Origin of the sequence: Alcaligenes parafaecalis (genome assembly GCF_026344135.1) — a bacterium.
Classification (GTDB): domain Bacteria; phylum Pseudomonadota; class Gammaproteobacteria; order Burkholderiales; family Burkholderiaceae_B; genus Alcaligenes; species Alcaligenes parafaecalis.
The window spans coordinates 1-57,318 of record NZ_JAPKNA010000006.1 but is presented as its reverse complement, the minus strand read 5'-3'; the positions used below and the strand labels follow the sequence as shown (position 1 = coordinate 57,318).

49 protein-coding genes (1 of these 49 only partly in view) are annotated in these 57,318 nt (G+C 56.0%); 33 read left to right on the top strand and 16 right to left on the bottom strand.

The window, feature by feature from the left end; genetic code table 11:
* The 16 genes from OSH09_RS16520 to OSH09_RS18350 form a co-directional block, all read left to right on the top strand.
* On the top strand, positions 1-793 hold the 3' portion of the coding sequence (locus OSH09_RS16520) for a porin (protein ID WP_266121594.1). It extends 335 nt beyond the left edge of the window; only the last 793 of its 1,128 coding nucleotides appear in the window; the start codon falls outside the window, past its left edge; it ends in the stop codon at positions 791-793.
* A gap of 563 nt (positions 794-1,356) precedes the next feature.
* The gene (locus tag OSH09_RS16515; RefSeq protein WP_189391140.1) at positions 1,357-1,716 is read left to right on the top strand and encodes an NADH-quinone oxidoreductase subunit A; all 360 of its coding nucleotides are present in this window, start codon (positions 1,357-1,359) and stop codon (positions 1,714-1,716) included.
* A 146-nt stretch (positions 1,717-1,862) separates the two neighbouring features.
* The gene (locus OSH09_RS16510; protein ID WP_003801059.1) at positions 1,863-2,339 is read left to right on the top strand and encodes a NuoB/complex I 20 kDa subunit family protein; all 477 of its coding nucleotides are present in this window, start codon (positions 1,863-1,865) and stop codon (positions 2,337-2,339) included.
* Between the two features lie 26 nt (positions 2,340-2,365).
* The gene (locus OSH09_RS16505) at positions 2,366-2,977 is read left to right on the top strand and encodes an NADH-quinone oxidoreductase subunit C (protein WP_207875421.1); all 612 of its coding nucleotides are present in this window, start codon (positions 2,366-2,368) and stop codon (positions 2,975-2,977) included.
* 5 nt (positions 2,978-2,982) lie between these two features.
* Positions 2,983-4,236: an NADH-quinone oxidoreductase subunit D gene (locus OSH09_RS16500; RefSeq protein WP_207875420.1), complete on the top strand. Its 1,254-nt coding sequence runs from the start codon at positions 2,983-2,985 to the stop codon at positions 4,234-4,236.
* A 29-nt stretch (positions 4,237-4,265) separates the two neighbouring features.
* Positions 4,266-4,760, top strand: coding sequence for an NADH-quinone oxidoreductase subunit NuoE (nuoE, locus tag OSH09_RS16495; protein WP_207875419.1), 495 nt, complete (start codon positions 4,266-4,268; stop codon positions 4,758-4,760).
* Positions 4,757-6,124, top strand: coding sequence for an NADH-quinone oxidoreductase subunit NuoF (gene nuoF, locus OSH09_RS16490; protein WP_207875418.1), 1,368 nt, complete (start codon positions 4,757-4,759; stop codon positions 6,122-6,124). The genes nuoE and nuoF overlap by 4 nt, the downstream gene beginning before the upstream one ends.
* Before the next feature lie 14 nt (positions 6,125-6,138).
* Positions 6,139-8,469: an NADH-quinone oxidoreductase subunit NuoG gene (gene nuoG, locus OSH09_RS16485; protein ID WP_266121593.1), complete on the top strand. Its 2,331-nt coding sequence runs from the start codon at positions 6,139-6,141 to the stop codon at positions 8,467-8,469.
* Position 8,470: 1 nt separating this feature from the next.
* Positions 8,471-9,544 (top strand): NADH-quinone oxidoreductase subunit NuoH, encoded by a 1,074-nt coding sequence (nuoH, locus tag OSH09_RS16480; protein ID WP_207875416.1) that lies wholly within the window; start codon positions 8,471-8,473, stop codon positions 9,542-9,544.
* A gap of 17 nt (positions 9,545-9,561) precedes the next feature.
* Positions 9,562-10,050, top strand: a complete 489-nt coding sequence (gene nuoI / locus OSH09_RS16475; RefSeq protein ID WP_189391133.1) for an NADH-quinone oxidoreductase subunit NuoI — start codon at positions 9,562-9,564, stop codon at positions 10,048-10,050.
* A gap of 18 nt (positions 10,051-10,068) precedes the next feature.
* Entirely contained in the window at positions 10,069-10,710 is a 642-nt protein-coding gene (locus tag OSH09_RS16470) for an NADH-quinone oxidoreductase subunit J (protein ID WP_207875415.1), read from the top strand.
* Positions 10,711-10,712: 2 nt separating this feature from the next.
* On the top strand, positions 10,713-11,021 hold the full coding sequence (gene nuoK / locus OSH09_RS16465; RefSeq protein WP_207875778.1) for an NADH-quinone oxidoreductase subunit NuoK: 309 nt from the start codon (positions 10,713-10,715) through the stop codon (positions 11,019-11,021).
* A gap of 15 nt (positions 11,022-11,036) precedes the next feature.
* Positions 11,037-13,040, top strand: coding sequence for an NADH-quinone oxidoreductase subunit L (gene nuoL / locus OSH09_RS16460; RefSeq protein WP_207875414.1), 2,004 nt, complete (start codon positions 11,037-11,039; stop codon positions 13,038-13,040).
* 12 nt (positions 13,041-13,052) lie between these two features.
* Positions 13,053-14,540, top strand: coding sequence for an NADH-quinone oxidoreductase subunit M (locus OSH09_RS16455; RefSeq protein ID WP_222666898.1), 1,488 nt, complete (start codon positions 13,053-13,055; stop codon positions 14,538-14,540).
* A gap of 11 nt (positions 14,541-14,551) precedes the next feature.
* On the top strand, positions 14,552-16,030 hold the full coding sequence (nuoN, locus tag OSH09_RS16450) for an NADH-quinone oxidoreductase subunit NuoN (protein ID WP_207875412.1): 1,479 nt from the start codon (positions 14,552-14,554) through the stop codon (positions 16,028-16,030).
* Positions 16,031-16,042: 12 nt separating this feature from the next.
* Positions 16,043-16,576, top strand: a complete 534-nt coding sequence (locus OSH09_RS18350) for a DUF2818 family protein (protein WP_207875411.1) — start codon at positions 16,043-16,045, stop codon at positions 16,574-16,576.
* Positions 16,577-16,705: 129 nt separating this feature from the next.
* Here OSH09_RS18350 and OSH09_RS16440 read toward each other — a convergent pair whose 3' ends face one another.
* Positions 16,706-17,821 (bottom strand): NAD(P)H-dependent flavin oxidoreductase, encoded by a 1,116-nt coding sequence (locus OSH09_RS16440; protein WP_207875410.1) that lies wholly within the window; start codon positions 17,819-17,821, stop codon positions 16,706-16,708.
* Between the two features lie 171 nt (positions 17,822-17,992).
* Between OSH09_RS16440 and serB the strand changes: the two genes are divergently transcribed.
* Positions 17,993-18,844: a phosphoserine phosphatase SerB gene (gene serB, locus OSH09_RS16435; protein ID WP_222666899.1), complete on the top strand. Its 852-nt coding sequence runs from the start codon at positions 17,993-17,995 to the stop codon at positions 18,842-18,844.
* 168 nt (positions 18,845-19,012) lie between these two features.
* On the opposite strand, the gene mfd is transcribed toward serB, so the two are convergent.
* Positions 19,013-22,492, bottom strand: a complete 3,480-nt coding sequence (gene mfd, locus OSH09_RS16430; protein WP_376912136.1) for a transcription-repair coupling factor — start codon at positions 22,490-22,492, stop codon at positions 19,013-19,015.
* 29 nt (positions 22,493-22,521) lie between these two features.
* On the opposite strand from mfd, the gene ispD reads away from it, so the two are divergent.
* On the top strand, positions 22,522-23,223 hold the full coding sequence (gene ispD, locus OSH09_RS16425; RefSeq protein ID WP_266121592.1) for a 2-C-methyl-D-erythritol 4-phosphate cytidylyltransferase: 702 nt from the start codon (positions 22,522-22,524) through the stop codon (positions 23,221-23,223).
* On the top strand, positions 23,220-23,705 hold the full coding sequence (ispF, locus tag OSH09_RS16420) for a 2-C-methyl-D-erythritol 2,4-cyclodiphosphate synthase (RefSeq protein WP_266121591.1): 486 nt from the start codon (positions 23,220-23,222) through the stop codon (positions 23,703-23,705). The genes ispD and ispF overlap by 4 nt, the downstream gene beginning before the upstream one ends.
* A gap of 61 nt (positions 23,706-23,766) precedes the next feature.
* On the opposite strand, the gene OSH09_RS16415 is transcribed toward ispF, so the two are convergent.
* The gene (locus tag OSH09_RS16415) at positions 23,767-25,107 is read right to left on the bottom strand and encodes an ATP-binding protein (protein WP_456151372.1); all 1,341 of its coding nucleotides are present in this window, start codon (positions 25,105-25,107) and stop codon (positions 23,767-23,769) included.
* A gap of 104 nt (positions 25,108-25,211) precedes the next feature.
* Positions 25,212-25,946, bottom strand: a complete 735-nt coding sequence (gene ompR, locus OSH09_RS16410) for an osmolarity response regulator transcription factor OmpR (RefSeq protein WP_003801024.1) — start codon at positions 25,944-25,946, stop codon at positions 25,212-25,214.
* Positions 25,947-26,225: 279 nt separating this feature from the next.
* Between ompR and tsaB the strand changes: the two genes are divergently transcribed.
* Both tsaB and OSH09_RS16400 read left to right on the top strand, forming a co-directional pair.
* Positions 26,226-27,458 (top strand): tRNA (adenosine(37)-N6)-threonylcarbamoyltransferase complex dimerization subunit type 1 TsaB, encoded by a 1,233-nt coding sequence (gene tsaB, locus OSH09_RS16405; protein ID WP_266121590.1) that lies wholly within the window; start codon positions 26,226-26,228, stop codon positions 27,456-27,458.
* On the top strand, positions 27,455-28,378 hold the full coding sequence (locus OSH09_RS16400) for a uracil-DNA glycosylase (protein WP_266121589.1): 924 nt from the start codon (positions 27,455-27,457) through the stop codon (positions 28,376-28,378). Before tsaB ends, OSH09_RS16400 begins: the two co-directional genes overlap by 4 nt.
* Before the next feature lie 90 nt (positions 28,379-28,468).
* Here OSH09_RS16400 and lplT read toward each other — a convergent pair whose 3' ends face one another.
* Positions 28,469-29,779, bottom strand: coding sequence for a lysophospholipid transporter LplT (lplT, locus tag OSH09_RS16395; RefSeq protein WP_266121588.1), 1,311 nt, complete (start codon positions 29,777-29,779; stop codon positions 28,469-28,471).
* Positions 29,780-30,279: 500 nt separating this feature from the next.
* Here lplT and smc point away from each other — a divergent pair, with 500 nt between their 5' ends.
* The 3 genes from smc to ligA are packed head-to-tail and all read left to right on the top strand — an operon-like array spanning position 30,280 to position 36,953.
* On the top strand, positions 30,280-33,804 hold the full coding sequence (smc, locus tag OSH09_RS16390) for a chromosome segregation protein SMC (protein ID WP_266121587.1): 3,525 nt from the start codon (positions 30,280-30,282) through the stop codon (positions 33,802-33,804).
* A gap of 45 nt (positions 33,805-33,849) precedes the next feature.
* Positions 33,850-34,869, top strand: coding sequence for a cell division protein ZipA C-terminal FtsZ-binding domain-containing protein (locus tag OSH09_RS16385; protein ID WP_207875401.1), 1,020 nt, complete (start codon positions 33,850-33,852; stop codon positions 34,867-34,869).
* Positions 34,866-36,953 carry an NAD-dependent DNA ligase LigA gene (gene ligA, locus OSH09_RS16380; RefSeq protein WP_266121586.1) on the top strand — a complete coding sequence of 696 codons (2,088 nt, stop codon included), beginning with the start codon at positions 34,866-34,868 and terminating at the stop codon, positions 36,951-36,953. Before OSH09_RS16385 ends, ligA begins: the two co-directional genes overlap by 4 nt.
* Before the next feature lie 179 nt (positions 36,954-37,132).
* Here the strand turns inward: ligA and OSH09_RS16375 are convergent, their stop codons facing one another.
* Genes OSH09_RS16375 through msrB form a run of 4 tightly spaced genes read right to left on the bottom strand, consistent with a single transcriptional unit; the run spans position 37,133 to position 39,147 of the window.
* Positions 37,133-37,909 (bottom strand): peptidylprolyl isomerase, encoded by a 777-nt coding sequence (locus OSH09_RS16375; RefSeq protein WP_207875399.1) that lies wholly within the window; start codon positions 37,907-37,909, stop codon positions 37,133-37,135.
* A gap of 8 nt (positions 37,910-37,917) precedes the next feature.
* Positions 37,918-38,181, bottom strand: coding sequence for a BolA family protein (locus OSH09_RS16370; protein WP_009456641.1), 264 nt, complete (start codon positions 38,179-38,181; stop codon positions 37,918-37,920).
* A 7-nt stretch (positions 38,182-38,188) separates the two neighbouring features.
* Positions 38,189-38,755, bottom strand: a complete 567-nt coding sequence (locus OSH09_RS16365) for a septation protein A (RefSeq protein ID WP_207875398.1) — start codon at positions 38,753-38,755, stop codon at positions 38,189-38,191.
* Complete coding sequence (gene msrB / locus OSH09_RS16360) at positions 38,752-39,147, bottom strand: peptide-methionine (R)-S-oxide reductase MsrB (RefSeq protein WP_207875397.1); 396 nt, start codon at positions 39,145-39,147, stop codon at positions 38,752-38,754. The genes OSH09_RS16365 and msrB overlap by 4 nt, the downstream gene beginning before the upstream one ends.
* Positions 39,148-39,476: 329 nt before the next feature.
* On the opposite strand from msrB, the gene OSH09_RS16355 reads away from it, so the two are divergent.
* From OSH09_RS16355 to OSH09_RS16340, 4 genes are all read left to right on the top strand, one after another.
* Positions 39,477-40,646: an ABC transporter substrate-binding protein gene (locus OSH09_RS16355; protein ID WP_207875396.1), complete on the top strand. Its 1,170-nt coding sequence runs from the start codon at positions 39,477-39,479 to the stop codon at positions 40,644-40,646.
* A 138-nt stretch (positions 40,647-40,784) separates the two neighbouring features.
* Positions 40,785-41,822 carry a branched-chain amino acid ABC transporter permease gene (locus OSH09_RS16350; protein ID WP_266121585.1) on the top strand — a complete coding sequence of 346 codons (1,038 nt, stop codon included), beginning with the start codon at positions 40,785-40,787 and terminating at the stop codon, positions 41,820-41,822.
* 5 nt (positions 41,823-41,827) lie between these two features.
* Positions 41,828-43,660, top strand: coding sequence for a branched-chain amino acid ABC transporter ATP-binding protein/permease (locus tag OSH09_RS16345; RefSeq protein ID WP_207875394.1), 1,833 nt, complete (start codon positions 41,828-41,830; stop codon positions 43,658-43,660).
* Positions 43,657-44,439, top strand: coding sequence for an ABC transporter ATP-binding protein (locus OSH09_RS16340; protein WP_207875393.1), 783 nt, complete (start codon positions 43,657-43,659; stop codon positions 44,437-44,439). Before OSH09_RS16345 ends, OSH09_RS16340 begins: the two co-directional genes overlap by 4 nt.
* Here OSH09_RS16340 and OSH09_RS16335 read toward each other — a convergent pair.
* From OSH09_RS16335 to fdxA, 6 genes are all read right to left on the bottom strand, one after another.
* Complete coding sequence (locus tag OSH09_RS16335) at positions 44,436-45,077, bottom strand: OmpW/AlkL family protein (RefSeq protein WP_207875392.1); 642 nt, start codon at positions 45,075-45,077, stop codon at positions 44,436-44,438. The two genes, OSH09_RS16340 and OSH09_RS16335, sit on opposite strands and share 4 nt — an antisense overlap.
* A 192-nt stretch (positions 45,078-45,269) precedes the next feature.
* Entirely contained in the window at positions 45,270-45,983 is a 714-nt protein-coding gene (locus tag OSH09_RS16330) for an ATP-binding cassette domain-containing protein (RefSeq protein WP_207875391.1), read from the bottom strand.
* Between the two features lie 245 nt (positions 45,984-46,228).
* Positions 46,229-46,867 (bottom strand): endonuclease III, encoded by a 639-nt coding sequence (gene nth, locus OSH09_RS16325; protein WP_162090618.1) that lies wholly within the window; start codon positions 46,865-46,867, stop codon positions 46,229-46,231.
* Positions 46,864-47,505, bottom strand: a complete 642-nt coding sequence (locus tag OSH09_RS16320) for an RnfABCDGE type electron transport complex subunit B (RefSeq protein ID WP_222666910.1) — start codon at positions 47,503-47,505, stop codon at positions 46,864-46,866. The genes nth and OSH09_RS16320 overlap by 4 nt, the downstream gene beginning before the upstream one ends.
* Before the next feature lie 52 nt (positions 47,506-47,557).
* Complete coding sequence (locus OSH09_RS16315; RefSeq protein ID WP_207875388.1) at positions 47,558-48,781, bottom strand: polyhydroxyalkanoate depolymerase; 1,224 nt, start codon at positions 48,779-48,781, stop codon at positions 47,558-47,560.
* Positions 48,782-48,993: 212 nt separating this feature from the next.
* Complete coding sequence (gene fdxA, locus OSH09_RS16310; RefSeq protein ID WP_153230656.1) at positions 48,994-49,317, bottom strand: ferredoxin FdxA; 324 nt, start codon at positions 49,315-49,317, stop codon at positions 48,994-48,996.
* Positions 49,318-49,557: 240 nt separating this feature from the next.
* Between fdxA and pncB the strand changes: the two genes are divergently transcribed.
* On the top strand, positions 49,558-50,733 hold the full coding sequence (gene pncB, locus OSH09_RS16305; protein ID WP_207875387.1) for a nicotinate phosphoribosyltransferase: 1,176 nt from the start codon (positions 49,558-49,560) through the stop codon (positions 50,731-50,733).
* A gap of 64 nt (positions 50,734-50,797) precedes the next feature.
* Here pncB and OSH09_RS16300 read toward each other — a convergent pair whose 3' ends face one another.
* The gene (locus OSH09_RS16300; RefSeq protein ID WP_266121584.1) at positions 50,798-51,316 is read right to left on the bottom strand and encodes a flavodoxin family protein; all 519 of its coding nucleotides are present in this window, start codon (positions 51,314-51,316) and stop codon (positions 50,798-50,800) included.
* Between the two features lie 83 nt (positions 51,317-51,399).
* On the opposite strand from OSH09_RS16300, the gene OSH09_RS16295 reads away from it, so the two are divergent.
* From OSH09_RS16295 to accD, 4 genes are all read left to right on the top strand, one after another.
* Complete coding sequence (locus tag OSH09_RS16295) at positions 51,400-53,694, top strand: RelA/SpoT family protein (protein WP_266121583.1); 2,295 nt, start codon at positions 51,400-51,402, stop codon at positions 53,692-53,694.
* 75 nt (positions 53,695-53,769) lie between these two features.
* Positions 53,770-54,969 carry a tryptophan synthase subunit beta gene (gene trpB, locus OSH09_RS16290; RefSeq protein ID WP_207875384.1) on the top strand — a complete coding sequence of 400 codons (1,200 nt, stop codon included), beginning with the start codon at positions 53,770-53,772 and terminating at the stop codon, positions 54,967-54,969.
* A gap of 16 nt (positions 54,970-54,985) precedes the next feature.
* A complete protein-coding gene (gene trpA / locus OSH09_RS16285; RefSeq protein WP_207875383.1) occupies positions 54,986-55,819 on the top strand; it encodes a tryptophan synthase subunit alpha in 834 nt (277 codons plus the stop codon).
* Positions 55,820-55,936: 117 nt separating this feature from the next.
* A complete protein-coding gene (gene accD / locus OSH09_RS16280; RefSeq protein WP_207875382.1) occupies positions 55,937-56,815 on the top strand; it encodes an acetyl-CoA carboxylase, carboxyltransferase subunit beta in 879 nt (292 codons plus the stop codon).
* The last annotated feature ends 503 nt before the right edge of the window (positions 56,816-57,318 follow it).

Here is a 57,318-nt window from a genome sequence, read left to right as displayed (position 1 = left end):
CAGCTGGGGTCAATTGGACTTCGGTCGTCAAACTAACATCGCCTCCAAGTACCTGCCAGGCGTAGCCGATCCTTTCGGCGGTGGTTTCGATCAAGCTAACATCGGTGGTGCTTTCACAGCAGCTAACACCGCTCGTTACGACAACATGATCATGTACCAAACCCCTAACTTCTCCGGCTTCCAGTTCGGCGTTGGTTACTCCTTTAACGTTGATGGCAAACAAGCCTACGACATCAAGGATGCAGACAAGACAAACATGCGCGGCGTGACCACCGGTCTGCGTTACGCTAACGGTCCTGTTGGCGTTGCTGTAACTTACGATCAGTTCAAGACTCCAGAAAGCCTGGGTGACAGCACTTCCGTCAAGTCCTGGAACATCGGTGGTAGCTACGACTTCGAAGTTGTGAAAGCTTACTTGGCTTTCGGTCAAACTCGTAACGGTCTGTTCGCTTCCCAAGACTACTCCGGTAGCACCGACATTCTGCCTAACAGCGGCAACATGATTGGTCTGGACGGTCTGAAGATCAACTCCTACCTGGTCGGTGTTTCGGCTCCTGTTGGTGCTGGCAGCCTGATGGCTTCTTGGACCATGGCTGACATGCGTGCAGTTCCAACTCTGTTGTCCGGTCTGGACGTAGAGAAGAAGAAACAGCACACATACAGCTTGGGTTACAGCCACCCACTGAGCAAGCGCACGAACGTGTACGCAATCGGTTCTTACGCCAAGAACGTGTACTTCGCTCCTGACGCTAAGTCCACTCTGTTGGGCGTCGGCCTGCGTCACCAGTTCTAATTGTGTCGCGTAGCTTGTCTACGCGTAGCGATAGGCAAGCCTTCGGGCTTGCCTGAACTGCAGATGTGTAAAAAGCCATCCTTCGGGATGGCTTTTTTTCGTGTGCTATTTTGCTTAAGGTTACTCTTGTTGGGTGTTGGGTGTTGGGTGTTGGGTGTTGGGTGTTGGGTGTTGGGTGTGCTGTGGCGGCTGCTGGGAGGCCTGTTTTTCTTGTGTGGTGCTTTTTTCCTCAGGTATTGCGTTTGGTAGGGGCTTTGATTCTTATGACCGCTTAGTCTTGTTTGTCTTGCTTACAAAATAAGTATAAAAAAACGATCTTTAGTGCTTGATAGCTGACATTCGCCTTACAAAAGCGAGTAAGATAATTAATCACTACTTCAAACCGCAACCCTTAATAAAGTAAATAATCAATAGTTGAAGGGTTTTTGGTCAGGTAGCTGACAGTTTTTGCGGCATGGGTGCAACACCCGCGCATAGATGTAATGGTTTGGGGTTATCCCCCAAAACTGTGCTCTCAAAATGCTACAATCCAAGAGTTTATTTACTGCGATTGGATGCTTTGCATGAACCTGCAAGAGTACTTTCCCGTTTTGCTATTTATCATTGTCGCCACAGGGATTGGCTTGGCACTGCTTTTAGTCGGTCGAGTGTTAGGTCCAAACCGCCCCGACCCTGAAAAGCTCTCTCCTTACGAATGCGGCTTTGAAGCATTCGGTGATTCGCGCATGAAGGTGGACATTCGTTACTACCTGATCGCGATTCTGTTCATCATGTTCGATCTGGAAATCGCTTTTCTGTTTCCCTGGGCTATGGCCAATGGGACAGTAGGCCTGGTCGGGTTCTGGACGGTCATGGCGTTCTTGGCCGTTTTGACGGTCGGTTTTATCTACGAATGGAAAAAAGGCGCTCTGGACTGGGAGTAACCCATCCATAGAGAACCCCGACACGGGTTTTCGCGTCTGCTGCTGGGCATAAGGGGCACGAGGATGCGTCTTGATGACAGCGGGTTTGGTCAGCAACAGGATAGGCCGGGGCTTCCCAGGGTCTGATCCGGCAAAAGGCAACTACTATGGCTATCGACGGCATTCTCAAAGAAGGTTTTGTGACGACCAGTGCAGACAAGTTTCTGAACTGGGCAAAAACAGGGTCCATGTGGCCCATGACATTTGGTCTGGCCTGTTGTGCAGTGGAAATGATGCACGCTGGTGCGGCTCGCTATGACCTGGACCAATTCGGCATTATTTTCCGTCCCAGCCCACGTCAATCTGATTTGATGATTGTGGCGGGCACCCTGTGCAACAAGATGGCACCCGCCTTGCGTAAGGTGTACGACCAGATGGCTGAGCCACGCTGGGTTGTATCCATGGGCTCCTGTGCCAATGGTGGCGGCTACTACCACTACTCCTACTCGGTTGTGCGCGGCTGTGACCGCATTGTGCCGGTAGACGTGTATGTGCCGGGCTGTCCTCCAACCGCTGAAGCTCTGGTTTACGGCTTGCTGCAAATGCAGAACAAGATCCGTTTGACCAATACCATCGCACGCTGAACGGTAAGAACAGGCTAAACAAGACTATGACACGGCTAGAAACTTTAAAAACCAACTTGCTCTCTATCCTTGGCGAGCAGGCTGCGTTGACGCAAGCGCGCAATGAACTCACTTTGGAAGTGCCGGTTGATGCGTGGGTCGATACCTGCACCTTGCTGCGCGACCACGCTGATCTGCGCTTCGAGACCTGTATCGACTTGTGCGGGATTGATTATTCCGCCTGGAAAGCGCCTACCTATCAGGCCGCATCCGCTCAGTTCCCTCATCGCTTTGCCGTTGTGCTGCACCTGATGTCCTTGAAGCACAACTGGCGCCTGCGTGTGCGTTGCTTTGTGCCCAACGACGATTTCCCCGCTTTGCCAACCCTGTTCGAGGTCTGGCCTTCGGTGAACTGGTTCGAGCGCGAAGCGTTTGACCTGTACGGCATTATTTTCGAGAACCACCCTGATCTGCGTCGCATCCTGACCGACTACGGTTTCATCGGTCATCCGTTCCGCAAAGACTTCCCCATCTCCGGTTACGTCGAAATGCGCTATGACACCGAGCAGAAGCGGGTCATTTACCAGCCCGTCACCATCGAGCCGCGTGAAATCACGCCACGTGTGGTGCGCGAGGACGATTACGGAATTGGGCGATAAGCATCATGGCAGAAATTCAAAACTACACCCTGAACTTTGGTCCTCAGCACCCAGCCGCACACGGTGTGTTGCGTTTGGTGCTTGAACTGGACGGCGAAGTTATTCAGCGTGCTGACCCCCATATCGGTCTGTTGCACCGCGCCACTGAAAAGCTGGCCGAGCATCGCACTTTCCTGCAAACCCTGCCTTATATGGATCGTCTGGACTATGTATCCATGATGGTCAACGAGCACGCCTACTGTATGGCTGTGGAGCGTTTGGTAGGTGTTGAGGTGCCATTACGTGGCCAGTACATCCGCGTGATGTTCGACGAGATCACCCGCATTCTGAACCACCTGATGTCGGTGGGCTCGCATGCGCTGGACGTGGGTGCCATGGCCGTGTTCCTGTACGCCTTCCGTGAACGTGAAGACCTGATGGACTGCTACGAAGCGGTCTCAGGTGCTCGTTTGCACGCGGCCTACTACCGTCCAGGTGGCGTTTACCGCGATCTGCCCGGCACCATGCCACAGTACAAGGCCAATAAATACCGCTCCGACAAAGAACTGAAAGCCATGAACGAAGCGCGTTCAGGTTCTTTGCTGGATTTCATCGAAGACTTCACCAATCGCTTCCCCGCGTGTGTGGACGAATACGAGACCTTGCTGACCGATAACCGTATCTGGAAGCAGCGTCTGGTGGGCGTGGGCGTGGTTGATCCTGATCGCGCCAAGGCGCTGGGCTTTACCGGCCCCATGCTGCGTGGTTCGGGCGTGGAGTGGGATCTGCGCAAGATGCAGCCCTACGAAGTCTATGATCGCGTCGACTTTGATATTCCTGTGGGTCGCAATGGCGACTCTTACGACCGTTACCTGGTTCGTATCGCAGAAATGCGCGAGAGCAATCGCATTATCCGTCAGTGTGTACAGTGGCTGCGCAATAATCCCGGCCCTGTCATCACGGATAACCATAAAGTGGCACCCCCATCGCGCGAACGCATGAAAACCGGGATGGAAGACTTGATCCACCATTTCAAACTGTTCTCCGAAGGGATGCACGTGCCTACTGGCGAAGTGTATGCCGGTGTAGAACATCCAAAGGGCGAGTTTGGCATTTATCTGGTATCTGACGGTGGTAACAAGCCTTACCGCATGAAGATCCGTGCTCCGGGCTTCGTCCACTTGCAGGCCCTCGATGAAATGAGCCGCGGTCACATGATTGCCGACGCGGTCACTATCATCGGCACGCAGGACATTGTGTTTGGCGAGATCGACCGTTAAGGTCGCGCCTGGAAAAACGGAACCGAATTATGTTGCTTTCCGAAAAAGCCTACCAACAGATCGATAAGGAACTGAACAAGTTCCCGGCAGACCAACGTCGCTCTGCCATCATGGCCTCGCTGGCTATCGCCCAGCAAGAAAAAGGCTGGGTATCGCCTGAAATCATTGAGGATGTTGCCCAATACATTGGCGTGGAACCCATTGCTGTGCAGGAGGTTGCGACCTTCTACAACATGTTCCATACCAAGCCTGTTGGCCGCGTCACCATTTCTGTTTGCACCAACTTGCCCTGTGCGCTGCGTGACGGCGTCAAGGCAGGCGAATACCTGAAAGAAAAGCTGGGTATCGAATACGGTGAAACCACGGCGGACGGCCAGTTCTCCCTGATCATGGGAGAGTGTATGGGTTCATGTGGTGATTCGCCCGTCATGCTGTTGAACAATCAGCACATGTGCGTGCGTATGGAAGCCGAGCGCATTGATGCCATGCTCGAAGAATTGAAGACACACGGAGAATCGGCATGATTGCACCGGACATTCTGCGTAAGTTCTCCCAGGGATTAGAGCCTAACCCTGGTGACGACCTGTCGCGCAGCATGATTTTTCATGATCGTCATATTCAGCCGCAAATTCTGGCTGGCCTGAATGGCGACAACTGGGGCCTGGAAGAGTACGTCAAGCGTGGTGGCTATGAAGCCCTGCGTAAAGTATTGACGACTGGCATGAAGCCCGAAGACGTGATTGCTGAAGTTAAAGCGTCGGCATTGCGTGGTCGTGGCGGTGCAGGTTTCCCATCGGGTCTGAAATGGAGCTTCATGCCCCGCAGCTTGCCCGGTCAAAAGTACCTGGTCTGCAACTCTGACGAGGGCGAACCCGGCACTTTTAAAGACCGCGATATTTTGCGCTTCAACCCGCATATCGTGATCGAAGGCATGGCCATTGCGGCCTACGCCATGGGCATTACCGTGGGCTACAACTACATCCACGGTGAAGTGTTCGAGATTTATCAGCGTTTTGAAGAAGCGCTGGAGCAAGCCCGTGCTGCTGGCTTCCTGGGTGACAAGATCCTGGGTTCTGACTTCGACTTCCAGTTGCACGCTTTCCACGGTTACGGCGCCTACATTTGTGGCGAAGAAACAGCCTTGCTGGAATCCCTGGAAGGCAAGAAGGGTCAGCCCCGTTTCAAACCGCCATTCCCCGCCAGCTTTGGTCTGTATGGCAAACCGACGACCATTAATAACACCGAGACTTTTGCGGCAGTTCCCTGGATTCTGCGCAACAGCGGTCAGGAATACCTGGAAGTGGGTATCCCTAATGCGGGTGGCACCAAGATCTTCTCCATTACGGGTGACGTAGAGCGTCCCGGTAACTACGAAGTGCCGCTGGGTACACCTTTTGCCACCTTGCTGGAATTGGCCGGTGGCATGCGCGACGGTCGCAAACTGAAGGCTGTGATCCCTGGCGGTTCCAGCTCGCCCGTTTTGCCCGCCGACATCATCATGGCGACCAATCTGGACTATGACTCCATCGCCAAAGCAGGTTCCATGCTGGGTTCGGGTGCCGTCATCGTGATGGACGAGACTCGCTGCATGGTGAAATCCTTGCTGCGCCTGTCATATTTTTACTATCACGAAAGCTGCGGCCAGTGCACGCCGTGCCGCGAAGGCACAGGCTGGTTGTGGCGCATGGTGCATCGTATCGAGAACGGTCAGGGTCGCGCTGAAGACCTGGACATGCTCGACGACATCGCACAGAACATCATGGGCCGTACGATTTGTGCCCTGGGTGATGCTGCTGCCATGCCGGTGCGCAGTTTCGTTAAGCATTTCCGCGACGAGTTCGCACACCACATCGAGCATAAAGGCTGTGTGGTGCCTCAATATTTGTAGGCCAGGACAACGTAATGGTAGAACTCACCATCGATGGCATTAAAGTTGACGCCCCGGAAGGCAGCATGGTCATTCAGGCTGCCCATGACGCCGGGGTCTACGTGCCGCACTTCTGTTATCACAAAAAACTGAGTATTGCCGCCAACTGCCGCATGTGTTTGGTGGACGTGGAAAAAGCACCCAAGCCTTTGCCAGCTTGTGCGACCCCCGTCACCAACGGCATGGTTGTGCGTACTCGTTCGGATAAAGCCATTGCCGCTCAAAAGAGCGTCATGGAATTTCTGCTGATCAACCACCCGCTGGATTGCCCTGTATGCGATCAGGGTGGCGAATGTCAGTTGCAGGATCTGGCCGTGGGTTACGGTGGCTCCGAGTCGCGCTACAAGGAAGAAAAGCGCGTCGTGGCTGCCAAATCCATGGGTCCGCTGATCTCGACCGAAGCCATGCAGCGTTGTATTCACTGCACCCGCTGTGTGCGTACTGGCGAAGAAATCGCCGGTGTCCAAGAGGTCGGTATGCTCAATCGCGGCGAGCACGCCGAGATCACCACCTTTGTGGGTCGTGCTGTCGAGTCCGAGCTGTCGGGCAATATGATTGACGTTTGCCCTGTGGGTGCCTTGCTCTCCAAGCCTTTCCGCTTCAATGCCCGTACCTGGGAACTGGCCCGTCGTCGCAGCGTTAGCCCGCACGACAGCGTGGGTGCCAATCTGGTGCTGCAGGCCAAGATGGACAAGGTCTTGCGCGTTGTGCCTTTCGAGAACGACGAAGTCAACGAGTGCTGGATCAGCGACCGTGATCGTTTCTCCTATGAAGGTCTGTACACCGAAGATCGTCTGACTCGCCCCATGGTGCGTGGTGATGACGGTCAGTGGCGTGAGGCTTCCTGGAACGACGCCATGCAAACCATCGTTGCCGGTATGAATGCCGTGCGCGAGAAGTTTGGTGCAGATCAACTGGGCTGTATTGGTTCGGCTACATCCACGACTGAAGAGCTGGCCTTGTTGGCTCGCTTGGGTCGCGCATTGGGTACTGAAAACGTGGACTTCCGTCTGCGCCAGACCGATGCCCGTCTGGATGGCGCCCTGGCCGGTGTGCCTTGGTTGGGTATGCCTCTGACTGCCTTGAACGAGCTGGATCGCGTTCTGGTCGTGGGCTCCTTCCTGCGTAAAGATCACCCCTTGATGGCTCAGCGTCTGCGTCAGGCTGTCAAACGTGGTGCTCAAGTTTCCTTCATTGATTCGGCTGCCGATAATCCATTGTTCAATGCGATTGCTGGCCGTATGACGGTTGCTCCTAGCCAGTTGGCCAATTCCCTGGCTCAAGTGCTGGTAGCTGTTGCCAAAGCCAAGGACGCAGCAGTTCCTGCTGGTCTGGAAGGCGTGCAAGTATCTGCTGAAGCTCAGCAGATTGCTGACAGCCTGGCCTCCGGCGAACGCGTGGCCATCTTGCTGGGCAATATGGCGGTCAACTCGGATCAGGCCAGCGTGATTGCTGCCAACGCTAATGTGATTGCACAGGCTAGCGGTGCCAAACTGGGCTTCCTGACTGCCGGTGGTAACACCGTGGGTGGTTACCTGGCGAATGCCGTTCCAGGGAAGGGCGGTTTGACTGCCGAGCAAATGCTGGCTCAAACTTTGCGTGCCTACCTGGTTCTGAACGTGGAACCTGCTCTGGACAGCGATCTGGGCGAGCGTGCAGTGGAAACACTGAAGTCCGCGACCTTCTCGGTTGCCTTGACCTCTTATCGTTCCGCTGCCGAACAGTGGGCCGATGTGATGTTGCCTGTGTCTCCCTTCACTGAAACCTCCGGCACCTTTGTGAATGCTGAAGGCCGTGTACAAAGCTTCAAGGGTGCAGCCGCTCCCGTGGGCGATACACGTCCGGCCTGGAAGGTTCTGCGTGTACTGGGCAATCTGTTCCAGTTGGATGGCTTTGACGATGAAACATCCGAATCGGTTCGTGACTCTGTCATGGCTGCCGGTGTGGAATCGCGCTTGTCCAACCAGATCAATCTGGCTGCCAGCGTCTTGCCTGAAGGCAATGGCCTGGAGCGTGTGGCAGATGTACCTATCTACCGCAGCGATGCCCTGGTCCGTCGTTCGGCTCCTTTGCAGGAAACACCTGCTTCGGCCGCTCCTACTGCTCGCATGGCCGCCGCCACGCTGACCCAACTGGGTCTGGCCGACGGCGATCTGGTGAAGGTTCGTTCCTCGCAAGGTGAAGTCAGCCTGCCAGCTCAGTTGGATGACACCGTGGCACTGAACTCGGTGCGTGTTGCCACCGCTTTTTCTGAAACTGCCGCCTTGGGTAGCGCATTCGGTCAATTGACAGTGGAGCGTGCATAACATGGATTTTCTCTCTGTCATCAATAACTACGGCACCGAGCTGCTCGGGCCTACCGCCTGGTTTGTAGTCTGGACCTTGCTCAAGGTGATCGCGATTGCGGTTCCCGTGATCTTGTGCGTGGCCTACCTGACGTACTGGGAACGGAAGATGATTGGTTTCATGCACGTCCGTTTGGGACCGACTCGCGTCGGTTACCGCGGTTTGCTGCAGCCTTTCGCTGACGTATTCAAGCTGCTGACCAAGGAACTGATTGTTCCTGCTCAGTCCAACAAGGTTCTGTATCTGCTGGCCCCTGTGGTCACCCTGATGCCTGCCTTGGCTGCCTGGGCGGTGATTCCTTTTGGCCCTGATGTGGTTCTGTCCGACATCAATGCCGGTCTGCTGTACATCCTGGCGATTACGTCTCTGGGTGTGTACGGTGTGATCGTGGCCGGTTGGGCGTCCAACTCCAAGTACGCTTTGCTGGGGGGGCTGCGTGCAGCCGCTCAGGTGCTGTCTTACGAGTTGGCCATCGGCTTTGTCCTGATTACTGTCCTGCTGGTTTCCGGCACGCTGAATCTGTCGGGCATCGTGATGGGCCAGACACAGGGCTACTTTGCAGACAAGGGCTTGAACTTCTTGTCGTGGAACTGGCTGCCACTGCTGCCACTGTTTGTGATCTACGTAATTTCCGCCGTTGCAGAAACCAACCGTCACCCCTTTGACGTGGTGGAAGGCGAATCGGAAATTGTGGCCGGTCCTATGGTGGAGTATTCCGGTACCGGTTTTGCTCTGTTCTTCTTGGGCGAATACGCCAACATGATTTTCCTGTCGGCTCTGGCGTCCATCATGTTCCTGGGTGGCTGGACTCCGATTGTCGAGTTCGCTCCCTTTACGTGGATTCCGGGGTGGCTGTGGTTGGGTCTGAAGACCTTCATCGTAGTCTCCATGTTCATCTGGTTCCGTGCGACGTTCCCACGTTACCGCTATGACCAGATCATGCGTTTGGGCTGGAAAGTATTTATCCCGCTGACCGGTGTTTGGCTGGTTATTGTGGCGATCTGGATGCAGACGCCCTGGAACATCTGGCATTAAGGCTAAGGGGCAAGATTATGGAAGCAATCAAAGATTTCTTTGGCAGCCTGATGCTGTCCGAGATGCTCAAAGGCATGCGCCTGACGGGGAAGTATTTCTTCAAGCGTAAAGTGACGCTGCGATATCCCGTTGAAACCACGCCTACCTCGCCACGTTTTCGCGGTCTGCACGCTTTGCGTCGCTACGAAAACGGCGAAGAGCGTTGCATCGCGTGCAAACTGTGCGAGGCAGTGTGTCCCGCCATGGCCATCTCGATCGAATCGGCAGAGCGCGAGGACGGCACACGCCGCACCACGCGTTATGACATCGATCTGGCCAAGTGTATTTTCTGTGGTTTCTGTGAAGAAAGCTGCCCGGTCGACTCGATCGTGGAAACGCACATTCACGAGTACCACGGCGAAAAACGCGGCGATTTGTACTACACCAAGGACATGCTGCTGGCTATTGGTGACCGCTACGAAGACGAGATCGCTCGTCGTCGTGCCGCAGATGCACCTTATCGCTAAGGCCGGAGCTCTACACTCATGTTATTTACTACTGTTCTGTTTTATGTGCTGGCGCTGGTGATGGTGGTGGCCGCGTATCGCGTGATCGCTGCCAAAAACCCGGTTACGGCCGTATTGCATTTGATTCTGGTGTTCTTCACGGCAGCCATGCTGTGGATCACGATGGGCGCAGAGTTCCTGGGCCTGTTGCTGGTGGTGGTCTACGTTGGTGCCGTGATGGTGATGTTCCTGTTCGTCATCATGATGCTGGACGTACGTCAGGAAGCCGCAGCCAAGAAGTTCAAGGCTCATGTGCCAATGGGGCTGTTGATCGGCGCCATCATGGTTCTGGAAATGGGCTTTGTGCTGACCAAGCTGTGGTTCACAACGGCACCTGCTGCCGCGGTGGCCGCGGACTACAACAACACCCGCGTGATTGGCGAGTTGATGTACTCCCAGTATGTGCTGGCTGTGTTGCTCGGTGGCATTGTGCTGCTGGTTGGCATGATCTCGGCCATTGCACTGACTCTGCGTAAACGTGAAGGTGTCAAACGCACCGTCTCCAGCGAACAAGTCAAAGTTCGCGCCAAGGATCGTCTGCGTATGGTTTCCATTCCTTCTCAAACCGAAAAGCCGTCGGTGTCCAGTTCGGCTGACGCTGTCGTGCCAGGAGACAAATGATGATGACGCTGACGCTTGCGCACTATTTGGTCCTGGGCGCTGTGCTGTTCACGATCGGCCTGTTTGGCTTTTTTCTGAACCGTCGCAACCTGATTATTCTGCTGATGTCTGTTGAGCTGATTTTGTTGTCGGCCAACATTAATTTCGTGGCCTTTTCCACGTGGATGGGCAATGAGGCAGGTCAGGTGTTTGTCTTTTTCGTCCTGACGGTCGCTGCGGCCGAGGCGGCCATTGGTCTTGCAATTCTGGTTCTGTTGTTCCGTAACCTTAATTCGATCAATGTCCAGGATCTCGACCAGCTCAAGGGTTGATGGGATAGCACACTAATGAACTCCATAAATCTTTACTTAACGATTGCGCTTGCTCCCCTGGTGGGCTCGGCGCTGGCCGGTTTGTTTGGTACCGGCTTTCTGGGCCGATTCATCGGCAAGACCGGCGCTCATCTGCTGACCATCGCAGGCGTGCTGATTGCCTTCATCGGTTCGGTCATGGTGATGTTCCAGGTGCTGGAAGGCCAGACCTTCAATGGTCCGGTCTACACCTGGATCACGATTGGCAGCATTCAGTGGGACATCGGCTTTCTGATCGACAAGCTGACTGCCCTGATGATGGTGGTGGTGACTTCCGTGTCGCTGATGGTGCATATCTACACCATTGGCTACATGAAAGATGACCCCGGTTATCAGCGCTTTTTCTCCTACATTTCGCTGTTTACCTTCTCGATGCTGATGCTGGTCATGTCCAACAACATGCTGCAGCTCTTCTTCGGTTGGGAAGCGGTGGGTCTGGTCTCTTACCTGCTGATCGGTTTCTGGTACGAGCGCAAGACCGCGATTTTCGCCAACATGAAGGCCTTCCTGGTCAACCGTGTCGGTGACTTCGGTTTTGCCCTGGGTATTGGTCTGCTCTACGCCTACACCGGCTCCATGAACTACAGCGACGTGTTCGCCAAGGTTCAGGAACTGAGCACCATGACATTCCCCGGTACCGACTGGCAATTGCTGACTGTTGCTGCTCTGGCCCTGTTTGTGGGTGCCATGGGTAAATCGGCTCAGGTTCCTTTGCATAGCTGGTTGCCAGACTCCATGGAAGGTCCTACCCCAATCTCGGCGCTGATTCACGCCGCGACCATGGTGACGGCCGGTATCTTCATGGTGGCTCGTTTCTCGCCTGTGTTTGAACAGTCGACAACTGCGCTGTCCTTCATCATTGTGATCGGTGCAACCGGTGCCTTGTTCCTGGGCTTGCTGGGTATTATCCAGAACGACGTCAAACGCGTTGTGGCTTACTCGACCTTGTCCCAATTGGGTTACATGACGGTTGCTCTGGGTGCTTCGGCATACTCGGCCGCTGTCTTCCACCTGATGACACACGCTTTCTTCAAAGCCTTGCTGTTCCTGGGCGCTGGTTCGGTGATTATCGGTATGCACCACGATCAGGACATCCGCAATATGGGTGGTCTGCGCAAGTACATGCCTATTACCTGGCTGACCTTCCTGATCGGTACGCTGGCTCTGGTTGGTACGCCGTTCTTCTCGGGTTTCTACTCGAAAGAGCACATCATCGAAGCCGCTGGCGAAGCCGGTATCTGGGGTTCGACTTACGCGTACTACGCCACACTGATCGGTGTGTTCGTCACCTCGCTGTACTCCTTCCGCCTGTACTTCCTGGTATTCCACGGCAAAGAGCGCTTCCGTGACGTCAAGCACGATGAGTCGCATGGTCACGACGACCATCACGCTCATGGTGGCGATCCTCACGAGTCGCCCTGGGTGGTTACGCTGCCTCTGGTACTGCTGGCCATTCCATCGATCTTCGCCGGTATCTGGTTTGTTGATCCGCTGCTGTTCGGTGGCTACTTTGAAGGTATTGTGACGGTTCTGCCTGAACATCCTGCAATGGCAACTCTGGCCAAGCACTGGACTGACTGGATGGCTTACGCCGTACACGGTTTTGGCACGCTGCCATTCTGGCTGGTTGTGGCGGGTGCTGTGGTGGCCTGGTACATGTACCTGGTTAATCCTGCCTTGCCTGCAGCTATCAAAAAGAACTGCTCTTTTATCTACCGTATCCTGGAGAACAAGTACTACGTTGACTGGTTCAACGAGCAAGTACTGTCTCGTGGCGTTCGCTGCCTGGGTACGGGCCTCTGGAAAGGTGCTGACCGCGGTCTGATTGACGGACTGGTGGTCAACGGTAGTGCACGCGTAGTGGGCTGGGTGGCTGCAATCAGCCGTCATATCCAGTCCGGCTATGTCTATCACTACGCCTTTGCCATGATCCTCGGGATCCTGGCGCTCTTATCCTTTTTTGTACTGACGGTTCGGTAAATGGCTAGCGATATGGCGTCTTCTACTCTTCCTTGGTTAACGCTGGCGATTTTCGTACCTATCGTCGCTGGCCTGTTGGTGCTGGCTCTGGGACGTGATGATCGTCCCACCTTCACCCGCTGGCTGGCTCTATTGGGTTCGATTGCCGGTCTTGTTGTCACTATTCCTCTGTACACGGGCTTCAATCCGGGTACGGCCGACATGCAGTTTGTCGAGCTGGCCCCCTGGATTGATGCCTTCAAGGTGAATTACCACCTTGGCGTGGACGGTATTTCCATGTGGTTTGTCTTGCTGACCGCGTTCATTACGGTGATCGTGGTGCTGGCGGGCTGGCAGGTTATCAAGAACCGCGTGGCTCAATACATGGGTGCCTTCTTGATCCTGTCAGGTCTGATGGTTGGTGTTTTCGCCGCCCTGGATGGCCTGCTGTTCTACGTGTTCTTTGAAGCCACACTGATCCCGATGTATCTGATCATCGGTATCTGGGGTGGTCCAAACCGCGTGTATGCCTCGGTCAAGTTCTTCCTCTACACCCTGATGGGCTCCCTGCTGACTCTGGTTGCCTTCATCTACCTGTGGAATGTGTCCGGCGGTACGTTCGATATCCTGACCTGGCACAAAGTCCCCTTGGACTACACCACACAGGTGCTGATCTTTGCCGCGCTGTTCATGGCGTTTGCGGTGAAAGTGCCTATGTGGCCTGTTCACACCTGGTTGCCGGATGCCCACGTGGAAGCACCTACGGGTGGTTCCGTGGTGCTGGCTGCCATCATGTTGAAGCTGGGTGCTTACGGTTTTCTGCGCTTTTCCCTGCCCATCGCTCCTGATGCGTCGCAGGGTCTGGCTGGTATCGTGATTGCGCTGTCCCTGGTCGCAGTGATCTACATTGGTCTGGTCGCTATCGTTCAGGACGACATGAAAAAGCTGGTGGCTTACTCCTCTGTGGCTCACATGGGTTTTGTCACACTGGGCTTTTTCGTCTTCAACACCACAGGTATGGAAGGCGCGATCATGCAGATGATCTCGCACGGCTTTGTGTCCGGTGCCATGTTCCTGTGTATTGGTGTGTTGTACGACCGCCTGCATAGCCGCGAAATTGCCGATTACGGTGGTGTCGTCAAGGTTATGCCTCGCTTTGTCACCTTCTTTGTGCTGTTCTCCATGGCCAACAGCGGTTTGCCAGGCACCAGCGGCTTTATCGGTGAATTCACTGTCATCATGGGCGCGGTTGAGTACAACTTCTGGATCGGTCTGTTGACAGCAACGGCACTGATTACCGGTGCGTCTTACTCGCTGTGGATGCTCAAGCGCGTGGCCTTCGGTCCCGTGGGTAACGACAAGGTTGCCGGCATGAGCGACCTGAGCGGCCGTGAGTTCTTCGTTCTTGGCGTAATGGCGATTGCGGTCATCGGCATGGGTGTCTATCCCAAGCCATTTACCGAGGTCATGCACGTTTCGGTTGAAGCGTTGCTGCAACACGTCTCCATCTCGAAACTGTAGGCCGAATCACTATGGATACTACCTTTAACTTTTCTCTGGCTTTGCCCGAGATCCTGCTCCTGGTTCTGGCCTCGTGTGTGCTGATTTTTGATGCGTTCAGCACGCACAAGCAGCGCCATTCAACCTTTGTGTTCAGCCTGCTGACGCTTGCCGTGGTTGCGGCCAGCGTGGCCTGGCAGTGGTCCAAGGGCGTTAGCGGCGTCTCCTTTGGTGGCCTGTTCGTCGTGGACGAGATGGCTCACTTCCTGAAGCTGCTCTCGTGTGCTGCAGTGGCCGCAACCCTGATCTACGGTCGTGAATACGCTGAACAGCGTGACATGATGGAGCGTGGTGGCGAACTCTACACCCTGACGCTGATGGCTCTTCTGGGCCAGATGATCATGATTTCGGCCAACAGCATGTTGACCGCTTATCTGGGCGTAGAGCTGATGTCCTTTGCCTTGTACGCATTGGTGGCCTTGCGTCGTGAACATCGTCAGTCCATTGAAGCTGCCCTGAAGTACTTCGTATTAGGTGCTTTGGCTTCCGGTATCTTGTTGTACGGCATGTCCATGATTTATGGCGCTACCGGCAACCTGGAGTTCCCACGTATTGCTGAAGTGATCGCTAACGGTCAGGCCGAACGTCTGGCTCTGGTCTTTGGTGTGGTGTTTGTGGTGGCAGGTCTGGCTTTCAAATTGACGGCTGCTCCTTTCCACATGTGGACACCGGACGTCTACCAAGGCGCTCCTACCACCGTGACCCTGATCATTGGTGCTGCTCCTAAACTGGCCGCCTTCGCCGTGACCATGCGTTTCCTGGTGGAAGGCCTGCACGGTGTTGCGGTGGATTGGCAGCCTATGCTGTTGATCATGGCCGTGCTGTCGCTGGCTCTGGGTAACCTGACCGCGATCATGCAAAAGAATCTCAAGCGTATGCTTGCGTATTCGACCATCTCGCACATGGGTTTCATCTTCCTGGGCTTGCTGGCTGGCGTGTTCAATGGCGAGACCCACTCTCAAGCCTACGGTGCTTCGCTGTTCTACGTAGTGATCTACGTTCTGACCACACTGAGCACCTTTGGCCTGATTCTGATCATGAGCCGTCGTGGTTTTGAATGTGAAAACATCAGCGACCTGAAAGGTCTGAGCCGTCGTAATCCCGGCCTGGCTCTGGTCTGGCTGCTGTCCATGTTCTCCCTGGCTGGTATTCCTCCGCTGTCCGGTTTTGCCGCCAAGCTGAGCGTGCTGCAAGCCGTGGTGGGTGCCGGTTATGTCTGGCTGGCCGTGTTTGCCGTGATCATGTCCTTGATCGGCGCTTTCTACTACCTGCGTGTGGTGAAGGTCGTCTACTTTGACGAACCAGAAGGCGAAGCACATCCTGTTTCTACAGGCTTGCTGACCAAGCTGGTCATGTTGGTGAATGGTGTTCTGATTATCGGCCTGGGCCTGTTGCCCGGTGGCTTGATGGATACCTGCATCCGCGTGATTCAGTCTTCCTTGCAGTTTTAAGTAGGTAGCACTATGGAACAAAGCTTTTCCATCTGGGTTGTGATTATTCTTTCCGTGATTACGGCTAACTTGCCGTTTCTGGTGGAAAAACCCTTGCTGGTTCTGCCTTGGTCCATGCCGGGCGAGCGCTCTGGTCTCTCGCCCTGGCTGCAACTGATTGTGGGTCTGGTCTACCTGGCTGTGCTGGCTGCTTTGGGTCTGGGGATTTACACGGTGATCGCCGCCAGTTCCGGTCTGAATTCCTTGCCTGTTATGTTGGGCAAGGTGTTTTTGGGCCTGGTTTTAGTGGCTGCGCTGTTTTACTTCCCTGCCTGGCGTACTCGCCATCAGAAAGTCTCCAAAGGCTTTTTTGCGCGCCTGCTGGAGGTGTGTGCTTTTTACGGTATTGTGGGTGCTTTCGGCTTTGCTTTTGAAGCCAGTATCGGTAATCCCTTCAAGCAAACCTGGGTGTTCTACACCATTACCTTTGCCTTGTTTCTGGTGATGGCGTACCCCGGCTTTGTGTATCGTTATTTGATGCGCCACCCCAAGGGCAAGTTTGAATAGTCCTGACCAGATAAAAAAACCTCGCAAAATTGCGAGGTTTTTTTTCGTCCTGACTTTCGGTGTCATGTAATCAGCAGGTGGCTTTGCTGCTGCTGGGCTGCATACCGCGTGTGCAGCCCGCAGAATCGATCAAGGCTTGTCCAAGGGTGCGTGAGTGGCACCAGCCACTCCCAGGCGCTTGCAGACGCCCTGAGCCTCTTGAGCGAGGACCAGCGTCAGTTGCTCGGCAGGCAGGGCGCGACCCAAGGCAGCGCTTTGTCCGCTCCACAGGGAACTGAATTCGGTACGACCTTGTTTTTCGGCTTCGATACGCAGCGGGCTGAGTGCCGACCCAGCATGGGGGAATACCGGAGCACTGGCGCTTAAAGGACCAATTTCATCCATCAGGCGAGTGCGAATACTGCGAGCTGGGCGGCCAGAGAACAGATTGGTTAGCGCTGTGCCGTCCGAGCGACTATTGGACAGGGCTTCGCGATGCAGCGGGGTGATCTTGGATTCGGGACAGAACAGGTAGGCAGTGCCAATTTGCGCCGCGCTGGCACCCAAAGCCAGGGCTGCGGCAATACCGCGTCCATCAGCAATACCACCGGCAGCAATCACGGGAATGCTGACGGCATCGGCAATCTGGGGAACCAGGGACATGGTGCCTACTTGTGTATGCACCTTGTTGTCCAGGAACACGCCACGGTGACCACCGGCTTCAAAGCCTTGAGCGATGATGATGTCGGCGCCGTGCTCTTGCAGCCAGACCGCCTCAGCCGTCGTGGTAGCGCTGGACATGATCAGAGCACCGGTTTTTTTAACGCGCTGCACCAGTTCGGGAGAGGGCAGGCCAAAGTGGAAGCTGACGACTTCAGGTTTCAGCTCTTCGACCAATTCAGCATGTTGGCTGGAGAAGGGAGCACGTGCCGCTTTGGGCAATTCCTGATTCGGGTCCAGGCTGTATTCCTGGTAGTAAGGCATTAGGCGAAGACGCCATTCTTGTAGAGCCTCTGGCTCCAGGCGCAGATCCTCGTGGCAAAAGAAGTTCAGATTGATGGGGGCCGACACGGCGGCTCTAAACAGCCCCACTTGTTCGCGAATTTGTTCCAGGCTGAGCATGGCGCAGGCCAATGAGCCCAGGCCGCCAGCACGAGCCACGGCAATCGCCAGCTCACTATCTTGCGCTCCGGCCATAGGAGCTTGAACGATGGGTTGCTCGATGTGGAGCAGATCCAGCAAAGTGTTGTTGGGCCAGATATACATGAAGGGCGTCCTCGGTCATTTCGCGATAGCTTTTATCGTAGCAGGATGAGTTCAGACTGAAAACTGACATCGCTGTGTGTGGGCAAGGCCGTGGCAAGCCTGCAGCACGCTACAATAATCGTCTTTTGGCACGACGACTGTGCCGTATTTTCCTGTTTTGTGGACGATCTGATGTCTCATCTCATTCTTCAAGGGCCGCGCCTGGATAGCGCCATCATCGAAAAAATAGCGGCAGTGGTGCAGGCCGATGGTGTGCAGGAGCTGGGCCCTACCGCCGTGCGTCTGCTGGGTGCTGACGCCACGCAGCGTGCTGAGGTGCAGGCACTGTGCAAGACTGGCGCAATGGACTTTGCTTTTCTGGAGCAGATTGATCGCCTGAAAGACATGCGCGTGCTGGCAATGGACATGGATTCCACGCTGATCAATATCGAGTGTATTGATGAGATTGCTGATATGGCTGGCCGCAAGGAACAGGTTGCCACGATTACCGAAGCGGCCATGCGCGGCGAAATCAAGGACTTCACCGAGAGCTTGAATCGCCGTGTGGCGTTTCTGGAAGGTGTGCCTGTCAGTGATCTGACTCGCGTGTATGAAGAGCGCTTGCAGCCTAATCTGGGTGCGGACCGCCTGATTGCGACGGCTCATGCCCATGGCGTAAAAACCTTGCTGGTATCGGGTGGCTTCACCTTCTTTACCGAACGCATGAAAGACCGTTTCAGCTTGAGCTATGCCCATTCCAATACCTTGGAAGTGGTGGACGGCAAGCTGACCGGCAAAGTGCTGGGTGCGATTGTGGATGGTCAGGCCAAAGCCCGTTTCTTGCAGGAATTGGCTGCGGAGCTGGGCGCTGGCCCGGAGCAGTGTATTGCGATTGGCGACGGTGCCAATGACTTGCCCATGATGGCGCACGCTAAATACTCGGTTGCCTACCGGGCCAAGCCTGTGGTGCAGGAGCAAGCCAGCTTTGCGCTTAACCACTCTCCACTGGATGCTGTCTTGAACTGGTTCCGCTTGGATGTTTGATGTTGGCGGATCGCCTGCGTAGTCTGGCGGTGCAAGGCTCAGCGCAGCACACTAGACCTGAGCACGGTAAGCAGGGCGAGGGGGTGATGCAGTAGGCCGTTTTACCCAAATGAAAAGAGCGCTGTCACTGACAGCGCTCTTTTTTATGTCCAGCCTTGTTGTTAAGGCTTACTTCTCTTTGCGCAAACTGTTCAGCACATTGCGTACGGCCTGAATCCGGTTCTTGATTTCCTCACCTTTGGTGATTTCAATCCGCAACTTGTCGGGTCCAGCCAATCGCACCTGCTTGTTCTTTTGCACCAGTTCAATAATGCTGACGGCGTCCACATTGGGCTTGGAGGAAAACTGAATCGTCGCCTGTGCCTCGCTGGCATCGATTTTCACAATTCCCAACGGTTCGGCCTTGATACGCAGGCGATGGACGGCCAGCAGATTCTCGCCAGCCTCTGGTAGCAGGCCATAGCGGTCGATCAGCTCTTCATGGATATGGATAAGGTCATCTTCCTTGCGAGCGTGTGACAGGGCCTTGTAGTGGCCCAGGCGGGCATTCACGTCGGGGCAGTAGTTAGATGGCAGCAGGGCAGAAGTATGCAGATTCACTTCGCATTGCAGGGCAAAGGGTGAATCAAGGTCCGGTTCTTCGCCAGCCTTCAGGGCTTTGACGGCCGTGTTGAGCATATCCGCATACATGGAATAGCCCACTTCCTGAATGTCGCCGGACTGGGATTCGCCCAGCACTTCGCCTGCTCCCCGGATTTCCAGATCGTGCATCGCCAGGAAAAAGCCTGCGCCCAGCTCTTCCATGGCTTGAATGGCCTCCAGCCGCTTCTTCGCATTACTGGTGATGGCATCCTCGCCAGGGGTGAGCAGATAGGCATAGGCCTGGTGGTGGGAGCGGCCCACGCGTCCACGCAACTGGTGCAATTGGGCCAGGCCCAAACGGTCAGCTCGATGGATGACGATGGTATTGGCGGTAGGCACGTCAATGCCGGTTTCAATAATCGTGGTACACAGCAGCACGTTGTAGCGCTTCTGGTAGAAGCCCTTCATGACGGCTTCCAGTTCGCGCTCGGGCATTTGGCCGTGAGCCACGGCAATACTGGCTTCGGGCACCAGTTCTTCCAGGCGGGCACGACGGTTGTGAATGGTCTCGACTTCGTTATGCAGGAAGTAGACCTGGCCGCCGCGTTTCAATTCGCGCAGCAGAGCTTCGCGTATGGTGCTGCCATCTTCACGACGCACAAAGGTTTTGATCGCCAGACGTTTTTGCGGTGCCGTGGCAATGACGGAGAAGTCCCGTATGCCCTCCAAAGACATGCCTAAGGTACGTGGAATAGGGGTGGCGGTCAGGGTCAGAATGTCGACTTCGGCGCGCAGTTGCTTCAAGGCTTCTTTCTGACGCACACCAAAGCGGTGTTCCTCGTCGATGATGACCAAACCTAGCTGTTTGAAACGCACGTCCGAGGACAGAATCTTGTGCGTGCCAATCACAATATCCACGCTGCCTTCACGCAGCCCCGCAATGGCGGCCTGGGTCTCTTTGGTGGAGCGGAAGCGGGACAACTCGGCGACGCGGATGGGCCAGTCGGCAAAGCGATCCGAGAAGGTCTGTGCATGTTGCTCGGCCAGCAAGGTGGTCGGGCACAGCAGGGCAACTTGCTTGCCATTGGCCACGGCCAGGAAAGCGGCACGCAGAGCGACCTCGGTTTTACCAAAGCCCACATCCCCACACACCAGGCGGTCCATAGGTTGGCCGGAGGTCATGTCGTTCACTACCGCTTCGATGGCAGCGGCCTGATCCGGGGTTTCTTCAAAGCCAAAGCCTTCAGAGAAGGCCTGGTAGTCATTCAGCGGTAATTTGAACTGGAAGCCTTCACGGGCGGCACGCTGGGCATACAGGGCCAGCAGTTCGGCAGCGCTGTCACGCGCCTGCTTGGCGGCACGGCGACGCGCTTTGTCCCATTGGCCAGACCCCAATTGGTGCAAAGGTGCATGCTCGGGATCAGCACCGCTGTAGCGGGCAATCACGTGCAATTGGGCTACGGGCACATAGAGAGTGCTGCCTTTGGCGTACTCCAGGTGTAGAAACTCGACCGGGCCTTCTCCCAGATCCATTTCTTTCAAACCACAATAACGACCAATGCCGTGCTCGGCGTGAACGACGGGGTCGCCCTCGCGCAGTTCGGACAGATCCCGCACCATGGCTTCCACATCGCTGCTGCGCTCGTTGCGGCGACGGCTGCTTTGTGTGCGTGTCTGGGTGGGGTAGAGGTCGTTTTCGGTGAGCAGGCTCAGACTGTCGTGCACCAGGGCAAAGCCACGCGACAGGGGGGCCACCACCAGGGCGAAGGCCGCGTCCGACTCCAGAAAGTCGGCCAGATTCTGGCAGTCTGTAGCGGGTGACAGGTCATGCTCACGCAGCATTTGCAGCAAGGTTTCCCGACGGCCTGCGGAATCTGCACACAATACGGTGCGATTTTTGGGGTCCAGTACTTCCTGCCGCAATTGGGCCAGCGGATCCTTGTCGCGGCGGTTAACCGCGACAAGAGGCAAAGGCTCGAAATCAGGGTGAGCGATAGGCTGGCCATCCGCTTGGGCATTCAGGCTCAGGCGGCTAAAAGGTTTGATTCCATTGAAGAATTGCTCATCCGACAGAAACAGGCTTTCTGGGGGAAGAATAGGGCGTTCGCGGTCGTTTTTCAGGAAGGAGAAGCGGCTATGGGTATCGCTTTGGAATCGGCCAATCGCGCTTTGTGCATCTCCGTGAGTGATGACCAGGCTGCCTTCAGGCACATAGTCCATCAAGGTCGCGGTTTCTTCAAAGAACAGCGGCAGATAGTATTCGATACCCGCGAAGGCAATGCCATTGCCTACGTCTTTATAGGGCAGGGCGCGAGAAGGATCACCTTCAAAGAATTCACGGAAACGGGCGCGGAACTGGGTACGCGCTTCTTCGTCCATGGGGAATTCGCGGCCCGGCAGGAGCTGGATTTCCTTGACGGGATACAGGCTGCGCTGGGTGTCTATATCAAAGCTGCGTATGCTTTCGATTTCGTTGTCGAACAGGTCCAGACGATAGGGCAAGACTGAACCCATAGGGAACAGGTCAATCAGGCCACCTCGGATGCTGAACTCACCGGGAGCGCTGACCTGTGTCATATGGGTATAGTTGGCCAACATCAACTGGGCACGCAACTGGGCCTCGTCCAGCTCATCGCCCTGACGGAAAGAGAAGGTGTAGGCCGCCAGAAAGGACGGTGGGGCCAAACGGTACAGAGCTGTGGTGACGGGCACGGTCAGGATATCGACCTCGTGCATGGTCAGGGCGTGCAGGGTACGAAGGCGCTCCGAGATCAGATCCTGGTGCGGAGAGAAGCTGTCATAAGGCAGCGTTTCCCAGTCCGGTAGCTGGCGCACACGCAGGGTGGGGCCAAATAGCAGGATTTCCTCGGCCAGCCTTTGGGCGGTCAGGGGATCGGCGCAGAGCACCAGAATAGGCGCTTTATGCTGGCGGGCCAGGTCGGCAATCAGGCAGGCATCGCCCGAGCCAGGAGGCATGGGCTGTGCGTAGCGTTGACCGGGGCGTAGGGCGGCCAGCACATCTTGGGTGCTGGGCAGGGACAGGGAGTGCTGTTTTTCGGTTTCCATCAGGATTGTCATTATAAAATCACCCACCTATGAAGACTACCTTGATTGCAATTGTTCCAGCCGCCGGTATCGGTGCGCGCGCCCTGGATTCTGCCACGAAGGCGCAAGGCTTGCCCAAGCAATACCGTTTGCTGGGTGGGCAGCCCATGTTGCGCCGCTCGGTGCAGGCCCTGCTGGCCGATGAACGCATCAGCCAGGTGCGGGTTGCCGTGGCGCCGGGCGATACCTGGGCTGCCGTCGCACTGGAAGGTTTGCCACGCACCGTCTGCCTGCCTTGTGGTGGGGAGACGCGGGCTGAAACGGTGCTTAATACGCTGAACACTCTGGATAGAGAGGAACAGCCTTGGGTTCTGGTTCATGATGCTGCTCGTCCCGGCCTGCCACGGCAGGCTTTGGGACGTTTGATTGATGCTTGCTTGCAGGCGCTGCGCGGTGGCTTGCTGGCTTTGCCGGTGCCTGATACCGTCAAGCGCGCGACGCAGACCGAAGCGGTGGCGGTGCAGGAGACCGTAGACAGGGACGGGCTGTGGCTGGCGCAAACTCCGCAGTTGTTCCCCGCCCAGGATTTGCGCAGGGCCTTGCAAGAGGCTAAAGAACAAGGTTTGGCAGTGACGGATGAGGCCAGCGCCATGGAATTGGCGGGCAGCCAACCCTTATTAATATTGGGTTCAGCGCGGAATTTTAAAGTCACCTGGCCTGAAGATTTTGAATTGATGGAGAAATGGTTATGAGCATGCCGATTCGCGTAGGACAAGGTTTTGATGTGCATGTGCTGTGCGAAGGCCGACCTTTGATTCTGGGTGGGGTCACTATTCCGCATACCCATGGCTTGATGGGGCACTCGGATGCCGATGCCTTGCTGCACGCAATTACCGATGCCATTCTGGGTGCGGCGGGTCTGGGGGATATCGGTCGTCATTTCCCGGATACCGACCCTCAGTACAAAGGGGCTGATAGCCGTGTGCTGTTGCGTCATGCCTATGAGCAGGTGCGCGCGGCAGGCTGGCTGGTGGGGAATGTCGATGCCACGATTCATGCACAAAAACCCAAGATTGCCCCGCATGCTCCTGCCATGGTGGCCAATATTGAGGCGGATCTGCATTTAGAGCCGGGCAGTGTGAACGTCAAAGGCAAAACAAATGAAGCCATTGGCTTTGTGGGCCGCCAGGAAGGGATTGCGGTAACCACCGTGGCCTTGTTGTACCGCGCTTGATTGCATTGGGTTCTGAATGAGACCTTGGGCAAGGGGAGTACCCGCCCAAGGTTTTTTTTGTTCAGGAGACTTTGGTGTCTTTATCGCCCTGGGTTCCAGGGGCATTACGACTTGCACGGATACGTGGCAATTGAATGCGGGCGGTCAAACCCTCGGAGGGGGCGCTGACCAGCTCAAAGTGACCACCGACCTGTCCCAGCAAGCGCTCCACAATCGCCAGCCCCAAACCTGCACCGCTCACGCCAGTACGGGCAGAGACACCACGAGAGAAGGGACGCAGCAGACGCTGGATATCGCCTTTGGCAATCCCTGCGCCCTGATCTTTGACGGCAATCACCAGAATATTGCCGTGCTGATGTGCCGACAGTTCAATACGCGCACGGTCATCTTCGGGGCTGCGGCCATAACGACGCGCATTTTCGATCAGGTTGGAGACGATACGCTTCAAGTCGTGAGCGCTGATGCGGGCGTACAGATTGGGTTCGACGGAAGCCGTCAAAATGCCACCCAGCGATTCGGTATGTGTGCGTTCGCGCTCGTAGACGTCATTGAGCACGGCGGAAACATCAATGCCATGTTCGGGGACCGCTGCAGCGGGACGGGCGTATTCCATCAATTGACCAATACTGTGGTCAATCTGGGCCAAGTCCTCGTCAATGGCGGCTCGGGTTTCGTCTGATACCTGACTTAATTCGATTTCCAGACGCATGCGCGCCAGAGGCGTGCGCAAGTCGTGTGAAATACCGGCCAGCATGATTTCCCGATCCGCCTCGGTCTGGCGGATATCGCGGGCCATACGGTTAAAGGCGATATTCATGTCGCGGATTTCAACCGGGCCTTTTTCAGGCAGGGTGCTGGGGGTTTCGCCACGGGCCAATTGCTGGGCCACCTTGGCCAGTTGAGCCAAAGGCCGGTTCACAAAACGCACACTGACCGCGGCACCAATCAGGGCCAGTAGCAAGGCGGTTGCGCCCCAGCCCAGCCATTCCACGCCAGCCGTCAGACTTAATTGTTCGCGATCAAAGACCAGCCAATACTGATCTTCATTTATATCAAAGGAAACCCAGATGCCCGGCACGCTATTGACCGACCACATGATCAGGGTCTGGCTACCTAATGCACCACGTACTTCGGTAGAGACGTGTTGCCAGTAATTAGAGCGCGGCAGGGGTTCCAGTTCGTCCGTATTTTCGCGTGGTTGCACGCGCAGACTTTCTTTGGTTGCCAAATCCAGCAACAGGGCAGGGCGTACCGCCGGAGGCGCGTACACCAGAGCCGAGCGGGTGATGCTGACAATGGACGCCACGCGTTGAGCCATTTGGGCCGCGCGTGGGCCTTCTTCCATACTGAAGAATACTTGCAGCCAGGCACCCAGGCTGACGAGCATTAACGCAGCAAGCAATAAAAAAGACCGGCTGAATAAACCCAGCCGGATACTCGAGTTTTTTGTTGCTCGGCGTTGGGCTGCCACGGCGGGCCGCCCGTCTTGCTGACCGGAAGACAAGGTCAGTTACCGCCGTCGGGAACAAAAACGTAGCCCAGACCCCAGACCGTTTGAATGAACACGGGCTTGGAGGCATTGGGTTCGATCAGCTTGCGCAGACGCGAAATCTGTACGTCCAAGCTGCGATCAAAGGCTTCGTATTCGCGACCACGCGCCAATTCCATCAGTTTGTCGCGCGACAAGGGGATCTTGGGATGACGGGCAAACACTTTCAGCACGGAGAACTCGCCCGTCGTAATCGGGACGACTTCGTTATTGCGGGTCAGTGTTCGAGTGGACAGGTTCAGCACATAGGGGCCGAACTCGATCGATTCATTTTCCTGACTAGGTGCGCCGGGGTGTTCCTCGGTACCACGGCGTCGCAAGATAGCGTTGACACGGGCTAGCAGTTCGCGGGGGTTGAAGGGTTTGATGAGGTAGTCATCGGCACCCATTTCCAGGCCCACGATACGGTCGATTTCTTCGGCCTTGGCGGTGAGCATGATGATGGGGGTGTTGTCGTGTCCGCCGCGCAGCCGACGACAGATGGACAGGCCATCCTCGCCTGGCAGCATCAGATCCAGTACCAGCAGATCGAAATGCTCGCGTTGCCAGAGTTTGGCCATTTCTTTACCGTCTTCGGCGACGAAAACGTTGAACCCTTGTTCGGACAGGTAGCGGCGCAATAAATCGCGCAGCCGGGGATCGTCGTCAACGACAAGGATTTTGCGGGTGAGGGGGGGGGTCGGCGTATTCATAGCGAAAATGTAACAGGCATCAGAAAGCGCGTACAGGGGGGTGTAGAAAAATATTACACATTAAGTGTTTTGTACGATTTATGCGCCTTGCAGCAGGTTTGACTGGGTCGTGAGGAAAATCATATGGTGACAAATAGTCTCTCCGGTCGGTTTGAGTCAGGTCAAAAAAAATGCCTGTGCTAGGGAAAAGTCACGACCTGTTCACCTATGTCGCGGTTTATCCTGCCCCCATTCTGATCAGGGTGCCTATTTTCAGTCTGCTTAAACTAAAATAGCGCGATGGATGCACATATTCTTGCCCTGGAGACTTCCTCCAATCTCTGTGAACTGACCTTGTTGTCTCGCACCCAAGCGGGTATTTCGCTTGTGGAGTTGAGCCACGAGGGTAGTGGCGATCATGCTGAACGCCTTTTGCCCATGGCCGAGCAACTGCTGGAGCAGGCTGGCCTGGATCGGCAGGCCCTGACCGCCATTGCTTTTGGACAAGGGCCTGGTGGCTTTACCGGCCTGCGCGTGGCGTGTGGGGTGGCTCAAGGCATGGCTTTTGCCTTGGATTTGCCCGTGCTGCCAGTGTCGTCTCTGCTGGCTGCTGCCGCCTGTGGTACGCCCGTTGAAGGGACGGCCTATGTGGTGGTGCAGGATGCCCGCATGCAAGAGGTCTATGCCGCTGTGTATAGCTGGACGGCCGAGAAATCCTGGTCTGTGCTGCAAAGCCCGGTGCTGCTGGATGCAGCGCAGATCACCCTGTGGATTGCGCGCTTGCAGGCAGAAGGCTTGATTGCAGAGCAGCAGCCTATTCAGGTCATCGGTGATGCGCTGGAACAGTTTCCAGATCTGGCTCCTGCCGTAGAGGCACAGGGTTGGGATCTTGGCCAGAGCTGGCGTGCGACGGGCGCGAGTGTCGCGCATCTGGCCTTGCATGATCTGGATGAGGGACGTGGTGTGTCGCCCGATTTGGCCATGCCGTTGTATGTGCGTGAAAAAGTCGCCTACACCATTCAGGAACGTGAACAAGGCTTGGGGGGTAACCCGGCAGCGTTGGACCAACCCTTGCAGATTGAAGCCATGCAGGCAGGGCATGTGTCCGCCGTGCTGGATATTGAACGTCGGGTGGAAAGTCACCCTTGGACGGCAGGCAACTTTACGGATGCTTTGGGCAATAGCGCCTATTGCTCCCGGATTATTCATAAGCAAGGCCAGGTGCAGGGCTACGCGATTTGGCTCAAGGCTCCTGACATGATGGAGCTTTTGCTGATCGGGGTAGACCTGGAACAGCAGCGACGCGGACTGGCTCGCCAATTGCTGGACGACGGTCTGGAACTGGCGCGTCAAGCTCAGGTAGAGCGTGTGGTTCTGGAAGTCCGGGCATCGAATGCTCCGGCTATCAGCTTGTATAAAAAGCTGGGTTTCCAGGCGGATGGTCTGCGTAAAAACTACTATCCGCTTAGCGATGGTCTGCGTGAGGATGCCGTCTTGATGAGCTTGGACCTGGCCAGCAAGGCAGGGGCATGATCGATTTTCAGCCTGTTTCCCCTCTGCAGCGCACCTGGCTTTTAGAGCTGGGTCTGGAGCGCGCCTTTCTGGCGCGTCTGCCGCAGCCTGCCGTGCAAGCCACTGTGCAGCAAGCAGCTCCCTCAGCCGTATCGACACCAGAGCAGGTAGCAGCCGTAGAGACGATGGAGCGGCATTCGGATGGGCCGGTCAGCCGTCCTTTGGCGACACCCGGTGCAGCCGCGACGCAGGATGCACAGTCCGCCCGTGATCAGGCTTTGGCTTTGTTGCGTAAAGCGGGCACTCGCCCTGCGGTAGTTGCCCCTGTCGAGGAAGTAGTTCAACGACCGGCTGTGCTGATTCAGCCCGAAAAAGCCCAGGATATGGCCAGCCTGCTGGAGCAGGTTCAAGCCTGCCAGGAATGTGGCTTGCACACGGGCCGGGCTCAAGTGGTGTTTGGCTCTGAGCTGCTGGTGGAACCGGACTGGATGATTATTGGTGAGGCACCTGGGACTAGCGATGATCGCAGTGCTCAACCTTTTGATGGCAAAGCCGGGCTGCTCTTGCAGGCCATGCTTAACAGCGCCATTCCCAATGCCTCCGTGTATAAAACACATCTGGTGAAATGCCGCCCCTTGGGGAATCGTCCCCCTACCCAGGAAGAGCTGGCTGCATGTCGGGCCTTTCTGGATGCGCAGATTCGTCTGGTACAGCCGCGCCGTTTGCTGGCTGTCGGCCATTTGGCTGCGGTGGCACTAAGTGGCCGTGATGAGGATCTGGAGGCTTTGCGGGGGCAGGCTCTGACGTACACCGATGCTCAAGGTCGCAGCTTGCCTTTGGTGGTGACGTATCATCCCGCCTCGCTATTGCTGCGTCCGCAGCATAAAGCCAATGCCTGGCGGGATTTGTCCTTGCTACGCGAGTTGCAGAGCCAGTCCTGATACTGGCCCTGTGGGGAGGTATGTTTTACCGCCGGGCCACCCCAAGGCTCGGCGCCCCCAGTAAAAAGCGCCCCAAAGGGGCGCTTTTGTTTACTTGGCCGCCAAGGCCTGTCCGTGACCTTCCTGACCAATGCAGGCTTCCAGCTCGGGATGAGCGCGCAGATTGGCGTTTTTCCAGATGATGAACACCGTCATTAAAGACGCCACCATCAAGCCAAAGAACACAATGATGTAGTTGATGGGCAAACGCAGCCACAGCAGCAGGCTGTACAGCGCCAGCATGAACAGAATGTTCAATTGTTCATTGAAGTTCTGTACGGCAATGGAGTGACCGGCCGACAGCATGACGTGGCCGCGATGTTGCAGCAGGGCATTCATGGGGACGACGAAAAAGCCGGACAAACCACCAATACCCATCAGCAGGGTGTAGACCGCCCATTTCTCGTGTACCAAAGGCATGAGCAGGACCACAAAGCCCATTGCTACGCCTACAGGCAGAACAGCCAGAGATTTTTTCAGGGGAACGCGGGCGGCAAAGACGGCACCAAAGACCGTGCCCAATGCGGCCACACCCATCAGCACCGAGGCCTGATCCAGACGGTAGCCCAGATGCTGAGCGCCCCATTCAATCACAATGAATTGCAGGGTGGCACCGGCACCCCAGAACAAGGTGGTGACCGCCAGCGAGATTTGGCCCAGCTTGTCACGCCACAGAATGTGTACGTAAGTACGGAATTCCTTGAGCAGCAAGATGGGGTTCTTTTGTTGGGGCGGGTACTCGATATTGGTGCGGGGGATCAGCAGATTGCACAGCGCTGCTGACAGATAGATAAAGGAAATCAGCAAGATAGCGACTTCGGCACGTGTCTGGGCCAAAGGTGCAATCAGCGGGTGCTCGGCTAGCGAAGCGGCAATCGAGGGGCTGATCAAAATGCCGCCCAGCACGGTGCCGCCAATAATGGACAACACGGTCAGGCCTTCAATCCAGCTATTGCCTTTGACCAGTTGCTCGGGTTTGAGCATTTCGGTGACGATGCCGTACTTGGCAGGGGAGTAGGCGGCAGCACCGATACCAACCAGGGTGTAGGAGACAAAGACCAGAACCAGTTGCTGGGAGTCGTTCATGCCAAAGTACTGGTGGCAGAACATCAACATACAGCCCATCAGCTTGATGGCATTGGTGGCAAACATCACCCGACCCTTGGGATACGAGTCGGCAAAGGCGCCTACAAAGGCGGCCAATAGCACGTAGGACAGCGCAAACCACCATTTCATCATGGGGACCATCCAGATAGGTCCGTGCAGGTCAGCGATCAGGGCGATGGCGGCAATCAGCAAGGCATTGTCGGCAACTGACGACAATGCCTGCGCGGCCATGACCAGATAAAATCCTTTATTCAAAATACATCCCGAATGCGTGTGCCCACAGGCGCAGTCGCAGGACTGCGGAGCACGAATCAAAGCCAGGTGTCAGACCTGAGGAGCTTTTTCAAGGCGGCCCACCACAGTTTTCCTGACAAAGCCTGAGCCGGTGCGAAATTTACGAAGAGAGATGGGGAGCAAGAATAACAGGGACTGCGGGGGCAGTGGTATCAGAAATTCATTGCGGCTGTCTGACTGCTCGGATTTTCTGGCCGGGCGGGCGCTGGCAAAGCGCTATTGTAAATGCCCTGTCTGGCACTATTGTCCTGCTTGCCAAGCAGGGTAAACAGGGCTTGACGACAGGGAGGAGTTTACTGCCTTATCATCCCAGCAGCTCTGAGCTGATTTTCATTTGTTTTTTAGCCGTCTTTGCTGTGGGTGGCAGGTGCTGCGGTATCATACGACTCGCGGTGCCAGGCAGATAGAAATGCGCCTGCGCGCCTGTTCAAATTGGTCTTTTCTGAGCTGACTTTTACCCTGTGCGTCTAACCCAGATCAAACTTGCTGGTTTCAAATCCTTTGTGGACCCGACCACCATTCCAACTCCCAGTCAGTTGGTTGGCGTTGTCGGGCCCAATGGCTGTGGGAAATCCAACATCATCGATGCGGTGCGCTGGGTGCTGGGCGAGAGCAAAGCCTCCGAGCTGCGTGGCGAGTCCATGCAAGACGTGATCTTCAATGGTTCGTCACAACGTAAACCGGCGGGGCGTGCCTCGGTTGAACTGGTTTTTGATAATTCTGAAGGGCGTGCCTCGGGTCAGTGGAGTACCTACGCTGAAATCTCGGTACGGCGTGTGCTGAGCCGGGATGGCACCAGCAGCTATTTTCTGAATAATCAGGCCGTCCGGCGGCGCGACATTCACGATATTTTTCTGGGTACTGGCCTGGGGGCGCGTGGTTACGCGATTATCGGCCAGGGCATGATTAACCGCCTGATTGAAGCCAAGCCCGAAGAGCTGCGTGTTTTTCTGGAAGAGGCGGCAGGCGTATCGCGCTACAAAGAGCGCCGTCGCGAAACGGAAAGCCGTTTGCGCGATACCCGTGAAAACTTGCTGCGCGTGGAAGATATCCAACGAGAGCTGGATGCGCAGTTGGAAAAATTACAGGCGCAGGCCGAAGTGGCTCGTCGGTACCGCGATTTGCAGCAAGACGGCGAGTTAAAGCAGAACTTGCTTTGGCTATTGAAAGAGTCCAATGCACAGGGCGATCAAAAAGCGCGCTTTTTAGCTATTGAACAAGCCCAGACCAAGCTGGAAGAATCCATTGCTGGCTTACGGCACACCGAGTCGGCTCTGGAGTCGCAGCGGCAAGCCCATTTGCAGGCGGGTGATGCCTTGCACGTGGCTCAAACGCAGTTGTACGAAGCAGGGTCGCAGGTCTCCAGCCTGGAAGCGGAAATCCGCCATGTACTGGATTCACGCAGTCGTATGGCTCAGCGCCGTGAACAACTGGAACAACAGCAGCACGACTGGGTCGAGCAACAAGAGCATTGCCAGCAAGAGCTGGAAAACAGCGAGCAGCAGCGTGAAGAAGCCGCTGTCAGGCTGGAAGAATTACAGATTCAGTTGGAAGAAGCCCAAGGCGCCTTGCCCGATCTGGAGCAACGAGTCCGCGAGCAGGCCCAACGCCGAGATGAAATGCGCATGGGGCTGGCTCGCTTGGAGCAGAACCTGGCCTTGGCGGCGCAGTCGCAACGTGATGCGGATCGTCAAATCCAGGGGTTGGAGCAACGTCAGGAACGCTTGAAGCAGGAGCTGCGTGAACTTAACGCGCCCGACCCGGATAATCTGGAGCGTTTGCAGGGCGATCTGAATATGCTGCAAAACCAGTTGCAGCAGGCCCAGGAGCACATGCAGCACCTGGAGGCCCAGCTTCCCAGACTGGAAGAAGAGCGCAAGAAGGCGCAGGAACAAGCCTTGCAAGGCGGCCAGGATATGGCTCGTCTGGAAGCAAGACATCTGGCCTTGAGCCGTTTGCAGGAAGATGTGGCTCGCAAGGGGACCTTGGAACCCTGGCTGGCTAAACATGGGCTGGAGAGCATGAAGCGTCTCTGGCAAAGCCTGGACGTGGAAAAAGGCTGGGAAACTGCTCTGGAGGCCGTGCTGCGTGAGCGGATGACGGCCTTGGAGTTGCGCCGTCTGGATATGGCCGCCGCCTTTGCCAGTGATGCACCGCCTGCACGCTTGAGCTTTTATCAGCTTCCCGATGCGGGGGAGCTGGCCAAGCCTGCCCTGGATTTGCCTTTGCTGAGCTCGGTATTGCGTCAGCAAGAGGGCGCCTTGCGCAGTCTGCTGGGTAACTGGCTGCATCACGTCTATGTGTGTTCGGATTTGAAGCAGGCCTTGAGCTTGCGCGAGCAACTGTCCGATCAGATGGCTATCGTGGTGCAGGACGGCCATTTGGTCGATCGCCATAGCATTCGCTTTTACGCGCCCGACTCCGAACAGGCCGGGATGTTGGCTCGGCAGCAAGAGATCGCTCATCTGGAGCGAGAGTTGCGTGGCGCTCAACTGATTGTGGACGAGCTTGGTCATACCAGCACCCAGGCCGAAATGGCCTTGCAGCAAGTGCGTACTGGTCTGGTTCCCGCCCGTGCCCGCGTGGGTGAATTGACGGCGCGTATGCACGATGTGCAGTTGGAGCACTCCAAGCTGGCACAACAGGCTCAGCAATCGCAAGAGCGCGGCGGTCGAATCAATGATGAGCTGGAAGAGCTGAGCGTACAGCGCGAAGAGCTGCAAGCCAATCGTGAAGAGTTTGAAGCCCGTTTTGAAACGCTGGATGAAGAATTAGCGGAACATCAGGGTGTGTTTGCTGAAGCCCAGATGGAAGGCGAGAAGGGCGCCGAGCAGGCTGAACAGGCCCGCCGTACCGTCCACGAGCGCGAGCGCGCTGTGCATGATGCCCAGTTCGCCGAGCGTGCTTTGGTACAACGCATGGCAGAGCTGGAGCGTAATCTCGCCCTGGCTCAGGAGCAGGCCCAGCGCACCGCAGGTCAATTGGAAGGCCTTCAGGGCGAGTTGCTGGATCTGGATGCCTCAGCGGCACAAGCCGGTCTGCAAGATGCTCTGGAGTTGCGAGCCGAGCGTGAAGAGGCGGTACGCCTGGCGAAAATCCAGCTTGATACTCTGGCCGCGCAATTACGCGAGCATGAGCAAGCTCGTACCGAGAATGAAAAAAATCTGGGTCCCTTGCGCGAGCAAGTCACCGAATTGCAGTTGCAGGAACAAGCCTCGCGCCTGGCGGTCGAACAGTTTGCTGAACAGTTGGACAGTCGAAAGGTAAACCGTTCCGAACTGTGGAGCTTGTTACAGGAAAAGACAGCAGAATGGCAGCGCGTGGGCTGGTTGCAGTCCGAAGTGCAGCGTATCTCGCGCCAGATTGAAGGCTTGGGCCCGGTGAACCTGGCGGCCCTTGAAGAGCTGACGACGGCCCAAGAGCGCAAGACCTATCTGGATGCTCAGCACAAAGATTTGACCGATGCAATCGAGACGCTGGAAGATGCCATTCGCAAGATTGACCGCGAGACGCGCCAGTTGCTCATGGAAACATTCAACATCGTTAATCAGCACTTTGGTGAGCTTTTCCCAAGGCTATTTGGTGGTGGAGAGGCTAAACTGACGATGGTGGGCGATGAAGTGCTGGATGCGGGTGTACAAGTCATGGCGCAACCGCCAGGCAAACGCAACAGCACCATTCATTTGCTCTCTGGTGGTGAAAAAGCTTTGACGGCGACAGCGCTGGTTTTTGCCTTCTTCAAGCTGAACCCTGCGCCATTTTGTTTGCTGGACGAGGTGGATGCGCCACTGGATGATGCCAATACCGAACGCTATGCCAATTTGGTGGCCAGCATGAGCGACCAAACGCAGTTTTTGTTTATTTCTCACAATAAAATTGCCATGCAGATGGCCAAGCAGTTGATCGGTGTCACCATGCAAGAGCAGGGGGTGTCCCGTATCGTGGCGGTAGACGTAGATGCCGCCATGCAAATGAGCAGTGTGTAAGCCTGTTTTTTTTAATCCGGTAGTGTTGATTCGACGGAACTGACAATGAGTGATTTGCAAATCGCACTGATTTTGTTGGGCATTTTGCTCATCTTGCTCGTAGTGGTCTTTAACTGGTGGCAAGACCGCCGAGTGCGCCAGCAGATGCAAAGCCAATTCCCGGATGGGGATACGGATCCTTTGATGAGCCAGCTCACCGAGCTGGAACGTCGCGAGCCTAGCGTAGGCCGTGGCGAGGCGACGGCTGCCGATGGCGAACATGACGCCGCCGAGGCCGATTGCACCACCGAAGCCGTAATTGACATCAGTTTCAGCCAACCTGTGGATGCCCAGGATCTGGCCCAGGCCTTGCAGACCGTATCGCGTAGTGGCGCCAAACCGGTGCGTTACTTTGCCGAATGTGAAGGTGGCGGTCATCGCGCTCGTCTACGCGCAGGTGAGTCCTACGCCAGCATGCAGATTGCCGTTTTGCTGGCCAATCGCAGCGGTCCCCTGTCGGCGATTGAATGGTCGCAAGTCTGGATGGCGGCTCAATCCCTGGCCCAACAATTTGATGGTGCGGTAGAAGGCCCGGAGCAAGATGATGTGCTGCGTCGTGCGGCAGCTCTGGACAATACGTGCGCTGATTTGGACGCGCTGGTGGGTGTGTCGGTGCGTTTGCCCGGCCCCATGCCAGCGTCTTCTGTTATTCAGATGGTCAAGGATGCGGGCTTTTTACCGTTCGGCCAGCAATTGGCCTGGTTGGCAGATTCGGGTCAGCCCCGTTTTACCGCCATGTTCGACGGTGCCCAACCCAAGGATATTCAGTCCGCCAGCATTGAGCGTATCGACTTGCTGCTCGATTTGCCCAACAGCCCGGCAGATGACCATGCCTTTAGCCGTATGGCTACGGTGGCTCGTGATCTGGCCAGCCGCCTGGACGCGGTGGTACTGGATGATCAGGGTCGCCCCTTGCCCGAAAGCACCGATCAAAATATTGATGAACAACTAAGTAATCTGTACGAGCGCCTGGAGCAAGCTGGCTTTACGGCAGGCCAAGAACGTACAGGCAGGATTTTTTCGTGAGTTTGAAGCGAGTACAGCAGTTACATGAAGAACTGGCCCAGCATAACTGGGCCTATTACGTTCAGGATGCTCCCAGCATTTCGGACGCGCAATACGATGTATTGATGAACGAGTTGCTGGCGCTGGAAGCCGAGCACCCGGAATGGATCACCCCCGATTCACCCACGCAGCGCGTAGGTGCAGCCCCCCTGGATGGTTTTGACACGGTTCAGCATGCGGTTCCCATGTTGTCTCTGGGCAATGCCTTTGACGACGAAGAAGTGCAGGCGTTCGACAAGCGGGTGGCTGATACGCTGGTCGAGGCCGGTGTGGTCGGTCTGGACCGCCGTGTCGAGTATCTGGCCGAATACAAGTTTGATGGTTTGGCGATCAGCCTGCGCTATGAGCAAGGCTTGCTGGTTCAGGCGTCGACTCGCGGTGACGGCACAACTGGCGAGGACGTCACCAGCAATATTCGCACCATCAACTCCATTCCTTTGCGCTTGCGCGGGGATGCGGCGCAATTACCTGCCGTGCTGGAAGTGCGTGGCGAGGTCTTGATGAACCGGGCGGACTTCGAGCGCCTGAATGAAAATCAGACCAAGCGTGGCGAAAAAGTATTTGTGAATCCACGCAATGCCGCTGCAGGCAGCTTGCGTCAGTTGGACCCCAAAATTACCGCGAAACGGCCTTTGCGCTTTTTTGCCTATGGCTGGGGTGAAGTCAGCCCTATGCCTGCCGCCAATCAGCCTCAGAATGCCTTGTTTGCCGATCCGGCCAGTGATGCGCTGCCCCGTGATACGCAGTCCGGCATGATGGACTGGCTGGAAAGTCTGGGCATGCCCTTAAGCCGCGACCGCAAAGTCGTGCAGGGTGTGCAAGGTCTGCTGGATTTTTACGGCCAAACCCAGCAGCGTCGTCCTGACCTGCCCTTTGAAATTGACGGTGTGGTCTACAAGGTCAACTCCTTGGCCGCGCAGCGTGTTCTGGGCTATGTGGCACGGGCACCGCGCTTTGCGGTTGCGCACAAGTTTCCGGCGCAGGAAGAAATAACCCTGGTTGAGAGCATTGAGTTTCAGGTAGGCCGTACAGGCGTTGTGACGCCTGTCGCGCGCTTGAAACCAGTGTTTGTTGGGGGCGTCACGGTTACCAATGCCACGCTGCACAATGAAGATGAAGTGCGTCGTAAAGACGTACGTGCAGGCGATACCGTCGTGGTGCGCCGTGCCGGTGATGTGATTCCCGAAGTGGTTGCGGTGGTGCTGGAAAAGCGCCTGGAAGCTAGCCTGCCATTCGAGATGGTCAAGGAATGTCCGGCTTGTCATTCCGCCCTGGAGCGTCTGGACGGTGAGTCTGCCTGGCGTTGCACGGGTGGTCTGATTTGCCCAGCCCAGCGCAAACAAACCTTGATTCACGCTGCCAGCCGCAAGGCACTGGATATTGAAGGTTTGGGTGAAAAGCTGGTGGATCAGTTGGTGGAAACCGGTCTGGTGCACACCTTGGCTGACATCTTCAAACTGAAAGTAGAAAAGCTGATCCTGCTGGAGCGCATGGGACGCAAATCTGCGGAGAACTTGATCGAGGCGATCGACAAGGTACGTGAGCCAGCCTTGAATCGTCTGATCTATGCCCTGGGTATCCGCCATGTGGGGGAGACCACGGCGCGCGATCTGGCGCAGCATTTTGGCTCCTTGCAGGCTTTGGAGCAGGCTGATGAAGAGGCGCTGTTGCAAGTCAACGAAGTTGGCCCGGTCGTAGCGGCGTCCGTGCGGCACTTCTTCCAGGAACCGCATAATCGTGAAGCCTTGGACGCATTGCTGGCAGCCGGGGTTACTCCCCAGCAGGCGCAAGCCCGTGCCAATAGCGCTAATCTGCCGCTGGCGGGCAAAACGGTAGTCATTACGGGTACGCTACCCAGCATGAGCCGTGATGAAGCCACACGCCGCGTATTGGAAGCTGGAGGCAAGGCTAGCGGCTCGGTCTCTAAAAAAACCGCCTATGTGCTGGCGGGTGCAGAGGCTGGCTCCAAGCTGACCAAGGCACAGGAATTAGGTGTGACTATTCTGGACGAAGCCCAGTTCCTGGCTTTATTGGCGGGTGAATAGCACAGGGGGAAGAAGTGAAATCCTGGTAGTGATTCAGCCGTGATCTGGGCTTTTAATTACCGCATGAACGACATTCAGTGAACGATCTTCACCACAAACAAATATGGCGCCCTTGAGGCGCCATATTTGTTCTTCCTGCCAGCCGCTTTATCGGGAAGACAAAGCGGCCGCCAAAGCCATTACTTGATGTTGGCTTCTTTCAGGATTTTTTGCTGGTATTCGGCCAGCTTGCGCTGACGCATCATTTCTTCCAGTTGAGGCTTCACTTCGGCCATGGCTGGGAAAGTAACAGGGCGGGAGTCATCCACCTGGATGATGTGCCAGCCAAACTGCGACTGCACAGGTGCTGCGCTCAGCTCGCCTTTCTTCATCTTCTCTACAGCCTGAGCGAACTCAGGAACGTAGGTGGCGCTTGGTGCCCAGCCCAGATCGCCGCCTTGCTGGCCGCTACCGGTGTCGATGGAGTCTTTCTTGGCCGCATCAGCAAAGCTGACTTTTTTGGACTTGATCTTTGCCAGCAGATCTTTGGCCGCCGCTTCGTCCTTCACCAGGATGTGGCGCACCTTGTATTCCTGCTGACCTTCTTCCATCGACTTGATGGTGTTGTATTCCTTGGTCAGGTCGGCGTCGGTGACAGGGTTCTTCTTCAGGTAGTCGGCCATCAAAGCGCGGACCAGAATGCTTTGGCGGGCCAGTTCCAGCTCTTGCTGAACCTGATTGGTCTTGTCGATACCGGCTTTTTCAGCCGCTTGCACGACGGCCAGACGATTGACCATTTCCTGTTTGACTTGCTCACGCAGCTCTGGCGAATCTTTGGCGCCTTGCTCGACCAGAACGGCGACGAACTGATCCAGGTCTTTTTGCGTGAGGTTTTTGCCGTTAACGGTGGCAATCGTCTGAGCATAGACGGGAGCAGCCATAGCGCAGGTCAGGGCAAATGCAGCGATACGTTTCATGAGCATCCTTAAGCGGTGGTTTTGGCTTGAATAGCCAAAGCGTGAATGGGGAAAGGCATTAGATCGTGGACGCGATCATACACAAGTCTGTGCCGTGCCAGTGTTGAAATTCCATCAAATTGTTTCGAGGCGATAATCACCCGAAAGTGGCTTGCGCCACCTTGTGCACCGGCATGACCGGCGTGCAGATGGGACTCATTGATGATGTCCAGTTCCGACGGTTCCAGTGCCTGGAGCCGTTCGTGAATCAGGGAAGCAAGTGCGTCTGTCATGGCGAAATCAAGATTTTGGGGGAGTGGAGTTGTCGGAAGAGTCTTGCAGGTAGCGGCCCAGCCACAAGGATTGGGCAACGACAAACACCAGCATCAAACCCAGCAGGCCGAAGGCCTTGAAGTTGACCCATTGGGATTCGGTAAAGTGGCCAGAGAAGGCAACGTACAAATTCACCAGGCCCATGGCGACAAAAAAGCTGGCCCAGACCAGGTTTAATTTGTCCCAGACATGGCCGGGCAAGACCAGATGGGTGCCCATGAATTTTTGCATCAGGTTGCGATGCATCAGGTAACGACCGCCCAGCAGCACCAGGGCAAAGATCCAGTACAGCACCGTGGGTTTCCAACGGATGAACACATCGTTATGGAAGAACAGGGTGGCACCGCCAAACACGACAATGACCGCCAGGTTGATCCAGTGCGAGGTCTCGATCGCCTTGCTGGTGAGCTTCAGCCAGAGTATCTGCAGGATCGAGGCCGCCATGGCCACGCCGGTTGCGACATAGATATCGGAAAAGCGGAACGCCAGAAAGAACAGGACGAGCGGGAATAGATCAAATAAGAGCTTCTTCATGCTTCGGGTTCAAAGGTCATGGACAAGGAGTTAATACAATATCGTAGCCCAGTGGGGGGCGGGCCGTCTTCAAAGACGTGGCCCAGATGGGCATCGCAGACATTGCACAGCACTTCGGTACGGCGCATGCCGTGGCTGACATCAAGCTCTTCACGCACGTTATCCGGATTCAGGGGGGTGAAGTAGCTGGGCCAGCCGCAACCGGCATCAAACTTGGTGTCGGACGCAAACAAGGCCGTGCCACAACCGACGCAGCGATAAATCCCGGCGCTGGTGGTGTCCCAGTAGCGGCCGGTAAAGGGGCGTTCCGTCCCTTTTTGACGGGTGACATAGAATTCTTCGGGGCTGAGCTGGGCGCGCCACTCAGCGTCGGTCTTGCGTACTTTTTCCACGTGTGCTGCCTTATGAAAAAACGGATCAATGCCTACAGGAGGCGCAGTCCTACATAGTAATCGACAATTAGAGTGTGTTTGGAGCAGAGGGTTCCAAAGTGCCCCTCATCCCTATAGGGCGAGCAGGAAAATTGCCGGTTTGCGCACTTAATTAGTGAGCTATCACTTTAGTTAGTGCACTATTTAAACTTTTAATATTTAAGGTAAACACCAATATCTGAAATCCGCGTGACTTGATACGTTTCTGGTATGTGCTGGTGATTATCTGTATTACGATTTTTGACCGCTAAATCCGGTCCACAACAATGAACAAAATTTGGGAGAAAAGGATGAACTGCATTACTACTGGGCGCCTGACGACATTGGCTGCAGCCCTGGCTTTGAGCCTGCCCGTGGCCGTGTCCGCGCAGATCAAAGTGGGTGTGACGGTGGCGGCAACAGGACCGGCGGCCTCGCTGGGCATTCCTGAGCGCAATACAGTCAGCCTGCTGCCTACCGAAGTGGCTGGCCAGAAAATTGAATACATCGTGCTGGACGATGCCACTGACACCACGGTGGCTGTGCGCAATATGCGCAAGCTCATCACCGATGACAAAGTGGACGTGGTGATCGGTACGTCCGTGACACCCGGCTCCCTGGCCATGGTGGACGTAGCGGGTGAAACCAAGACACCCATGATCAGCGTGGCCGCCAACGCCAAGATTGTTGATCCTGTTGAAGGCGCTCGTACCTGGGTTTTCAAGACTCCTCAAAATGACCAGTTGATGGCCGGTGCCTTGGCTGAAGCCATGGTTAAACAGAACGTCAAAACCCTGGGCTTTATCGGCTACAACGACGCCTACGGTGACGGCTGGCTGAATGTGATTACCGAAGCGGCTCAAGCCAAAGGCATTAAAGTGCTGGGTGCCGAGCGCTATGGCCGTAACGACACCAGCGTGACCGGTCAGGTTCTGAAGCTGCTGGGCACCAAGCCTGATGCCGTTCTGATCGCCGGTTCCGGTACCCCTGTTGCCTTGCCTCAGCGTGAACTGAAAGGCCGTGGCTACGCAGGCATCATTTACCAGACACACGGTGCTGCCAACAGCGACGTGCTGCGTGTATGTGGCAAAGACTGTAACGACATGATCTTGCCCGCCGGTCCTTTGCTGGTTGCCGAACAACTGCCTGACAGCAGCTCGGTGAAAAAGACCGCCATGGACTACAAGGAAAAATATGAAGCCAAGTACGGTGCAGGCTCCATCAATACCTTTGGTGGCCATATGTGGGATGCCGGTCTGCTTGTGACCGAAGCAATTCCCGTTGCCCTGAAGTCCGGTGCCAAACCCGGTACTCCCGAGTTCCGCGCTGCCTTGCGTGACGCTCTGGAACAAACCAAGGAACTGGCGGCTTCCCAGGGTGTGTTCAATATGTCTCCAACAGACCACGCTGGTCTGGATACCCGTGCCCACGTGATTGTGAAAGTGGTCGACGGTAAATGGACATATCAGCCTGATCTGTAATATCTGACAGGCAAAAACCGGCTCAATAGCCGGTTTTTTCCAAGGCGGGTGCTGGCTGATCCTGGCACCCGTTCCCGCTACAGGCCTGCGTTTGTCGTAAGCCCTTTGCCCTTTTTGTTGTACAGGATGTTGTCCGACATGGATACCACCATTGCTTTAATTTTGTTGCAGGATGGCATATTGAATGGCGCCATCTATGCCTTGCTCGGGCTCGCCCTGGTTCTGGTTTTTCTGGTTACCCGCGTCATCTTTATCCCGCAAGGTGAGTTTGTCACCTTTGGCGCCTTGACCCTGGCGTTTGTGGTCAATGGCCGTATGCCGGGAACCGTTATTTTGTTGTTGATCGCTGGCGCTCTGGTGTTCTTGCTGGAGTTGCTGTCTGCCTTGCGCAGCCGCAGTCTGGCCGGTATGCCACGCAAGTTCCTGGTCAATATCGTGATCCCTGTGGCCGTCTATTTTGCTGCCCCCGCGATTGTCAGCTCGCAGTTGCCCCTGTGGGTCGCCGTGCTGTTCTCGCTGGCTGTCGTGATCCCGCTGGGACCGATGGTGTATCGCCTGGTTTATCAGCCTATTGCCGAAGCCAGTGTGCTGGTGTTGCTGATTACCTCGGTGGCGGTGCACTTTGCGCTGACGGGCCTGGGTCTGGTGTTCTTCGGTCCTGAGGGCTGGCGTACGCCCCCCTTCATGGAAGGTGAAATCTCTTTAGGCGCCGTGAGCTGGTCCGCACAAACCTTCTTTGTGATGGGCGCTTGTGTGCTGCTGATTCTGGCTCTATGGGGCTTTTTCGGTAAGACCCTGTATGGTCGCGCCTTGCGTGCAACGGCGGTGAACCGTCGCGGTGCTCGTCTGGTGGGTATCAGCACCAATATGTCCGGTTCGCTGACGTTTACTCTGGCAGCCGCCATTGGTGCCTTGTCCGGCATGCTGATCGCTCCTGTGACGACCATCTATTACGACACGGGCTTCCTGATCGGTCTGAAAGGCTTTGTGGCCGCAATTTTTGGCGGTCTGATCAGCTACCCCGTCACCCTGTTCGGCGCGTTGTTCCTGGGTGTTCTGGAGGCGTTTTCCTCTTTCTGGGCCAGTGCCTATAAAGAAGTTATTGTATTTACCATGGTGATACCGGTGTTGTTGTGGCGCTCCTTCGGTAGCAAGCACGTGGATGATGAGGAGTAAATCACATGAGACACTTGCTGACGCTATTGTTTATTGCGGTTCTGTTGGTCTTGCCGCAACTGGGCGCAACGCCCGAATTCTGGATTACCCAGCTTAACTATATTGGTTTGACCAGCCTGGTGGTTCTGGGTCTGGTGCTGTTGACCGGTGTGGGCGGTTTGACCTCTTTCGGTCAGGCAGCCTTTGTGGGCCTGGGTGCTTACACCACAGCCTATCTGACCGCCCGTTTGGGCTGGTCGCCCTGGTTTAACCTGCTGATCGGCATGGCCGTGACCATGATGGTGGCCTACATTCTGGGCGCGATCACGCTGCGTTTGTCGGGTCACTTCTTGCCACTGTGTACCTTGGCCTGGGGTCTGGCCCTGTACTACCTGTTCGGTAACCTGGAGTTCCTGGGGCAGTACGACGGTATTTCCGGTATTGCGCCTTTGGAGTTCTTTGGTATTTCCTTGGCCTCAGGCCGGGATATTTACTACCTGATCTGGGCTTTCGCCTTGCTGGCCATGTGGGGCACTCGCAACTTGCTGAATTCCCGTCCTGGTCGTGCTATTCGCGCCCTGAAACATGGCAGCGGCATGGCTGAGTCCTTTGGCGTGAACATGGCCAATTACAAGGTCATTGTGTTCGTTTACGCTGCCTTGCTGGCTTGCGTGTCGGGCTGGCTCTACGCCCACTACCAGCGCGCTGTGTCGCCCAGCCCCTTCGGCCTGAACTACGGTATTGAATATCTGTTCATGGCGGTGTTGGGTGGAGCAGGCAGTGTCTGGGGTGCCGTGCTGGGTTCGGCTCTGGTGCTGAGCCTGAAGGATCAATTGCAGAACTGGTTGCCCAAGCTGCTCAATACCGACATCAACTTCGAGCTGATCGTATTCGGTATCTTGATGGTCCTGATTTTGCAGTACGCCCGTGATGGTCTGTGGCCTATCTTGCAAAAAGCCTGGGAGCAGATCTTTGGTGCGCAGAAACGCAATCAAGCAGCTCCTCCGCAAGCCGAGGCACTGCCTCAGCGTGAACGTCCCCAGGCCGGTTCGCTGGTTCTGGAAGTGAACAAGATCCGCAAGGAGTTTGGTGGTCTGGTGGCGGTGAACGACATCAGCTTCACCTTGAATGCGGGTCAGATCATGGGCCTGATCGGTCCTAACGGCGCAGGCAAGAGCACGACCTTCAACCTGATTACCGGCGTCTTGTCGGCAACCAGCGGTCAGGTCAGCTTCCTGGGTAAACGGATTGATGGTCAGCCTGCTCGCGAAATCTCGCGTCTGGGCGTAGGTCGTACTTTCCAGCACGTGCAATTGCTGCCAACCATGACTGTGCTGGAAAACGTGGCGCTGGGCGCTCACTTGCGTCGCAAGGTGGGTGTGGTGTCGGCGGTCTTGCACACCGAACGCCGTAGCGAAGCCGAGCTGTTGCACGAAGCCGCTGTTCAACTGCAGCGTGTGGGCTTGGGTGATTATCTGTATGAAGAGGCTGGCAATCTGGCCTTGGGTCAGCAGCGTATTCTGGAAATCGCCCGTGCACTGGCCTCTGATCCTTTGCTCTTGCTGCTGGACGAACCGGCTGCTGGCTTGCGCTACAAAGAAAAGCAGGAACTGGCCAAAGTGCTGGATCAGTTGCGTAGCGAAGGCATGAGCATTTTGCTGGTTGAGCATGACATGGACTTTGTCATGAATTTGACGGACAAGCTGGTTGTCATGGATTTTGGCACCAAGCTGGCCGAAGGTTTGCCCAAGGAAATTCAGGAAAATCCAGCCGTGCTGGAAGCCTACCTGGGTGGTATTGATGACGACCTGGATCTGGATCAGGTCAATGAGCCCGCCTCGGCAGGAGCAGCGCTATGAGTTCGGCACAATCGAATGACATTATTTTGAAGGTGGACAATCTGGCGGCTCAATACGGCAAAGTCAGTGCCGTGATGGGGGCCAGCCTGGACGTACGTGCAGGCAGCATTGTCACTGTGATTGGTGCCAACGGTGCCGGTAAATCCACCTTGCTGAACGCCATGATGGGCTCTTTGCCCAGCGTGGGCCGTAGTACAGGTTCGGTGCAGTACGAAGGCCAGGAAATCAGCCACTGGGAAGTAGAGCGTCGCGTGGCGGCCGGTATTTCTCTGGTGCCGGAGCGCCGTGAGCTGTTTGGCAGCATGACGGTGGAAGACAATCTGCTGCTGGGTGGCTTTCGCCTGTATCGTGCCCGTCATCCCGGCTGGCGCGACACGATGGACAAGGTCTATACCTTGTTCCCACGCTTGAAAGAGCGTCGTACCCAGTTGGCAGGGACTTTGTCAGGTGGGGAGCGGCAGATGCTGGCTGTGGGCCGTGCCTTGATGGCGCAACCCAAGGTACTGATGCTGGATGAACCCAGCCTGGGCCTGGCGCCGCGTGTGGTGCGGGAGATCTTCATGATCATCGCCCGACTGCGCAGTACCGGCGTGGCCATCTTGCTGGTCGAGCAAAATGCTCGTGCCGCTTTGCAAGTGGCTGACTACGGTTATGTACTGGAGACGGGCGATGTGGTGCTGCAAGGGCCCGCGTCTGACCTGGCTCATAATCCCCGAGTGATAGAAAGCTATCTGGGCTTGGGGCAGGGCAAACGCGAGCAGGAAGAAGCCAGCGCTTAGAAGCGGTAGCCGACCCCGATGGTGGCAACCACGGGGTCCAGCTTGGCTTTACCAATGGACTGACCGTTCAGCTTCACGTCTGGGCGGATGCTGATGTAGCGGATATCGGCGTTCAGGAACCAGTTGTTATCCAGTTTGTAATCCACGCCGACCTGGGCTGCAAAACCCCAGCTATTTTTCAGCTTCAGGTCCGAACCCGCCAGCGCACCACGCGACTCGGTGTCAAAGAACATGGTGTAGTTCACGCCCACGCCCACATAGGGTTGGAAGTTGCTGTCGGGCAGGAAGTGGTATTGCAGGCTCAGGGTTGGGGGCAAGTGCTTGGTCTTGCCGATACGGCCCAGATTGCTGTCGATATTGTGCTGGAAGGGGAACGCGCCCAGCAGTTCAATACCAATGTTGCGAGTGGCCATGTAGGTCAGCGAAAAGCTGGGGCGTGCGTTATTGCCTACATCCAGATCCACGGTGCCGTCAGCGACCGAGCCGTTATTGGATTTTGGAGCTACCCAGGTCACACCGCCTTTAAGCAAGAAATCACCCGCTTCGTGTGTTTGGCCCTGGGGGGCGTACAAGACAGCAGCCAGTCCAACGGCGAGCAGGGACAGGTGCAGACCTGGAATCAAGTGGCGGGTTTTCATAGGAGCTCCGTAGGGATGTGTAAAGCCTACAGAGTGCATGAGGGCTGGGCCTGCGGATTTGATCCAAAGCAAGCTTCAGAAGTAGTTGGCCGCCTGACCTTGTTGTAGATCAAGAAAGCAGGATTCATGCGAGGCCGATTCGGCCTCTATGTCTGTTTTTCGCATCACCTGGTAACAGCCGGGATCAAGGGCTCATACATTCAGGAGTGCGTGCAGAGCCTCGTATTTATGGCTCAATTCGGCTTTGCTGAAGCGCTCGATAATTTGCCCTTGTTCCAGCACATGAAACTGATCGCTGAACTCGGCCGAGAATTGCGGACACTGTTCCGCCAGCACAATGGTATAGCCCTCGTTGCGTAACGTGCAGATCAACCTGGTCAGTGTTTGGGCCTGCACAGGTGCCAGACCTTCGGATACTTTATCCAAAAGCAGCAGGTTCACACCGGTGCGCAGTAAACGGGCAATGGCCAGAACCTTTTGTTCACCGGTGGAGAGCTGGGTAGCCATGTGATGGCGGCGTTGCTCCAGGCAGGGCAGGAGCTCATAGATTTGCACCAGAGACATTCCTCCACCCAGGGTCGTCCCGATGGCAGGTGGTAGCAGGAGGTTTTCCTCGCAACTCAGGCCTGTGAAGATACTTTGCTCGTAAGGGCTGTAGCCAACGCCCAGATCTGCCAACTGATGCTGGTTCAGGTGGATGGCTTCGGTACCTTGAATACGGACGGATCCGCGACGGCTATCCGTCAAACCGACAATGGCTCTTAGCATGGCGCTGCGGCCAGCCCGGTTGCGGCTCAGTACCGTGCAGACTTCGCCAGAGGCCACCTGCAAATTCAATCCGCGCAAGAGCGGGAACTCTCGGTGCCAGGCGTACAGGTTCTCAATATCCAGGGCAGCCCGTGTCATGAGAAACGCTCCTTGTCGTGAGTCGTCAATAAGGGCCTGTACGTTGGCTGGCTGGCGCAGGAACCCGATTTCTGTTCTTTGCCTCTTACTGCGGTGATTCCATCGTCAGCAAACGGTAGGCAGAGTCCTTCATGCGTTTCAGTATGGAAGCGCCAAGAAAGCAAAACTATGCGGGTTTGTCATAGGAAGGTCCGGTTTAATACACTGTTTAGTAAACAAATGTTGTTAAACCGGTCATGTGTTACTTAAGTGTTAACAGTTTTGGGCTTGAAGTCGCACAAATCTGAAATACCACATTGTGGACACTTGGGTTTGCGAGCCACACAGATATAGCGACCATGCAAAATCAGCCAGTGGTGGGCGTCCAGCAAGAAAGGCTTGGGAATCACTTTTTCCAGCTTTTTTTCCACTTCAACCACGTTCTTTCCCGGAGCAATGCCAGTGCGGTTGGCGACGCGGAAAATATGCGTATCGACGGCAATGGTGGGCAAGCCGAAGGCCGTGTTCAAAACAACATTGGCAGTTTTGCGACCTACGCCTGGAAGGGCTTCCAGAGCAGCGCGGTCACAGGGAACTTTGCCTTGATGCAGGTCCAGCAGCATCTGACAGGTCTTGATGACATTGGCAGCCTTGGTCTTGTACAGGCCAATGGTCTTGATGGCTTCTCGCAAACCTTCTTCACCCATGGCCAAAATCCCTTCCGGCGTGCCATGTTCCGGGAAGAAACGGGCGGTGGCCAGATTCACGGAACGGTCTGTGGCCTGTGCGGACAAGATGACCGCAATCAGCAACTGAAAGGTGTCAGCGTATTCCAGCTCGGTGGTGGGCTTGGGGTTGGCCGCCTGAAAACGGCTGAAAATCTCGTGGCGCTTGGCAGCGTTCATGGCGTGGTTCCGCTTGCAGTCTTGCTGGCACGGCGGGCACGGGCGCGAGCCAGGGCAGAGGCAATCGACGCCTCTCGTTTATCGGCCTGATCGGCTGTATTGGCCAGAACGGGTTTATTGGCCAGGGTACGGGCTGCCAGATCCGAGCTTTCCTTGTGGCGAGCCAGCAGGCGGTCGCGGCGTTGCTCGGTATCCTGACGCGCCTGCTCGGCCTGTGCGCTATTCCATTCATCGGTAGGCACCATGCTGATGCAGTCCACCGGACAGGGCGGCACACAGAGCTCACAGCCTGTACAGCGGTCGGCCAGCACGGTGTGCATCAGTTTGTTGGCGCCAATAATGGCATCGACCGGACAGGCTTGAATACACAAGGTACAGCCTATGCAGTGCTCTTCAATAATTACCGCTCGACTGGGACCGGTGAATTCGCCACAGGCGGGGTCCAAAGGCAGAGCTTCGCGCTCCAGCAGTTCGGCCAGGGCTTGCACGCCTTCCTGCCCGCCGGGCGGGCAGCGGTTGATCGCCTCGCCTTCAAGAGCGATGGCTTGGGCATAGGGCAAACAGGCGTCGTAACCACAGCGGGTGCACTGGGTTTGAGGGAGCAGGGCGTCAATGCGCCGTATTAAGGTGTCGGACATGAATGCAAAAACGGGGCCATCTGGCCCCGTCAGAAACGGCGTAAGCCAAATATCAGTTGTGCTGACGGATGAAGTCTCTGATTTTAGGACAGATCAGGGTGCGCCAACGGCTTCCGGAGAAAATCCCGTAATGACCACAGTTGGGCGCGGTGAATTGTTGTTTAAGGTCGGGAGCGATTTTCGAGCACAGCCCTTGAGCTGAATGGGTCTGACCCTGGCCGGAAATATCGTCCAGCTCGCCTTCAATGGTAAACAAGGCTACGCCATCAATATCCTGTGGGCGGACTTGTTCGCCATGCACGTGCCATTGGCCTTTGGGCAGGCGGTGTTCCTGGAACACGATGCGGATGGTGTCCAGATAGAACTCGGCGGGCATATCCAGCACGGCATTGTATTCGTCGTAGAAACGGCGGTGGGCCTGGGCGTCGTCATCATCGCCCTTGATCAGGTGCTGATAAAAATCGTAGTGCGAGCTGACGTGACGATCCGGGTTCATGGCCACAAAACCGGCGTGTTGTAAAAAGCCGGGGTAGACACGACGGTGAGCCCCGGGGTACTTGGTTGGTACGCGGTGAATCAGATTGTTTTCAAACCAGGAATACGATTTGGTCGTCGCCAGGCGATTGACCTCGGTGGGCGACTGACGGGTATCGATAGGGCCACCCATCATGATCATGCTGCGCGGCATCACGGCCGAGCGACGGGTTGCCATCAGCGAGACGGCGGCCAGTACCGGCACGGTGGGCTGGCAAACCGACATGACGTGCACACTGGGGCCCAGTGTCTGGATGAACTCTTGTACATAGAGCACGTAGTCGTCCAGATGGAAGGGGCCAGCCGTACGGGGCACCATGCGGGCGTCAATCCAGTCGGTGACATACACCGAATGATCAGGCAGCAGTGCACGGACGGTTTCGCGCAGCAAGGTGGCGTGGTGGCCGGACAGGGGAGCAACTAGCAAAATCGTGGGGTCTTGAGCCGCCTTGGGGTGATCGCGCTCGAAGTGGATCAGTCTACAGAAGGGCTTGCTGAGATGCTCGACCTCGCGCACGGCAACGGTTTGCCCGTCAATCTGAGTTTCGCTCAGACCCCAGGCCGGTTTCTCGTAATCTTTGCCGATACGGTGTACCAGTTCAGAGGCCGCCGCCAGTTGGCGCGACAGGGGGGTATAGGCCAGTGGACTGTAGGGGTTGGAGAACCATTGGGAGCTGGTGCCGGTAAAGGCAGCCAGCGGGGCCAAAAAGGACCGCTGAAGTTCGTGCAGATCGTAAAGCATAGTGTGCGCCTTGGTGTTGCCTAATTTGATACAGAGGAATGTATATGCTTATTCCTGTGGGAAACAATACGACGTTTACCGTTCCTCTGTACTTGGGATTTTCCCTTGCTGCAGTGCGGCAAGTTTTTTTATCAAAAGGCGAGATTGGGCGCAAGAGTGGCTGGGTACAAATGCAGCCACCCGGTCTGGCTGGTATAGGGCAGGCTAAAGGCTTAGCGCTCCAGATACTGTAGTTTGTTCTCCACACCGTTCCAGTCGTCCGCATCTTCCAGCGGTTTTTTGGAGCGGTTGATGCTGCCAAAGATCGGGGTCAGTTCGGCATTCAACTCGATAAAGGGAACCTGGTCCTGCGGGACGTCTTCTTCAGCAAAAATGGCATTGGCCGGGCATTCGGGAATACAGACGGCGCAATCGATGCATTCGTCCGGGTCGATCACCAGAAAGTTCGGGCCTTCACGAAAACAGTCTACGGGGCACACATCCACACAATCGGTGAATTTGCACTTGATACAGTTTTCGGTGACGACGTGGGTCATTTCAGTAACACTCCTGCGGTATCGCTAAGGCGGTCAGTCACGGCAAAGGGTCGTGGATGGGGTGCGTGACAACGCACAGGGCCTGAACGATAAAAATGGGATTTAAATCGAATCTTTCGATTTTAACGAATATTCAGCTTCTTGCTTATTGAGATGGCGCAATAGCTCACCTGCTAGATAGCGGTACGCAAGAATGGGCGCCCGTGCTATGGTTGCGCAATCAAAATCGGTAGGTTTGTGATGATCATTACCTCTTTACTTGATACGGACCTGTACAAGTTTTCCATGATGCAGGTTGTTCTGCATCATTTCCCCGCTGCGCATGTGGAGTATCGCTATAAATGCCGTACTCCCAACATTAATTTGAGCCAGTACCTGGATGAGATCCGGGCGGAAATTCATGCGCTGTGCCAGTTGCGTTTTTCAGACGCCGAGCTGGATTATTTGCGTAGTCTACGCTTTATAAAAAGCGATTTTGTCGATTTCCTGGGACTGTTCCATCTGCCGGAGCGTTGTATCCAAGTGCAGGCGGGGGACAAGCCTGGCGAGATCGAGATTTCGGTCCAGGGCCCCTGGCTGCACACGATCCTGTTCGAGATCCCGGTGCTGGCCATTGTGAACGAGGTTTACTTCCGTAACGAGCGTCCGCAGCCGCCATGGACCGAAGGGCGTGAACGCCTGCAGTCCAAAATGCGCCTGGTGGTGGATGATCCTGCCTTGAGCGATTTCCGTGTGGCTGACTACGGTACGCGCCGCCGCTTTTCCAAGCAGTGGCACGAAGAAGTGGTCACCACCATGATTGACCAGATGAAGCCGCATTTTGCGGGGACCAGCAACGTCTGGCTGGCCATGAAGTATGGGGTGACGCCACTGGGCACTATGGGTCACGAATACTTGCAGGCTTGTCAGGCTTTGGGCCCTCGCTTGCGTGATTCGCAGATTTTTGCCCTGGAAGTGTGGGCCAAAGAGTATCGCGGTGACCTGGGCATTGCCTTGTCGGATGTCTACGGCATGGATGCTTTCCTGCGCGACTTTGACATGTACTTCTGCAAGCTGTTTGACGGTGCCCGTCACGACTCGGGCGACCCTTTCATCTGGGGCGAACGCTTGCTGGCGCATTATCAAGCCAACCGTACCGATCCGCGTACCAAGACCCTGGTGTTCTCTGATGGCCTGACTATTCCTAAAGCTATTGAGCTGGCCCTGCGTTTTGCTGGGCGCTGCAAAGTGTCTTTCGGGATTGGCACCAATCTGACCAATGACCTGGGCCATGAGCCTTTGCAGATCGTCATGAAAATGGTGCGTTGCAATGGTCAGCCGGTGGCGAAAGTCTCGGATGCGCCTGAAAAGACCATGTGTGATGATCCGGCGTATTTGGCTTACTTGCGGCAGGTTTTTCAGTTGCCGCCAGCTTAAGCTTTTGGCTATGTCATGCGATAAAGTCGATTCAAAGCCCTTTGCTTAATGCAAAGGGCTTTTTTCATAGACAAAGCAGGGCCGCCAGATGCCCACCGGCTTCCCGAGCCAGGGCAATTTGCTCTTCATTCAAGGTCTTGGAAGCCAGAATAGTTTCTGGCGTCTGGGCGTGAAAATTGAATATACGGACAGGGGCGGCCAAATCTAGCCGCCAGCCGGTACAAATCCGTTCCAGTTGCCGCTGTGCACCTTGCCCATCGCTGCCCGCGCTGATCAGCGCGGTGTACGGACGTCCATTGAGCTGATCCAGCACCTCGTAATAGTTCCGGTCCAGGCACTCTTTCATGGCCCCACTCAGGCTACCCAGATTCTCGGGGGCGCAGAATAAATAGGCCTGCGAATCACGCAAATCCTGTGCCTGCACCTGATCACAATGCAAGCGTTTGATACAGACCTGTTCTGTCTCGCCCAGTTCCTTGAGCACCTTCAGGGCACCTTCTTCGGCCTGTTCGGCCAATTGCCGGGCCGCGCCGGTACGGGAGTGCCAAATCAACAGAAGCTGGCGGCATGTGTTCAGACTCATAAGCTCTTACTCGCGGTGATAGACTAGCGTCTACAGTATAGAGAGCCACTTCAGCGCTGAGTGGCCACATCGACGTAATCCACATGAATCACACTGCTTCTCCCCCTATGGCCGAGTCGGCCTTCAATCCTCTATGGTTCGCGCAAGCCAGCCACGGACTGGATGAAGCAGGGCGTACGCTGTTACAGGCGGCTGCCGACTGGGCGGGACCTATTTTGCTGGATCTGGCCGGAAGTACCGGCGAACCCTTGGACAGCCATTGCGCTCAGGTAGCGCTTATTTTGGCGGGCCTGGGTGTGGACGCTCAAACCCGAGCCAGCGCCTTGCTGGCCGTCACTCCCTCCCCTGGGCCGGAGGTCAAGCAGGACCCGGTTCAAAAAGCCTTTGGCGCCGAAGTGATGACACTGGTACGCGGCTCGCGTGCCTTGTATCGCTTGGGCTCTATTACCGGTCAGGCCAAAGAGCAGACGGGCGGGGGCGATCAAAAAGAAATGAAGCGCAAGATGCTGTTGGCAATGGCCGCAGATTTGCGCATTGTGATGATGCGTCTGGCCTCCCGCCTACAGTCCCTGCGCTGGTACAGACAGTCCAAAACCGTATGCCCGGTGGAGTTTGCCCGGGAGACGCTGGAACTGTATACGCCGCTGGCTAATCGGCTGGGGATTTGGCAGGTCAAATGGGAAATGGAAGATCTGGCGTTTCGCTTCCTGAATCCTGAGGTCTACAAGAATATTGCCAGTCAGCTTGAAGATAAGCGGGTAGAGCGCGAGACCCTGATCAGCCAGGTACGTGACCAGCTTTTAGCCGCCTTGAAGCGCGAGCATATCGTGGCTGAGGTTTCCGGTCGGCCCAAGCATATCTTCAGTATCTGGAACAAGATGCGTAACAAGCATCTGGACTTTGAGCAGCTATTTGATTTGCGGGCCTTGCGCGTCATTGTGGATGATGAACGCAGTTGCTATCACACGCTGGCGGTGGTGCATTCGCTGTGGACGCCGGTTCCCGAGGAGTTTGATGATTACATCTCCCGGCCCAAACCCAACGGCTACCGCTCCCTGCATACGGTGATTGCGGATGCACAGGGGCGTTGCTTTGAGATTCAGATTCGCACCCGTGACATGCACCAGTTTGCGGAATACGGGATGGCTGCTCACTGGCGCTACAAGGAAGCCGGGGCGCAGGGCGGTCAGCAGACAGCCGATGGCGAGGACGACCGAAAAATCGCCTGGATGCGCCAGTTGTTGGCCTGGGATAGGGAAGCGGCGACATCCAATGCGACCGAGCCTGCTCCCAAGGCGGAAACCAGTAAAGACCTTGCTGCTGAAACCGAAGTGGCAATAGCCACCCCTAAGAAACCTGCTGTTGCCCGGCCCTTGAAGGCTCAGGAAGACGAACACATTTATGTGCTGACACCTCAGGCTCGTGTGATCGAGCTGCCCGTGGGGGCGACTCCGGTCGATTTTGCCTACTACCTGCATACCGACCTGGGACACCGTTGCCGGGGCGCACGCGTAGATGGGCAGATGGTGCCTTTGTCGACTCGCCTGTCGACTGGTCAGACAGTAGAGATTGTGGCTGCCAAGTCCGGTGGCCCGTCGCGGGACTGGTTGAATGTGCAGCTAGGCTTTTTGGCCAGCCCACGCTCGCGCTCCAAAGTGCGGGCCTGGTTTAACGCGATTGAATTGCAGCAGCGCATCTCCCAAGGCCAGAATATGGTCGAAAAAGAGTTGCAAAGATTGGGTCGCACAGCAGTAAACCTGGAGCAGATGGCGCAGCAACTGGGTTTTGCCAAGGCGGACGACTTGTATGTAGCCGTTGCCAAGGACGAATTCAGCCTGCGGCAAGTGGACGCTTTGTTCCGGGAGGACACTCCGGAAGAAGAACCCGTCCAGCGCGTGTTCGATGCGGCTCGGGAAAGCGTGTCCAAGACAGGCAAAAGCGGTGTGCTGGTGGTAGGCGTGGATTCGCTGATGACACAGTTAGCTCGTTGCTGTCGTCCTGCTCCGCCTGATCTGATTGCCGGTTTCGTGACCCGTGGCCGAGGTGTGTCGATTCACCGTGCGGACTGCAAGTCCTATCAGGAATTGGCCGAGCGACAGCCTGAAAGGGCTATTAGTGTGGATTGGGGCGATACGGGAGATACTCAATATCCGGTAGATCTGGCGATTGAGGCTCAAGAGCATCCCAGCCTGTTGCGCGATCTGTCGGAAGTGTTTGCCCGCCTGCGTTTGAACGTCACCGGCATTAATACCCTAAGTCGACGTTCATTGACACGCATGATCTTCACGATTGAAGTGCGTGATGGCGAGCAAATTCAAAAGGCCTTGGTGGCTTTGAACGAGTTATCGGGCGTCAGCGCCCGCCGCTACTCGTCCTGAACTGCTAAAATCAGTAAACCTAAACCTCGCGGGCGTTGTGCCCGCGATTGTTCTTGTCAATCAAGAGAGCGAGCTTTGAAAACCTATACCTTGCCCGACCCGGATGGACATTTTGGTCAGTTTGGTGGTTCGTTTGTCGCTGAAACGCTGGTCCACGCCCTGGACGAGTTAAAAGCAGCCTACGAACAGTATCGGAACGATCCTGAGTTTCTGCGCGAGTTTCACTATGAACTCAAGCATTTTGTCGGTCGTCCCAGCCCCGTGTACCATGCTCGTCGATGGTCGGAGCAACTAGGTGGAGCTCAAATCTGGTTCAAGCGCGAAGATCTTAATCACACTGGCGCGCACAAGATCAACAATTGTATTGGTCAGATTCTGCTGGCTCGCCGCATGGGCAAGCCACGCATTATTGCGGAAACCGGTGCAGGCCAGCATGGCGTGGCCACGGCAACCGTTGCCGCCCGCTATGGTCTGGAGTGTGTGGTCTATATGGGTAGCGAAGACGTTCGTCGTCAGGCTTCCAATGTGTACCGCATGAAACTGCTGGGCGCGACAGTTGTGCCCGTGGAATCCGGTTCGCGCACCCTGAAAGATGCGCTGAATGAAGCCATGCGCGACTGGGTGACCAATATCAGCAATACCTTCTACATCATTGGTACGGTTGCTGGCCCTCATCCTTACCCGATGATGGTGCGCGACTTCCAATGCGTGATCGGTGACGAGTGTGTGGAGCAAATGCCCCAGGACGCTGGTCGTCAGCCTGATTACGTCCTGGCCTCGGTGGGTGGTGGTTCCAATGCCATGGGCATTTTCTACCCCTATATCGAACACAAGGATGTTGAACTGATCGGTGTGGAAGCGGCTGGTCGTGGTCTGGATACGCTGGCGCACTCGGCCTCCCTGAACAAGGGCATGGTTGGTGTGTTGCACGGCAACCGTACCTACGTGCTGCAGGATGATGACGGCAATGTCATGCCTACGCACTCGGTGTCGGCTGGTCTGGATTATCCCGGTGTCGGCCCTGAACATGCTTGGCTGAAAGACTGTGGCCGTGCCCAATACGCTACCTGCACCGATGAAGATGCCCTGAAGGCGTTTCACGATTGCTGCCGTATCGAAGGCATTATGCCTGCGCTGGAGTCTTCGCACGCCTTGGCTCATGCGGCTCGCATCGCCCCGACTTTGCCCAAGGATAAAATTATCCTGGTCAGTTTGTCCGGTCGTGGCGACAAAGACATGCACACGGTCGCCGAGTACGGCGGCTTGACTCTGTAAGCAATCGGGAACTGATATGTCGAGTAATGTGCGTCTGAAAAAGACGTTTGAAGGTTTGAACGGGCGCTGCGCCCTGGTGCCTTATATTACGGCTGGCGATCCTTCGGTGCCTGCGACCGTGGCTCTGATGCATGCATTGCGTCAGGCCGGGGCGGATGTCATTGAATTGGGTGTGCCGTTTTCTGATCCTACGGCCGATGGTCCCGTCATTCAGCAAGCTGCTGAACGCGCCATCAGCCGTGGCGTCGGTTTGCGTAAAGTGCTGGAGATCGTGCAGCAGTTTCGCCTGATCGACGAGGAAACGCCGGTGGTGTTGATGGGATACGCCAATCCCATCGAGCGCATCGGCCAGGCCGAGTTTGCCGTGATGGCTGGTAAAGCGGGGGTGGACGGGGTGCTGACGGTGGATTACCCGCCTGAAGAGTCCACCGATTTCACCCGTTTGCTGACCGAGCAGGGTGTGGATACGATTTTCCTGCTCTCGCCCACGTCGACTGACGAGCGTATCGCCAAAGTGGCTACTCTGGCTCAGGGCTATGTGTATTATGTGTCCCTGAAAGGGGTGACCGGCTCGGCCCAGATTGATGTGGCTGACGTGGAGCACCACTTGCAGCGCATTCGCCAGCACGTCAAAATTCCGGTCGGAGTGGGTTTCGGGATTCGCGATGCACAAAGCGCCAAAGCGATTTCCCGTAGTGCAGATGCCGTGGTTATTGGCTCCAAGCTGATCCAGACGATGGAGCAGGCGGTGCAGGAAAATGCCGGCAAGGAGCCCAAAGACGTGGATGCTGCTGCAGTTGCAGCGGCCAGCCAATGGCTCGCGCAGATACGTCAGGCATTGGATAATTAGCCTAAATACCTATTCCGCGTATAGAATCATCTGCCTGTTCTTGATGAACAGGCGCTTTTTTTCAGAATAAAGAGCTTGGCGGGCCGGGTGTCGGCCAAGCGAAAACAGGATCTAACAATGAGCTGGATCGAGAAAATACTCCCGCCGCGAATTAACCGTAACCCCGAAAGCAGCCGTCGTGTTCCCGAAGGGCTGTGGGTGAAATGTCCGTCGTGTGAGTCTGTGCTCTACAAGGAAGATCTCCAGGCAACCTTGAATGTCTGCCCCAAGTGCAGCCATCACATGCGTATTGGTGCGCGTGGCCGGATCAAATCCTTGCTGGACCCCGAAGGCCAGACTGAGATTGGTTCCAACACCCGTCCTATGGACCCTTTGAAGTTCCGTGATTCACGTAAGTACACGGAACGCGTTTCCGAGGCGGCCAAGCAAACGGGCGAAACTGAAGCCATGGTGGTGATGAGCGGCACGATTTTGTCTGTGCCTGCGGTCGTGGCTTGTTTCGAGTTTGAGTACATGGCTGGTTCCATGGGTTCGGTGGTTGGCGAACGCTTCACTCGTGGTGTGCAAGCGGCTATTGCTAATCGCAGTCCTTTCATCTGCGTGGCCGCTTCTGGCGGTGCTCGTATGCAGGAGAGCTTGTTCTCCTTGATGCAGATGGCCAAGACGACGGCTATTTTGGCCGAGCTGTCCGAGGCAGGTCTGCCGTTCATCAGCATTTTGACGGACCCAACAATGGGTGGGGTGTCGGCCAGTTTCGCCTTTATGGGCGATGTGGTGATTGCTGAGCCTAATGCTTTGATCGGCTTTGCCGGTCCCCGCGTGATCGAGCAGACGGTGCGTGAGAAGCTGCCTGAAGGCTTCCAGCGTGCCGAGTTCCTGCTGGAGAAGGGCGCCATTGATATGGTGATCGATCGCCGTGAATTGCAGCGTGAACTGGCGGAGCTGCTGGCTCTGTTGACGCGCCAACCTGCTGAGGCTGTTTCGCGTCATCCTTGATGCTCAAGGCTTAAGCGGATTGAAGAAAACGCCATCTGGGTTCAGGTGGCGTTTTTTATTGTCTGCTGTTTGAGTCTTGTTGTTGAGATTGGCTCAGTTTTTCTAGAGCGATGAGGGGAACGCTGCGGTGTGGCGGGGCCCCGGCCCGTGCTGCGCACGGGTGCCCTTGTCTCTTGAGCTATCCAGGCGCCCTGTGAACTCACGGGGTGGTTCGTCCCCCGGACGAACCACAAGCGCCCCGCTCAGACAGCACAGGGCTTGCACCCTGGATAGCTCAAGAGACCGCGGCCAGAGCCCTGACTCGCCCACCGCAGCGTTCCCCTCATCGCTCTAGAAAAAGAGAAATGTCGGAGAAGGCTCATACAGACTTTTGGGGAAGTGGGGAAGTGTGCAGTGGGGAAGTGGGGAGGGTGAGGGTGAGGGTGAGGGTGAGGGTGAGGAGGGTGAGGAGGGTGAGGAGGGGGTAAGGGATGATAGTCAGGACGATTAGGGCGAGGTGATGC

What these genes read in the sequence shown, in the direction of transcription:
- OSH09_RS16515 (WP_189391140.1), top strand. Translation starts at nt 1,357, where the DNA reads ATGAACCTGCAAGAGTACTTTCCCGTTTTGCTATTTATCATTGTCGCC.
- OSH09_RS16510 (WP_003801059.1), top strand. Translation starts at nt 1,863, where the DNA reads ATGGCTATCGACGGCATTCTCAAAGAAGGTTTTGTGACGACCAGTGCA.
- OSH09_RS16505 (WP_207875421.1), top strand. Translation starts at nt 2,366, where the DNA reads ATGACACGGCTAGAAACTTTAAAAACCAACTTGCTCTCTATCCTTGGC.
- OSH09_RS16500 (WP_207875420.1), top strand. Translation starts at nt 2,983, where the DNA reads ATGGCAGAAATTCAAAACTACACCCTGAACTTTGGTCCTCAGCACCCA.
- nuoE (WP_207875419.1), top strand. Translation starts at nt 4,266, where the DNA reads ATGTTGCTTTCCGAAAAAGCCTACCAACAGATCGATAAGGAACTGAAC.
- nuoF (WP_207875418.1), top strand. Translation starts at nt 4,757, where the DNA reads ATGATTGCACCGGACATTCTGCGTAAGTTCTCCCAGGGATTAGAGCCT.
- nuoG (WP_266121593.1), top strand. Translation starts at nt 6,139, where the DNA reads ATGGTAGAACTCACCATCGATGGCATTAAAGTTGACGCCCCGGAAGGC.
- nuoH (WP_207875416.1), top strand. Translation starts at nt 8,471, where the DNA reads ATGGATTTTCTCTCTGTCATCAATAACTACGGCACCGAGCTGCTCGGG.
- nuoI (WP_189391133.1), top strand. Translation starts at nt 9,562, where the DNA reads ATGGAAGCAATCAAAGATTTCTTTGGCAGCCTGATGCTGTCCGAGATG.
- OSH09_RS16470 (WP_207875415.1), top strand. Translation starts at nt 10,069, where the DNA reads ATGTTATTTACTACTGTTCTGTTTTATGTGCTGGCGCTGGTGATGGTG.
- nuoK (WP_207875778.1), top strand. Translation starts at nt 10,713, where the DNA reads ATGACGCTGACGCTTGCGCACTATTTGGTCCTGGGCGCTGTGCTGTTC.
- nuoL (WP_207875414.1), top strand. Translation starts at nt 11,037, where the DNA reads ATGAACTCCATAAATCTTTACTTAACGATTGCGCTTGCTCCCCTGGTG.
- OSH09_RS16455 (WP_222666898.1), top strand. Translation starts at nt 13,053, where the DNA reads ATGGCGTCTTCTACTCTTCCTTGGTTAACGCTGGCGATTTTCGTACCT.
- nuoN (WP_207875412.1), top strand. Translation starts at nt 14,552, where the DNA reads ATGGATACTACCTTTAACTTTTCTCTGGCTTTGCCCGAGATCCTGCTC.
- OSH09_RS18350 (WP_207875411.1), top strand. Translation starts at nt 16,043, where the DNA reads ATGGAACAAAGCTTTTCCATCTGGGTTGTGATTATTCTTTCCGTGATT.
- OSH09_RS16440 (WP_207875410.1), bottom strand. Translation starts at nt 17,821, where the DNA reads ATGTATATCTGGCCCAACAACACTTTGCTGGATCTGCTCCACATCGAG.
- serB (WP_222666899.1), top strand. Translation starts at nt 17,993, where the DNA reads ATGTCTCATCTCATTCTTCAAGGGCCGCGCCTGGATAGCGCCATCATC.
- mfd (WP_376912136.1), bottom strand. Translation starts at nt 22,492, where the DNA reads ATGGAAACCGAAAAACAGCACTCCCTGTCCCTGCCCAGCACCCAAGAT.
- ispD (WP_266121592.1), top strand. Translation starts at nt 22,522, where the DNA reads ATGAAGACTACCTTGATTGCAATTGTTCCAGCCGCCGGTATCGGTGCG.
- ispF (WP_266121591.1), top strand. Translation starts at nt 23,220, where the DNA reads ATGAGCATGCCGATTCGCGTAGGACAAGGTTTTGATGTGCATGTGCTG.
- ompR (WP_003801024.1), bottom strand. Translation starts at nt 25,946, where the DNA reads ATGAATACGCCGACCCCCCCCCTCACCCGCAAAATCCTTGTCGTTGAC.
- tsaB (WP_266121590.1), top strand. Translation starts at nt 26,226, where the DNA reads ATGGATGCACATATTCTTGCCCTGGAGACTTCCTCCAATCTCTGTGAA.
- OSH09_RS16400 (WP_266121589.1), top strand. Translation starts at nt 27,455, where the DNA reads ATGATCGATTTTCAGCCTGTTTCCCCTCTGCAGCGCACCTGGCTTTTA.
- OSH09_RS16385 (WP_207875401.1), top strand. Translation starts at nt 33,850, where the DNA reads ATGAGTGATTTGCAAATCGCACTGATTTTGTTGGGCATTTTGCTCATC.
- OSH09_RS16375 (WP_207875399.1), bottom strand. Translation starts at nt 37,909, where the DNA reads ATGAAACGTATCGCTGCATTTGCCCTGACCTGCGCTATGGCTGCTCCC.
- OSH09_RS16370 (WP_009456641.1), bottom strand. Translation starts at nt 38,181, where the DNA reads ATGACAGACGCACTTGCTTCCCTGATTCACGAACGGCTCCAGGCACTG.
- OSH09_RS16365 (WP_207875398.1), bottom strand. Translation starts at nt 38,755, where the DNA reads ATGAAGAAGCTCTTATTTGATCTATTCCCGCTCGTCCTGTTCTTTCTG.
- OSH09_RS16355 (WP_207875396.1), top strand. Translation starts at nt 39,477, where the DNA reads ATGAACTGCATTACTACTGGGCGCCTGACGACATTGGCTGCAGCCCTG.
- OSH09_RS16350 (WP_266121585.1), top strand. Translation starts at nt 40,785, where the DNA reads ATGGATACCACCATTGCTTTAATTTTGTTGCAGGATGGCATATTGAAT.
- OSH09_RS16345 (WP_207875394.1), top strand. Translation starts at nt 41,828, where the DNA reads ATGAGACACTTGCTGACGCTATTGTTTATTGCGGTTCTGTTGGTCTTG.
- OSH09_RS16340 (WP_207875393.1), top strand. Translation starts at nt 43,657, where the DNA reads ATGAGTTCGGCACAATCGAATGACATTATTTTGAAGGTGGACAATCTG.
- OSH09_RS16335 (WP_207875392.1), bottom strand. Translation starts at nt 45,077, where the DNA reads ATGAAAACCCGCCACTTGATTCCAGGTCTGCACCTGTCCCTGCTCGCC.
- OSH09_RS16330 (WP_207875391.1), bottom strand. Translation starts at nt 45,983, where the DNA reads ATGACACGGGCTGCCCTGGATATTGAGAACCTGTACGCCTGGCACCGA.
- nth (WP_162090618.1), bottom strand. Translation starts at nt 46,867, where the DNA reads ATGAACGCTGCCAAGCGCCACGAGATTTTCAGCCGTTTTCAGGCGGCC.
- OSH09_RS16320 (WP_222666910.1), bottom strand. Translation starts at nt 47,505, where the DNA reads ATGTCCGACACCTTAATACGGCGCATTGACGCCCTGCTCCCTCAAACC.
- OSH09_RS16315 (WP_207875388.1), bottom strand. Translation starts at nt 48,781, where the DNA reads ATGCTTTACGATCTGCACGAACTTCAGCGGTCCTTTTTGGCCCCGCTG.
- fdxA (WP_153230656.1), bottom strand. Translation starts at nt 49,317, where the DNA reads ATGACCCACGTCGTCACCGAAAACTGTATCAAGTGCAAATTCACCGAT.
- pncB (WP_207875387.1), top strand. Translation starts at nt 49,558, where the DNA reads ATGATCATTACCTCTTTACTTGATACGGACCTGTACAAGTTTTCCATG.
- OSH09_RS16300 (WP_266121584.1), bottom strand. Translation starts at nt 51,316, where the DNA reads ATGAGTCTGAACACATGCCGCCAGCTTCTGTTGATTTGGCACTCCCGT.
- OSH09_RS16295 (WP_266121583.1), top strand. Translation starts at nt 51,400, where the DNA reads ATGAATCACACTGCTTCTCCCCCTATGGCCGAGTCGGCCTTCAATCCT.
- trpA (WP_207875383.1), top strand. Translation starts at nt 54,986, where the DNA reads ATGTCGAGTAATGTGCGTCTGAAAAAGACGTTTGAAGGTTTGAACGGG.
- accD (WP_207875382.1), top strand. Translation starts at nt 55,937, where the DNA reads ATGAGCTGGATCGAGAAAATACTCCCGCCGCGAATTAACCGTAACCCC.